General features: G+C 66.3%; 49 protein-coding genes, 1 tRNA gene and 1 pseudogene (1 of these 51 cut by a window edge). 41 read left to right on the top strand and 10 right to left on the bottom strand.

Features of this window, described 5'->3' with window-relative positions; genetic code table 11:
- The first annotated feature begins 276 nt into the window (after positions 1-276).
- From ACCQ12_RS08405 to ACCQ12_RS08425, 5 genes are all read left to right on the top strand, one after another.
- On the top strand, positions 277-1,119 hold the full coding sequence (locus tag ACCQ12_RS08405) for a class I SAM-dependent methyltransferase (RefSeq protein ID WP_372383370.1): 843 nt from the start codon (positions 277-279) through the stop codon (positions 1,117-1,119).
- A gap of 12 nt (positions 1,120-1,131) precedes the next feature.
- On the top strand, positions 1,132-2,361 hold the full coding sequence (locus tag ACCQ12_RS08410; protein ID WP_372383371.1) for an amidohydrolase family protein: 1,230 nt from the start codon (positions 1,132-1,134) through the stop codon (positions 2,359-2,361).
- Positions 2,358-3,056 carry a class I SAM-dependent methyltransferase gene (locus tag ACCQ12_RS08415; RefSeq protein ID WP_372383372.1) on the top strand — a complete coding sequence of 233 codons (699 nt, stop codon included), beginning with the start codon at positions 2,358-2,360 and terminating at the stop codon, positions 3,054-3,056. Before ACCQ12_RS08410 ends, ACCQ12_RS08415 begins: the two co-directional genes overlap by 4 nt.
- A 133-nt stretch (positions 3,057-3,189) precedes the next feature.
- A complete protein-coding gene (locus ACCQ12_RS08420; RefSeq protein WP_372383373.1) occupies positions 3,190-4,320 on the top strand; it encodes a glycosyltransferase family 4 protein in 1,131 nt (376 codons plus the stop codon).
- Positions 4,317-5,429, top strand: a complete 1,113-nt coding sequence (locus ACCQ12_RS08425) for a glycosyltransferase family 4 protein (RefSeq protein WP_166743143.1) — start codon at positions 4,317-4,319, stop codon at positions 5,427-5,429. Before ACCQ12_RS08420 ends, ACCQ12_RS08425 begins: the two co-directional genes overlap by 4 nt.
- A 262-nt stretch (positions 5,430-5,691) precedes the next feature.
- On the opposite strand, the gene ACCQ12_RS08430 is transcribed toward ACCQ12_RS08425, so the two are convergent.
- Both ACCQ12_RS08430 and ACCQ12_RS08435 read right to left on the bottom strand, forming a co-directional pair.
- On the bottom strand, positions 5,692-6,906 hold the full coding sequence (locus ACCQ12_RS08430; RefSeq protein WP_372362789.1) for a nucleotidyltransferase family protein: 1,215 nt from the start codon (positions 6,904-6,906) through the stop codon (positions 5,692-5,694).
- Between the two features lie 149 nt (positions 6,907-7,055).
- Positions 7,056-8,610 (bottom strand): annotated as a pseudogene (locus ACCQ12_RS08435) (B12-binding domain-containing radical SAM protein).
- A 156-nt stretch (positions 8,611-8,766) separates the two neighbouring features.
- Here ACCQ12_RS08435 and ACCQ12_RS08440 point away from each other — a divergent pair.
- Together ACCQ12_RS08440 and ACCQ12_RS08445 are read left to right on the top strand one after the other, a co-directional pair.
- Positions 8,767-9,822 carry a phosphoenolpyruvate carboxykinase (ATP) gene (locus ACCQ12_RS08440; protein ID WP_372383374.1) on the top strand — a complete coding sequence of 352 codons (1,056 nt, stop codon included), beginning with the start codon at positions 8,767-8,769 and terminating at the stop codon, positions 9,820-9,822.
- 97 nt (positions 9,823-9,919) lie between these two features.
- Positions 9,920-11,644 carry an ATP-binding cassette domain-containing protein gene (locus tag ACCQ12_RS08445; RefSeq protein ID WP_372383375.1) on the top strand — a complete coding sequence of 575 codons (1,725 nt, stop codon included), beginning with the start codon at positions 9,920-9,922 and terminating at the stop codon, positions 11,642-11,644.
- A gap of 25 nt (positions 11,645-11,669) precedes the next feature.
- Here ACCQ12_RS08445 and ACCQ12_RS08450 read toward each other — a convergent pair whose 3' ends face one another.
- Positions 11,670-13,085 (bottom strand): MFS transporter, encoded by a 1,416-nt coding sequence (locus tag ACCQ12_RS08450; protein WP_372383581.1) that lies wholly within the window; start codon positions 13,083-13,085, stop codon positions 11,670-11,672.
- 443 nt (positions 13,086-13,528) lie between these two features.
- On the opposite strand from ACCQ12_RS08450, the gene ACCQ12_RS08455 reads away from it, so the two are divergent.
- Positions 13,529-14,530, top strand: coding sequence for an LLM class flavin-dependent oxidoreductase (locus ACCQ12_RS08455; RefSeq protein ID WP_039564625.1), 1,002 nt, complete (start codon positions 13,529-13,531; stop codon positions 14,528-14,530).
- Between the two features lie 60 nt (positions 14,531-14,590).
- Positions 14,591-15,091, top strand: coding sequence for a pyridoxamine 5'-phosphate oxidase family protein (locus ACCQ12_RS08460; protein ID WP_372383376.1), 501 nt, complete (start codon positions 14,591-14,593; stop codon positions 15,089-15,091).
- A 368-nt stretch (positions 15,092-15,459) separates the two neighbouring features.
- Here ACCQ12_RS08460 and ACCQ12_RS08465 read toward each other — a convergent pair whose 3' ends face one another.
- Both ACCQ12_RS08465 and ACCQ12_RS08470 read right to left on the bottom strand, forming a co-directional pair.
- Entirely contained in the window at positions 15,460-16,131 is a 672-nt protein-coding gene (locus ACCQ12_RS08465) for an exopolysaccharide biosynthesis protein (protein WP_372383377.1), read from the bottom strand.
- Positions 16,115-17,455, bottom strand: a complete 1,341-nt coding sequence (locus ACCQ12_RS08470) for a hemolysin family protein (RefSeq protein ID WP_104580116.1) — start codon at positions 17,453-17,455, stop codon at positions 16,115-16,117. The genes ACCQ12_RS08465 and ACCQ12_RS08470 overlap by 17 nt, the downstream gene beginning before the upstream one ends.
- A 272-nt stretch (positions 17,456-17,727) precedes the next feature.
- Between ACCQ12_RS08470 and ACCQ12_RS08475 the strand changes: the two genes are divergently transcribed.
- From ACCQ12_RS08475 to ACCQ12_RS08485, 3 genes are all read left to right on the top strand, one after another.
- Positions 17,728-18,354 carry a DUF47 domain-containing protein gene (locus tag ACCQ12_RS08475; protein ID WP_039412104.1) on the top strand — a complete coding sequence of 209 codons (627 nt, stop codon included), beginning with the start codon at positions 17,728-17,730 and terminating at the stop codon, positions 18,352-18,354.
- Between the two features lie 9 nt (positions 18,355-18,363).
- The gene (locus ACCQ12_RS08480; RefSeq protein ID WP_047694061.1) at positions 18,364-19,491 is read left to right on the top strand and encodes an inorganic phosphate transporter; all 1,128 of its coding nucleotides are present in this window, start codon (positions 18,364-18,366) and stop codon (positions 19,489-19,491) included.
- A 105-nt stretch (positions 19,492-19,596) separates the two neighbouring features.
- Positions 19,597-20,358, top strand: a complete 762-nt coding sequence (locus tag ACCQ12_RS08485) for a YdcF family protein (RefSeq protein WP_372383378.1) — start codon at positions 19,597-19,599, stop codon at positions 20,356-20,358.
- A 58-nt stretch (positions 20,359-20,416) separates the two neighbouring features.
- On the opposite strand, the gene ACCQ12_RS08490 is transcribed toward ACCQ12_RS08485, so the two are convergent.
- Both ACCQ12_RS08490 and parE read right to left on the bottom strand, forming a co-directional pair.
- Positions 20,417-21,928, bottom strand: a complete 1,512-nt coding sequence (locus tag ACCQ12_RS08490; RefSeq protein ID WP_184374158.1) for a S10 family peptidase — start codon at positions 21,926-21,928, stop codon at positions 20,417-20,419.
- 378 nt (positions 21,929-22,306) lie between these two features.
- Positions 22,307-24,196, bottom strand: a complete 1,890-nt coding sequence (parE, locus tag ACCQ12_RS08495; RefSeq protein WP_047694065.1) for a DNA topoisomerase IV subunit B — start codon at positions 24,194-24,196, stop codon at positions 22,307-22,309.
- 161 nt (positions 24,197-24,357) lie between these two features.
- Here parE and ACCQ12_RS08500 point away from each other — a divergent pair, with 161 nt between their 5' ends.
- The 9 genes from ACCQ12_RS08500 (at position 24,358) to truD (ending at position 32,258) form a co-directional block, all read left to right on the top strand.
- Complete coding sequence (locus tag ACCQ12_RS08500; RefSeq protein WP_372383379.1) at positions 24,358-24,600, top strand: hypothetical protein; 243 nt, start codon at positions 24,358-24,360, stop codon at positions 24,598-24,600.
- A 170-nt stretch (positions 24,601-24,770) separates the two neighbouring features.
- On the top strand, positions 24,771-26,435 hold the full coding sequence (pyrG, locus tag ACCQ12_RS08505) for a CTP synthase (protein ID WP_047694069.1): 1,665 nt from the start codon (positions 24,771-24,773) through the stop codon (positions 26,433-26,435).
- 351 nt (positions 26,436-26,786) lie between these two features.
- Positions 26,787-27,617 (top strand): 3-deoxy-8-phosphooctulonate synthase, encoded by an 831-nt coding sequence (kdsA, locus tag ACCQ12_RS08510; RefSeq protein WP_008571228.1) that lies wholly within the window; start codon positions 26,787-26,789, stop codon positions 27,615-27,617.
- Between the two features lie 71 nt (positions 27,618-27,688).
- A complete protein-coding gene (locus ACCQ12_RS08515) occupies positions 27,689-27,976 on the top strand; it encodes a hypothetical protein (RefSeq protein WP_372383380.1) in 288 nt (95 codons plus the stop codon).
- A 124-nt stretch (positions 27,977-28,100) separates the two neighbouring features.
- Complete coding sequence (gene eno, locus ACCQ12_RS08520; protein WP_184557202.1) at positions 28,101-29,393, top strand: phosphopyruvate hydratase; 1,293 nt, start codon at positions 28,101-28,103, stop codon at positions 29,391-29,393.
- A 3-nt stretch (positions 29,394-29,396) separates the two neighbouring features.
- Positions 29,397-29,762 carry a cell division protein FtsB gene (ftsB, locus tag ACCQ12_RS08525; protein WP_372383381.1) on the top strand — a complete coding sequence of 122 codons (366 nt, stop codon included), beginning with the start codon at positions 29,397-29,399 and terminating at the stop codon, positions 29,760-29,762.
- Positions 29,759-30,559, top strand: coding sequence for a 2-C-methyl-D-erythritol 4-phosphate cytidylyltransferase (gene ispD, locus ACCQ12_RS08530; RefSeq protein WP_372383382.1), 801 nt, complete (start codon positions 29,759-29,761; stop codon positions 30,557-30,559). The genes ftsB and ispD overlap by 4 nt, the downstream gene beginning before the upstream one ends.
- A gap of 3 nt (positions 30,560-30,562) precedes the next feature.
- Positions 30,563-31,054, top strand: a complete 492-nt coding sequence (gene ispF, locus ACCQ12_RS08535; protein ID WP_184442342.1) for a 2-C-methyl-D-erythritol 2,4-cyclodiphosphate synthase — start codon at positions 30,563-30,565, stop codon at positions 31,052-31,054.
- A 100-nt stretch (positions 31,055-31,154) separates the two neighbouring features.
- Positions 31,155-32,258 (top strand): tRNA pseudouridine(13) synthase TruD, encoded by a 1,104-nt coding sequence (truD, locus tag ACCQ12_RS08540; RefSeq protein ID WP_372383383.1) that lies wholly within the window; start codon positions 31,155-31,157, stop codon positions 32,256-32,258.
- Between the two features lie 95 nt (positions 32,259-32,353).
- Here the strand turns inward: truD and ACCQ12_RS08545 are convergent, their stop codons facing one another.
- Positions 32,354-32,893: a Smr/MutS family protein gene (locus tag ACCQ12_RS08545; protein WP_039412067.1), complete on the bottom strand. Its 540-nt coding sequence runs from the start codon at positions 32,891-32,893 to the stop codon at positions 32,354-32,356.
- Positions 32,894-32,992: 99 nt separating this feature from the next.
- On the opposite strand from ACCQ12_RS08545, the gene surE reads away from it, so the two are divergent.
- Genes surE through ACCQ12_RS08565 form a run of 4 tightly spaced genes read left to right on the top strand, consistent with a single transcriptional unit; the run spans position 32,993 to position 35,855 of the window.
- Positions 32,993-33,772, top strand: coding sequence for a 5'/3'-nucleotidase SurE (surE, locus tag ACCQ12_RS08550; protein WP_104580124.1), 780 nt, complete (start codon positions 32,993-32,995; stop codon positions 33,770-33,772).
- On the top strand, positions 33,769-34,446 hold the full coding sequence (locus ACCQ12_RS08555) for a protein-L-isoaspartate(D-aspartate) O-methyltransferase (RefSeq protein ID WP_047694086.1): 678 nt from the start codon (positions 33,769-33,771) through the stop codon (positions 34,444-34,446). Before surE ends, ACCQ12_RS08555 begins: the two co-directional genes overlap by 4 nt.
- Positions 34,447-34,464: 18 nt before the next feature.
- On the top strand, positions 34,465-35,079 hold the full coding sequence (locus ACCQ12_RS08560; protein ID WP_047694088.1) for a YqaA family protein: 615 nt from the start codon (positions 34,465-34,467) through the stop codon (positions 35,077-35,079).
- Positions 35,076-35,855 (top strand): peptidoglycan DD-metalloendopeptidase family protein, encoded by a 780-nt coding sequence (locus ACCQ12_RS08565; RefSeq protein WP_184385234.1) that lies wholly within the window; start codon positions 35,076-35,078, stop codon positions 35,853-35,855. The genes ACCQ12_RS08560 and ACCQ12_RS08565 overlap by 4 nt, the downstream gene beginning before the upstream one ends.
- A gap of 158 nt (positions 35,856-36,013) precedes the next feature.
- On the opposite strand, the gene ACCQ12_RS08570 is transcribed toward ACCQ12_RS08565, so the two are convergent.
- Positions 36,014-36,388 (bottom strand): Mth938-like domain-containing protein, encoded by a 375-nt coding sequence (locus ACCQ12_RS08570; protein WP_039404196.1) that lies wholly within the window; start codon positions 36,386-36,388, stop codon positions 36,014-36,016.
- A 16-nt stretch (positions 36,389-36,404) separates the two neighbouring features.
- A complete protein-coding gene (yhbY, locus tag ACCQ12_RS08575) occupies positions 36,405-36,710 on the bottom strand; it encodes a ribosome assembly RNA-binding protein YhbY (RefSeq protein ID WP_047694092.1) in 306 nt (101 codons plus the stop codon).
- A 65-nt stretch (positions 36,711-36,775) separates the two neighbouring features.
- On the opposite strand from yhbY, the gene rlmE reads away from it, so the two are divergent.
- From rlmE to ACCQ12_RS08655, 16 genes are all read left to right on the top strand, one after another.
- Entirely contained in the window at positions 36,776-37,408 is a 633-nt protein-coding gene (gene rlmE, locus ACCQ12_RS08580) for a 23S rRNA (uridine(2552)-2'-O)-methyltransferase RlmE (RefSeq protein WP_047694093.1), read from the top strand.
- 58 nt (positions 37,409-37,466) lie between these two features.
- Complete coding sequence (gene ftsH, locus ACCQ12_RS08585; RefSeq protein WP_047694095.1) at positions 37,467-39,407, top strand: ATP-dependent zinc metalloprotease FtsH; 1,941 nt, start codon at positions 37,467-37,469, stop codon at positions 39,405-39,407.
- Positions 39,408-39,536: 129 nt separating this feature from the next.
- On the top strand, positions 39,537-40,439 hold the full coding sequence (gene folP, locus ACCQ12_RS08590; RefSeq protein WP_372383384.1) for a dihydropteroate synthase: 903 nt from the start codon (positions 39,537-39,539) through the stop codon (positions 40,437-40,439).
- Positions 40,439-41,422: a tRNA (adenosine(37)-N6)-dimethylallyltransferase MiaA gene (miaA, locus tag ACCQ12_RS08595; RefSeq protein ID WP_372383385.1), complete on the top strand. Its 984-nt coding sequence runs from the start codon at positions 40,439-40,441 to the stop codon at positions 41,420-41,422. The genes folP and miaA overlap by 1 nt, the downstream gene beginning before the upstream one ends.
- 77 nt (positions 41,423-41,499) lie before the next feature.
- Positions 41,500-41,778, top strand: coding sequence for an RNA chaperone Hfq (gene hfq / locus ACCQ12_RS08600; RefSeq protein ID WP_005915027.1), 279 nt, complete (start codon positions 41,500-41,502; stop codon positions 41,776-41,778).
- An 11-nt stretch (positions 41,779-41,789) separates the two neighbouring features.
- Positions 41,790-43,109 carry a ribosome rescue GTPase HflX gene (gene hflX / locus ACCQ12_RS08605; RefSeq protein WP_104580130.1) on the top strand — a complete coding sequence of 440 codons (1,320 nt, stop codon included), beginning with the start codon at positions 41,790-41,792 and terminating at the stop codon, positions 43,107-43,109.
- A 370-nt stretch (positions 43,110-43,479) separates the two neighbouring features.
- Entirely contained in the window at positions 43,480-43,974 is a 495-nt protein-coding gene (locus ACCQ12_RS08610) for a CinA family protein (RefSeq protein WP_039404219.1), read from the top strand.
- A gap of 265 nt (positions 43,975-44,239) precedes the next feature.
- Positions 44,240-46,762, top strand: coding sequence for a TonB-dependent receptor (locus ACCQ12_RS08615; protein ID WP_179455164.1), 2,523 nt, complete (start codon positions 44,240-44,242; stop codon positions 46,760-46,762).
- Between the two features lie 567 nt (positions 46,763-47,329).
- Positions 47,330-49,006 carry a 2-polyprenylphenol 6-hydroxylase gene (gene ubiB, locus ACCQ12_RS08620; RefSeq protein WP_372383386.1) on the top strand — a complete coding sequence of 559 codons (1,677 nt, stop codon included), beginning with the start codon at positions 47,330-47,332 and terminating at the stop codon, positions 49,004-49,006.
- A gap of 78 nt (positions 49,007-49,084) precedes the next feature.
- Entirely contained in the window at positions 49,085-49,726 is a 642-nt protein-coding gene (gene lexA / locus ACCQ12_RS08625; RefSeq protein ID WP_039404224.1) for a transcriptional repressor LexA, read from the top strand.
- A gap of 172 nt (positions 49,727-49,898) precedes the next feature.
- Positions 49,899-50,933: a recombinase RecA gene (gene recA / locus ACCQ12_RS08630; protein ID WP_039404226.1), complete on the top strand. Its 1,035-nt coding sequence runs from the start codon at positions 49,899-49,901 to the stop codon at positions 50,931-50,933.
- A 250-nt stretch (positions 50,934-51,183) separates the two neighbouring features.
- A complete protein-coding gene (recX, locus tag ACCQ12_RS08635; protein ID WP_039563830.1) occupies positions 51,184-51,672 on the top strand; it encodes a recombination regulator RecX in 489 nt (162 codons plus the stop codon).
- A gap of 101 nt (positions 51,673-51,773) precedes the next feature.
- Positions 51,774-54,422 carry an alanine--tRNA ligase gene (gene alaS / locus ACCQ12_RS08640; RefSeq protein WP_372383387.1) on the top strand — a complete coding sequence of 883 codons (2,649 nt, stop codon included), beginning with the start codon at positions 51,774-51,776 and terminating at the stop codon, positions 54,420-54,422.
- Positions 54,423-54,561: 139 nt separating this feature from the next.
- The gene (gene csrA, locus ACCQ12_RS08645) at positions 54,562-54,774 is read left to right on the top strand and encodes a carbon storage regulator CsrA (protein ID WP_003481884.1); all 213 of its coding nucleotides are present in this window, start codon (positions 54,562-54,564) and stop codon (positions 54,772-54,774) included.
- Positions 54,775-54,857: 83 nt separating this feature from the next.
- Positions 54,858-54,950, top strand: a tRNA-Ser gene (locus ACCQ12_RS08650).
- A gap of 914 nt (positions 54,951-55,864) precedes the next feature.
- Positions 55,865-57,297, top strand: the 5' portion of a protein-coding gene (locus tag ACCQ12_RS08655) for a methyl-accepting chemotaxis protein (RefSeq protein WP_260178116.1). It continues 511 nt past the right edge of the window; the window shows 1,433 of its 1,944 coding nt (coding positions 1-1,433); it begins with the start codon at positions 55,865-55,867; its stop codon lies beyond the right edge, outside the window.

A 57,297-nucleotide genomic window follows, 5' to 3' on the forward strand; every position in this document is an offset into this window, starting at 1 on the left:
GTTGGGCATCCACGCCCCGCAACGCGTCGCAGCGCGGACCGATCGCAGCATTGCCAGCTCCAGGTCTTGTGCGCCGCGCGCGTAAGCGCATCCCCGTTCGGTCCTTGGTCACGGCACGCGGGCGTTGCCCCGGCCCGGCGCGTGGTTGGCAGGCGGCGCGACTGCAACCAAACCGGCAGCCGGACGCACTCACGGATCTATCAAGCGATGCCGCGCTGGCGGCACTGCGTCCGGAGAGTGCCGTGGAATCAGCAGGACAGGTGTGGGAGGCGATGCATGTCGTTGGTCAATGAGCATGCTGCGCGCGGCGGTACGGTCGCGCCGGAACAGTTGCTGGAAACGCAGCGTGCATTCGACAGCGTCGCCCCCGACTATGACGGCCCGCGCGGCAACAATGCGCTGATCCAGCGCATGCGCACCACCTTGTGGGACACGGTCGCTGCCGAGTTGCCGCAAGGCGCACGGCTGGTGGATCTGGGCTGCGGTACCGGTCTGGATGCCAGCGAGTTCGCCCGGCGCGGCTATCGCGTGCTGGCCACCGACTGGTCGCCGGCCATGGTCGAGCGCACCCGCCAGCGTGCGGCCACCCAGGGCCTGGAAGAACGCCTGGCGGCCGCGCATGTCGGCATCCAGCAGCTGGATCAGTTGCAGGGCACCTTCGATGGCATGTACTCCAACTTCGGCCCGCTCAACTGCGCACCGGACCTGCCGGCGGTAGCCGCCCAGTGCGCACGTCTGTTGCGGGCCGATGGCTGCCTGGTGTTTTCGGTGATCGGGCGGATCTGCCCGTGGGAAATCGGCCACTACGCCTTGCGTGGGCGCTTCAGGCGCGCAGCGGTGCGTGCGGCAAGGGGCGCCACGGCGGTGGGCATGAACGGGCACACCATCTGGACCTGGTACCACCTGCCGCGCGAGTTCTATCGCGCGTTCGAACCACACTTCGTACTGGAGCGCTATCGTGCGCTGAGCTTGTTTCTGCCACCGCCCTATCTGGTGGATGTCTGCCAGCGGCACCCGCGCCTGGCCGAGCGACTGGGGCGGCTGGACGACCGGTTCGGCGGCCTGCCGCTGCTGCGCGACATGGGCGATCACTTCCTCATCGTGATGCGCAAGCGCTGAGTGGAGACGCCGATGTCCATGGCCGACGTCTGTCTGCAGGGTGCGCGCTCGATCACGCTGGCCGGCCCGTCGCGCGCGGCGCTGAACCTGCGCGCAGGCCGCTTCGGCGGCACCGTGGGCACCGCGACCCTGCGCCTGGATCTGTCCGGCCATGTGCTGGCGCCGGGGCTGGTCAATGCGCACGAGCATCTGCAGGTGAACTGCGTGCCGCCGCTGCCGCAGCGTGCGCCTTTCCCCAACAGCTACGCCTGGATCGAAGCATTTCAGGCGCATTTCCAGCATCCGGCCGTCGCTGCGGCGCTGCGCGTGCCCAAGGCGGTGCGGCTGCGCCACGGCGGGCTGAAGAACCTGCTGGCCGGCGTCACCTGCGTGGCCCAGCACGACCCCTGGCACGCCACCCTGGATGAGGCGGATTTCCCGGTCGGCGTGCTCAACGAATTCGGCTGGAGTTACGCACTCGGCTGGACCGGCTACGGCCCGCCGGTGCAAGCCAGTTTCGCCGCCACGCCCCCCACGCATCCGTGGATGATCCATCTGGCAGAAGGCACCGATGCGGTGGCACGGGCGGAGCTGGACGACCTGGACCGTCTCGGTTGCCTGGCTGCCAACACGGTGTTGATCCACGGCGTGGGCCTGGGCGAGCAGGCGATCGAACGGGTGATCGCGCGCGGTGCGGCGCTGGTGTGGTGCCCGTCGAGCAATCTGGCGTTGCTGGGTCGCACGCTCGACCCCTGGCGGCTGTGCATGGCCGGGCGGCTGGCGCTGGGCAGCGACTCGCGCGTCAGCGGCGCGCGCGATCTGCTCGAAGAACTGCGCATCGCCGCCGACAGCGGGCTGGCGCCCGACCTGCTGCTGGGCCTGGTCACAGACCGGTCCGCGCGCATCCTGCGCATGCCAAGGCGCGGGCGCATCGCGCCGGGCGCCGCTGCGGATCTGGTGATCGTGCGCGACCGCGGCGGCGAGCCCGCCGACAGCGTCATCGGTTGTCAACGCAGCGAGCTGCGTGCGGTGATCCGCGACGGCAAGCCGCGCATTGCAGACCCGGATTTTGCGCCGTGGTTCGCGGCAGCCGGTGTTCCGGCCGTGCCGGTGGTGCTGGATGGCCGGCCCAAGCTGCTGGATGCGGCGCTTGCCGACCCCGCCGTGCTGGCGCTGGAGCCTGGTCTGCACCGTGTGCAGCCGCTCGCACCTGCGAGCACCAGGGACGTTGGTGCAGTGAGCGCGTTGGGAGCGGCGTCGTGAATACCATTCCGGTGCTCGAACCCGCTTCCGCATACGCGCTGTGGGCACAGGCGTATCCGCCGCATGCGCATAACCCGGTGATGCTGGCCGAAGAACGCGCCATGCTGGGCCTGATGCCGGCCAGCCTGCAGGGCCAGCACGTGCTGGACGCCGGCTGTGGCAGCGGCCGTTACATGCAGCACGCATTGCGCCGCGGCGCGCGGCATGTGACCGGTGTCGACCTGTCGCCGCAGATGTTGCAGCGCGCCGGTACCGAACTGGCAAAGCATTGGCCGCCCGCGCGCGTCAGCCTGCAGCAGGGCAGCCTGGACCAGTTGCCACTGGCCGATGCGGTGGCCGACCTCAGTGTCTGCGGCCTGGTGGTGGGCCACCTGCAGCGCCTGTGGCCGGCGCTGGAAGAACTGCATCGGGTGACCCGTCCCGATGGCCTGGTGATGTGCAGTGACGTACATCCGATCGGCCATGCGCTGGGGTGGCGTCGTGATTTCAAGGCCGATGGCCGGCACTACGCCGTGCGCCACACCCAGCATCTGTACAGTCACTGGCATGCGGCCTGCGCCGCGTTGGGCTTTGCGATCGAAGCGGTGGCCGAGCCGATGCTGGACCCGGCCGACATTCCTGCCGGCGCAAACTTCGACCGCACCGCGTTGCAGGTACCGGTGGCGCTGGTGCTGCGCCTGCGTCGCGTCGCGTGACCGGTGCGGTTGCAGTGGCCGTGTACGGCCGCACGCTGAGTGGCCAGACCAGGCTGCGCTGCGCCCACGTCGCGTCCTGCGCGGCTGCGGGTTGCCGCCGCACGCACCATTCGACACGGGCGATCTGCGCGTCATGAGCCTGCACGTGGCCCAGCTCAATCTGGTTCCTACCCCGCACGGTCTGAGCGCGGCGCAGGTGTTCGCTCAATGGCCGTCGCTGGCCGACATTGCCGAGGCCGTTGCCAGTGCCGGCGTGCGGGTCACGGTGATCCAGGCCTCGGCGCTGGATCAGCACATCGTCCAGGGCGGCATCGACTATCGCTTCGCGCCACTTGGCCCGCGGGGCAGCACCGCACGGGCGCGCACGCTGTGCAAACTGCTGCGCGAGATCGACGCCGACGTGATCCACGTGCACGGGCTGGAATTTGCCGGCGATGCACGGCGGCTGGCGCGCCGGCTGCCGCACGTGCCACTGCTGCTGCAAGACCATGCCAATCGTCCGCCGCGTTGGTGGAGCAGGCTGCTGTGGCGCGCGCGCTACAGCGCCGCTGCCGGGATTGCGTTCACCTCGCTGCAGCTGGCCCAGCCCTTCGTGCGCGCGCGCCTGTTTCGCCCGCAGACGCAGGTGGTTGCCATTCCCGAATCCAGCAGCCGCTTTACTCCCGGCGATCGCCTGCTGGCACGCGAACAAACCCGGCTGCAGGGCGAACCCTGCGTGCTCTGGGTCGGCCATTTGAGCGCTGCCAAGGACCCGTTGTGCGTGCTCGACGCGGTGGCCATGGCCGCGCGCATGCTGCCCGGCCTGCGGCTGTATTGCGTCTTCGATCAGGCGCCGTTGATGGACCAGGTCCGCCAGCGCCTGCGCGACGACCCGCGGCTGGCGCGCTGCGTGCAGTTGTTGGGCAAGGTCGATCATGCACAGGTGCAGGACTTGCTGCGGGCCAGCGATCTGTTCGTCTCGGCCAGCCATACGGAGAGCTGCGGCTACGCCGCGCTGGAGGCCTACGCCTGCGGAACGCTGCCGCTGCTGACCGACATTCCCGCATTCCGCGCGCTCAGCGATGCCGGCAGCATGGGCGAACTGTGGCCGGTGGGCGATGCCAGTGCGCTGTCGGAGCTGTTGTTGCGCGTGTCGCGGCAGCGGCCCGCCCGTGCGCAGGTGCGGGCGCATTTCGATGCGCGGCTGTCGTTTGTCGCAGTCGGGCAGCGCTGGGCGCAGGCGTACGCCAGCCTGCTGAAACCCCTGCGCGGGAGCGCGGCATGAAACTGGCGCTGGTGGTGCCCGGTGGGGTGGACCGCAGCGGCGAGGTGCGGGTGATCCCGGTGTTCCTGACCCTGATCGACTGGCTGGCGCGCAATCACCAGGTGCATGTATTCGTGCTGCACCAGGAGCCCTTGCCGGATACCTGGATGCTGCGCGGTGCCACGGTGCACAACATCGGCGCGCGGCGCACGCGCCTGCGTGCGGTCGCAGCCATCGTGGCGGAGCATCGTCGCGCCCCGTTCGATGTGATCCAGGCGGTTTTTTCCGGCTACTGCAGCCTCATCGCGGTGGCGGCGGCGCGCCTGTTGCGGCGTCCCAGCGCGGTGCACATCGCCGGTGGCGAGCTGGTGGCGCTGCATGCCATCGGCTACGGCGGCCGTCGCAAATGGCGCGGCCGCCTGCGCGAGGCGGTGATCCTGCGGCTGGCCGATCGGGTCACTGCGGCCAGCGAACCCATCATCGCCTCGCTGCAGGCACTGGGCATCGCTGCCACGCGCGTGCCGCTGGGCGTGGATCTGCGTGCCTGGCCGGTGGCGCCACCGCGTGTCCGCCAGGGTGCGGTCGCGCGCCTGCTGCACGTGGCCAGCCTCAACCCGGTCAAGGACCAGCGCACCCTGCTGCAGGCGATGGCCGCGCTCAAGCGCGCCGGGGTCGCTTTTACGCTGGACATGGTTGGCGTGGACACCCTGGATGGCGCCATGCAGCGCCAGGTGCAGGCGTTGGGCCTGCAGGATCAGGTGCGCTTTCTGGGCTTCAAGACCCAGCGCGAGCTGCGCCCGATCATGCTGGCGGCCGATCTGTTGCTGCTGTCCTCGTTACACGAAGCCGGGCCCATGGTGCTGCTGGAAGCGGCCGTGGCCGGTGTGCCGACGGTCGGCACGGCGGTCGGCCATCTGGTCGAATGGGCGCCGGTTTCGGCACTGGCGGTGCCGCCCGGCGATTGGGCCGGAATGGCCGAGGCGGTCCGGCAGGTGCTCGGCGATGACCAATTGCGCCTGCGCCTGGCCTGGGCAGCGCAGTGCCGCGCAGTGCGCGAAGATGCCGCGTTCACCACCCGCCTGTTCGAGCAACTCTATCGGCAGGTATGCGACGCACGACCGTTGTCTTGACGGGTCGGGTGCAGCGCCGTAGCGCGGAACGACGGTCGGCGTTGGGGCGTGCCCAACCCGTGGCGCAGCTGCGGAGTGCGCCGTGCACCTGGCCGACGGGCGATCGCGCCCGATGCGGCCGTGGCGCAGCGCGTGGCAGCCGGCACGCGGCGGTAACGGCCCGACCGGCGCGTACAACGCCGCGCCGCTGAGCCGCACCTTCGGCCGCAGCAGACGCCGCGCAGACGTCGCGCGGCATGGCACACATGCAATCGCTTTGCTGCTACGCCGGCTGCAGATAGCCCTCCAGCGCCGCACGCACCACATACAGCATGTCGGTACGGGGCACCGGCCGGGTCAGTCGCGTCATCAGGCGGCGTGCCTGGGTCTGCCGCACCCATGGCTGGTCCTGCAGCCACAACTGCGTCTGCAGCATGTCCGCGCGCTCCTTGCGGCTCTCGGCCGAGGGCACCACGCGCTCGCGCAGATACTGCCGCGCTTCGCGCAAGGAGCCGGACCATTCGATCCCCGGCAGGGCGGACAACCACAGGTTGGAGCACGACGCGGTGGTCAGGGTCTGTCGCGCGGCGCGCCTGCGCAGCAGTCGCGGGCATTCCGCATGCAGGCGGGCCATCACCGCAGGCGGCACCACCGTGCGGTAGTAGCGTTGCAGCAACAACAACGGCGGCAATGCCCACCAGGGCGACACCGCCGGGTCTTCCCACAGTTCCTGCCAATCGCGTGGCCCCATGCGGGTGGCCAGCAACGCAAGATCGTGCAGATGCATCAGGCGGATGCTGCGATGGCAGATGCCGCCAGCGGCATGCAGCAGCAGGTGGCTCATCAGCGCGCCAGTCGACGGATACGGGTTCAGGCCCGGCTGCGCATGCTCCGGCCAGATGCGTGCGGTGATGTCCACGCCGCGCACCGGCAGGCGCTCCTGGATACGCGTATGCAGCTCGATGTTGATCGGAGCATCGCGATGCTCGCCCAGTCCGGCTACCGCATTGCCGCGGATGGGTTTGAACACCTGGTGCTTCCATTGTTCGAACGAGGCGGTGTAGCCCAGCTCGCACAGCACCGCTGCAACCGCGGGTGCAGCGTCCGGCTCCACCAGTAGATCGATATCGGCCATCGGGCGATCGCCGGGCAGGTACACCCCCAACCGGTGCAAGGCGGTGCCCTTCAATCCCACCAGGGCAATGCCGGCACTGCGGGCGGCGCTGTCGATACGGGCCAGCAGCACGGCAATGCGCCGGTGGCGGTCTTCGACATGGCGGCGTTGCTCGGTGAGAAAGGCCGTCCATTGCGCGTCCTGCCACAACGAGCGGCGCTGCAGCAGCGGGGAGACGCCATGTGCCGCCGCCGCGGCCGCCGCCAGTTGCCACTGCAGCCGGTCCCACTGCGGCGCGCTGTCGCCCGGCTGTGCCAGCTCGTGCGCCAGCTGCTCGGTGGCGGTGTGCAAGCCGTGTTTGATGGTACGGAGCGAGGGCTGCATGCGGGCGTGATCCGGAAGGTCGAAGGGAGATGTCGCGACGCGTCGTTGTCTGAAACGCGTCGCGGAGTTGGTGCGGTCAAGCGGCTCGCAGGGTGCCGCGATGAAGCTGGCTACATGGCGTGCACAGCGAACTCGCGCCACGGATGTGCTCAGCCCACCAGCACGGTGGCCAACGCCCGTGGTTGTCGTGCGGCCAGCGTGGCAAGCGGTTCGGTCCGGTGGCGATGTTCAACGGCGATCAGCGCAGACCAGCGTGCTTCCAGCGCCTCGGCCGCGCGTGCAAATGCGTCGGCGGCCATGCCGGCGCGTGCCTGTTGCAGATCGACCTGGGTGTGCAGCAGGTCGCGCACGCTGCGATAGAACTCCGAGTCGTACGCACCATGGAACATCATCGCCAGATCGTCGCTGTCCTGCCAATGCGTCTTGCCGCCCAGCTGGTTTTTGACCTCTTCGTAGAACTTGGTGCCGGGCAGGGGATAAGACACGCTGACGCCGATGATGTCTGGGTTGGCCTGCGTCACCAGCGCACGCGTGGCCAGGATGTCGTCGAGGTCTTCGCCCAGATATCCCAACTGGATGAAAAATCCCACGCGGATGCCCTGTGCTCCCAGGCGTCGGCGCGCCGCGATCACCTCGGCGACCTGCGTGCCCTTGGTCATCCGGTCCAGCACGCGTTGGCTGCCACTTTCTGCGCCGATCCAGGCTTCCGCGCATCCGGCCCGCGCCAGGGCCGCAGCCATGCGTTCGCTGGCCAGGTCGGCGCGGGTCTGGATGGTGAACGGGATGGCGCCATCGGCCTCGGTCAGGCGTTGCGCAAAGGTTTCCACCCAATCGATGTGGAAGCCGAAAATATCGTCGGCCATCCACAGGTGGTCGGGCTGGAAGCTGCGTTTGAGATGGATCATCTCGGCGGCTACGTCCTCGGCGCCGCGGCGTTTGTAATGGTTGCCCCAGATCGGCTTGGCGCACCAGTTGCACCGGAACGGGCAACCGCGCGAGGCCGCCATGTTCAGGCTGAAATAGCCATGGCGCTGCTGCCAGAACTGCCGGTAGCGCGGCATGTCGACCAGGTCCCAGGCGGGCAGGCCACTCAGGCGCGCGTCCGGCGGCTGCGCACCCGGATGCGCGCGCACCACGGCAGGATCGCGGGTGGCGATGCGCGCAACGCCGGCCAGCCACTCGCTCGTGGCGATCTGCGGGTCGGCCTCGAGGCTTTCGATCAGTTCGATCAGTGGCGTAATGCCTTCGCCAATCAGCACTGCGTGCGCGCCGGCAGCCAGAAAGACATCCGGGTTGTCGGACGCATCGGAGCCCGCCACCAGCACGCGGCAGCCGGCTGCATGCGCCTGCCCGATCATGCGGCAGGCCGCCTCGCGCATCCGGCCCAGGCACATCTTGGTGAGAAAGTTGAAGTTGTCCTCGTAGAACACCACCAGCTGCGGTTGCGCGTCCTGCAGCGCACCGGCGTACTCCTCGACATCGTCGGCCAGCATGGCATCGAACAGGCGCAACGCATGGCCACGTTCGCGCAGCAGCGCGGCAATCTGCAGCGTCGCCAAGGGCGGGTACGGTTTGCCGCGCTCCCATTGCTTGGGGTCGTAACGCAGGAAATACGAATGACTGACCTGGATCTTTAGCATCTGCACAAGGCTCTCGTTCTGTCGCCAGGTGGCGCGCAGCGGCGGCGTGCGCAGACACCGGCATTCGGCTCGGCAGTAGGTGCGCATGCAGGCGGCTTTGGTTGCGCTGTCGCGCTGCCAGCGGCGGTACGGTGGCGCGGCGATGCATCACCTGTGTCGATGCAACCTTTGTCTAGCGAATCGGCACCCACCGGCTGATCGATGCAATGAATGGACAGGCATGCCGCAGTCGGATGCATTGGCGCAACACATGCCGCCGGGCGAGCACGCAGCCCTGGCCACGCCGGGCGTGCTGGCCGCCGATCCGTTTGGCGAGCAGCGGCCGCGTCGTTTCAGCGTGCAGCGGCAGATTCTCGGTGCGCTGTTCCACTTCAGCAGCGACAGTCACGCGCTGCTGGCGCTGGTCGATGCCGCGTATGCCGGGTTGCCGGCGCATCACCTGCCCGGCGAGCCGCAGTTCCACATCAGCCTGGATCTGCTGCCGCGCGTATCGCACGGCCGTGTTGCCGTGCCGCCGCCGGTGCGCACGCACGCCGTCGGCGGGCTGGTGTGCGGGGTCATGGATGCCTGCAACTATCTGATGCTCTCGGTGCCCGAGCGCCGCGCGATGCTGGTGGTTTCCGAGGACATGCTGGCGCACGCCTATCACGTGCGTTACGAGCTGATCGAGTTCGCCGTGTTCCTGCTGGCCGCGCGTGGCATGGGGCTGGTGCCGTTGCATGGGGCCTGCGTCGGCCGTCGTGGGCGCAGCGTGCTGTTGTTGGGCGCCAGCGGCGCGGGGAAATCCACGCTCGCCTTGCATTGCCTGCTGCATGGACTGGAGTTTGTTGCCGAAGACGGCGTGTTCGTGGCGCCGGACAGCCTGCTGACCACCGGCGTGGCCAACTTTCTGCATCTGCGGCCCGAGGCGCTTGCGCTGGTCGATGCGCGCACGCGCGCCTGGATCAGTGCCTCGCCCACCATTGTCCGTCGCAGCGGCGTGGAGAAGTTCGAAGTGGATATCCGTCATGGCCAGGCCACGCTGGCGCCCACGCCCTTGCAGCTGTGTGCGGTGGTGATGCTCTCCCCGCTATCGGCCTGCACGTCCGCGCCGGGCCTGGTTCCGGTGCCCACCGCACAGATCGCCGAGTGCCTGGCACGCGACCAGCCCTATGCGGCCGGGCAGCCGGGGTGGCAACGGTTTGTCGCTCAGGTGCAGCGTATCGGCATGTCGACCCTGCGTCGTGGCGCCCAGCCGCAGGCCTCGCTGGAGGCGGTGCTGCAGGTGTTGCGATGAACCCACCGCCGCAATGGCCGTGCGCAGACTGCGCGCCGCCCGCCCCGGCATGTCGCAGTGCTGTGGACGCGGCGCAGCACTGCGTTGCGCGCTGCTGATGCATAAGGCCATCGCTCGCCATGACGTGGTGGCCGTGCTGCGCCGCTTCGCCGGCACGCTGGTGCCGGCAGATGTGCCATCGATGATCATGTACGTGGCATTGTCGCTGGCGGCCGCCTGCGTCGGCAGCATCGTGGCGGTCTGTCTGGTTCCGCTGGTCCAGCCCGGTCATGGCGTGCAGCTGGCCGGCTATCGACTCACCGTGCCGGGTGGTTTGCCGATGCAGGCCGGCCTGTTTGTGGTGGTGAGCCTGGTGTTCGCCGCGTTGCGCTGGCAGGGTGCCCGGCTGGCGGCGCGGTTGACCAGTCGTTATGCGCTGGGCCTGCGCCGACGTGTGCATACCGCCCTGATCGATGCGCCGCTGCCCGCGCTGGCGGGTACCAGCTCCGCCGAAATCGCCAACGTGCTGACCTATAACATCGAGATCGCAACGCAGGGCTTCAGTGCCGTGCTGCAGTTGCTGGTGGCCGGCATTACGGCCGCCGTGAGCCTGTGCATTGCGGTGTTGATCGCACCATCGTTGCTGCTTGCCACGCCGCTGCTGGCATTGCTTGCGTGGCTGGGTCTGCGCCTTTCCAGCAGCGCGGCGCAGGCGCGCATCAGCCGCGACTATGTGGCCGACATGACCCGGTTGTTCTGGTTGAGCGAGGACTTTCCGCGGCGTCTGCGCCACGTGCGCTCGTTCCAGCGCGAGGACGTGGAAACCGGGCATTACGAGCGCATCTCCGCGCGCCTGGGCCAGGGCTATGCACAACAGCAGGCACTGGTGGCCAGCAGCCGACTGGTGCTCGAAGTCACGGCAGTGGCCGCCATCGCCGGCATTCTGGTGCTGGCCAATCTGTGGCAAGGCGGCGAGCGTGCTGCGCTGATCACGGTCAGTCTGCTGCTGGGGCGGCTGCTGCCTTATCTGGTCACCACGCGGCAAAGCGTGCAGCAACTGCGCTCTGCCTGGCCGGCCCTGCAACTGTGGCAGCGCCATGTGGACCTGGGCGCCGCCCGTGCCCCGGCTTCTGCCGTCGCCGCCTGTTCGCTGCCCGCCGCACTGCAGATCGAGCGCATTGCGCTGGCGCCGCCGCTGGCCCGGCTGGAGATCGCTGCGTTGGTGCTGGTGCCGGGTGAAATGACCCTGGTCGTGGGCCCGTCCGGCATCGGCAAGAGCAGCCTGATGGACGTGCTGTCCGGGCAGACGTCGCCGCAGCTGTTCGATGCGCACATGGGCGGGCGTCGGCTGGATTTTGCCGCCTACCGGCAGCTGGTCCGGCATGGCGCCTACCTCGGGCAGGGCGTGCGGCCGTGGCAGCGCAGCGTGCGCGATTGCCTGGACTGGGCGCTGCCGGGTGTGCCGGAGGAGCGCATGTGGGCAGCGCTGAGCGACGTCGGTTTGCGCGCACGCCTGCAGCGCGAGGGGCAGGGGCTTGAGACCGTCATCCATGGGCAACCCAGCCGTCTGTCCGGGGGTGAGGTACAGCGGTTGTTATTGGCGCAGGTGTTGCTGCGCCAGCCCGCCCTGGCGGTGCTGGATGAAGCCACCAGCGCGCTGGATGCAGATGCCGAGCACCAGGTGCTGTGCATGCTGCGGCAGCGTCTGCCGCAGACCGCGCTGGTCGTGGTCTCGCACCGCACCAGCCTGGCCGCGGTGGCCGACCGCACGGTGGCCTTGGGCGCCGCGCCTGACGCGCAGGCGCAGGGCAGGGCTGCGGTCGCCACCACGCGCGGCGCATGATGCGCGCAGCGCCACTGCGCAGCGGCTAACCGGCGATATCTTCCAGCGCACGATTGCGCGTGCGCGGCCCGAACACGGCGATCACGCTCGCCACGATCGACATGCTGATCACGATGAAGCCCAGCACGCCGTCGCTGCCGACCCGGCTCAGCAACCAGCCGATCAATACGCTGCTGCACGCGGTGGACAGGCGACTGAACGAATAGCAGAAGCCCACCGCACGCGCGCGCAATGTGGTGGGGAACAGCTCGGCCTGGTACCCGTGATAGGCAAAACTCATCCAGGCATTGCAGAACGCGATCATGGCGCCGCACAGCACCATGCCGATGGCCTGCTGCTGCAGCGAGAACGCCACCCCGAACACCACCGCGCCCAGCGCCGATGCGGTGATCTGCCATTTGTTTTCCCAGCGTTGCGCAACGCGCAGCAACAGCAGCGGCGCCAGCGGGTAGGCCAGCGAGATCGCAAACGAATATCCCAGGCTCCTGCTCACCCCGTTGCCCTGCGCGGCAATCAGCGCCGGCGGCCAGTTGCCGAAGCCGAAGAAGCCGATGGCCTGAAAAACATGGAACACCACCAGCATGCCGATGCGGCCGCGATACGGCGCGCGCCACAACTGCGAGACCTCTGCCCGGCCGGTCGGCCGCGCGGCGGCCGCCTGCGGTGCCGGCAACGGCGCGCCGAGATCGCGCATGCAGCGGGCTTCCAGTTGCGCCAGCACTGTGTCCGCTTCGGCGTGGCGGCCCTGCGCGGCCAGCCAGCGCGCCGATTCCGGCAGGCGGCTGCGCAACCACCAGATCGCCAACGCAAACACGCCGCTCAGCAGCACTACCCAGCGCCAGCCGCTGACGCCCAGCGGCGCGTGCGGCACCAGCAGCCAGGCGGCCAGGGCGACGGCGGGCACCGCCAAAAACTGCACGAAGAACGCGAATGCGAACGCCGCGCTGCGCATGTGCCGCGGCACCAGCTCTGACAGGTAGGTATCGATGGTGACCAGCTCGATGCCCAGCCCGATGCCAACCAGAAGGCGCAGCACGATCACGCCGGTGGCGGTGTCTTGCCGCCCCATCGCCACGGTCGCGGCGGTGTACCAGACCAGCGCAAAGGTGAATACCGGACGGCGCCCGAAGCGATCGGCAAACGGGCTCAGCAGCGCAGCACCGACAAACAGGCCCAGGAAGGTCGCCGCCGCGAACGCGGCCTGATCGGACATGCCGAACGCGCCGTCGGCACCGCTGGCAAAGATGCCGTCGGCGATCAGCCCGGGGCTGATGTAGGCGGTCTGGAACAGGTCGTACAGCTCGAAGAAGCCGCCCAGCGCCAGCAGGCCAACCAGCCGCCACAGGGTGGCGCTGGCCGGCAAGCGATCGATCCTCGCTGCGATCTGCGCAGAAGGCGAGGGCGGTACAAGGGCAGGCGCGGCAATCGGAGACATGTGCAGCCAGTCGTAGACGGAGCGGCGCCATCATAGGCAGTGCCCAGATCCCACAGCGGCCACGCTTCGCGGCGCAGTCAAGGCGTTCGCCTGCAAGTCAAGATGGCGCTGTGCATACGGACACCAGCGGACAGCACGACAAGCGTGCATGCAAGGTCCACCAGGCTTCACCCTTGCCCTCATCCGGCGCTACGCGCCACCTTCTCCCGGCGGGAGAAGGAATAGCCCCTCTCCCGCCGGGAGAAGGGTTGGGTGAGGGCCCCTGTGCCGGGAGTCGGGCAGGCCACGAAGCACTCCGCTTCGCTGCATGCTTATCACTACTCGGTCCCACAACCGCACCCGTTGTCCGACTGCTGGAATGCTGTAATCCCCTCAGCGCCCATGAAACCGCTGGCAATCCCCCCCGGGCAGCCCCATTTCCTGCACATCATTCTTCCCGGAGCCGTCCGATGACGCCCATTTCCGTGCTCGACCTGGCGCCCGTCTGCGAAGGCAGCGACACCACCCACGCCTTCGCCAACATGCTCGATCTGGCGCAACACGCCGAGCGCTGGGGCTACCAGCGTTACTGGCTGGCCGAGCATCACAACATGCCCGGGATCGCCAGCGCGGCCACCGCCGTGCTGATCGGTCATGTGGCCGGGGGCACCAAGACCATTCGTGTCGGTGCCGGCGGCATCATGTTGCCCAACCACGCGCCGCTGCAGGTGGCCGAGCAATTCGGCACGCTGGCCTCGCTGTATCCGCAGCGCATCGACCTGGGGCTGGGGCGCGCGCCCGGCACCGACCAGCCCACCGCGCGTGCCTTGCGCCGTTATTTCGATAGCGCCGACCAGTTCCCGCAGGATGTGGCGGAGTTGTTGCGTTACTTCGCGCCCGCCGTGCCGGGACAGCTGGTGCAGGCGGTTCCCGGTGCCGGCCTGGACGTGCCGGTGTGGCTGCTGGGGTCCAGCCTGTTCAGTGCGCGGCTGGCGGCGGCGATGGGCTTGTCGTTCGCGTTTGCCTCGCACTTCGCGCCCGACGCGATGGACGAGGCGGTGGCGATCTACCGCCGCGAATTCCGCCCGTCCGCACAGCTGGCCAAGCCGCACGCGATGCTTGCGCTGAACGTGGTGGCGGCCGACACCGAGGCGCAGGCGCGGCGCCTGTTCACCACCCAGCAGCAGAGTTTCGTCAATCTGCGACGCGGCAGGCCCGGCAAGATTCCGCCGCCGATCGACGACATCGACGCCTTCTGGCAGCCGCACGAGCGCGCCGGCGTGGAGCGCGCGCTTGCATGCACGGTGCTGGGCGATGCGGAGCAGGTGGCGCACGGCGTGGCGGCCTTCATCGAGCGGCATGCGCCCGACGAGTTGTTGTTCACTGCCAACATCTACGACCACAGCGCACGTCTGCGCTCGTTCGAACTCGCGGCCGCTGCCTGCCGCGAGCTGGACGTGACCACTGCGTGATTCACGTCGCTTTGCGCGGCGATCCGCTCAGATGCGTGCATCTCCATCGGGAAGGCAGGCATGCAATTTCAGGATCGCAGCGACAGCATCAAGCAATTGGCGGAATTGATTCGCGGCGTGGACATCGCGATGTTCACCACCGTGTCGGCGGACGGCAAGCTGGTCAGCCGTCCGCTGGGCACGCAGGAAGTGGAATTCGATGGCGACCTGTGGTTCGCCACCGCGGCCGACAGCCCGAAGGTGGCCGAGATCGCCGCCGACCCGCGCGTCAACGTGGCCTACGCGTCGGCATCCAAGAACACCTATGTGTCGGTTGCCGGAACTGCGCGAGTCGTCCACGACCGCGCCAAGATCGATGCATTGTGGTCGCCGGCAATGAAGGTGTTTTTCCCCGGTGGCAAGGACGACCCCAACCTGCGTCTGATCCATGTGCGCGCCGAATCGGCCGAATATTGGGACGGCCCGAGCGGCCTGCTCGGCAAGGCCTTGTACTTCGTCATGACAGCCGTGACCGACGACACCGCCAGCCTTTCGGACAACCGCGTGGTCGATCTGAAGTGAGCAAGACCTGAGCTGGTGTAGCGACGACGATCAGCCCATTGCCAGGCAAGAGACGATCAGCCCTTGCCGGGCAAGAGCGAGGTGGCGTGCAGGTTCCCGGCGCGCGTGTAGCGCAACACCGCGCGCGGGGCGTGTAAGCCCCTCTCTTGCGGGAGAGGGGTTGATGTGAGGGTAAGGTCGCTCGCATCACCTCAGCGCGCCGGAAACAGATCGGCGCTGCGGAGATCCGTCAGGAAAGTTTCCACCAAGCCAGCTCAGCCAGCACCGTCGCCACACCTCCGCGGGCCAGCACACCGCACGCTCCACCGACACACGCGCAGCCAAGCTCCATCAGCGAGGCACACCAACGCCCGCCGGTGACCGCAGCCTCAACGCCAGGCCAGCGGCCACCAGCCGCGAATCAGGTCCACCAACTGATCCGAGGTCACGCCGAACACGGCAATCGAGATCAATGCCGCCGCCCAGCCCGCCAGCATCAGGGCGCCATCGCGCTCCAGCAGGGCCAGCGCAAACAACAGCAGAATCAGCCCGAACACATAGTTGGTGAACGGGATCGGCAGCGTCAGCAGGACGCCAACCAGTACCAGCAGCGCCCCGGTGAACACCTGCGCCGGCATGCGGTCCAGCACACCATGCAGGCGTGGCCTGAGCAGGCGGTCCAGCCGCTGCAGGGTCGGCGCCAGCTTCGCCACGAAGCGCTGGCTGGTGCGCCGCTTCGGGCCACGGTCGCCGATGAACCCCGGCACCCAGGGCTTGCGCAGGCAACACATCATCTGCAGGCCGATCAATACCGTCAGCGGGCCGCTGATGCCGCCGGCCACGCCGGGAATGGGAATGAAGGATGGCAGGATCGCCAGGAACAGGAACACGCCGAATGCGCTCTGCTGCAGATCGGCCAGGATCTCGCGCACGCGCAACACGTGCTCCGGGTCGCCGTCGCTGAAGGCCGCCAGCAGGCTGCGAATGCCTTCGTTGCGGTAACGCATCTGTTCGCTGCCGGCGTCCTCCGAAGGCGGCGCGCTGTTATCCGACGATGTCATCGCTGCCCTCGTCGCCGACGCGGCTCAGCAACAACTTGTCCACGCGCGCACCGTCCAGATCCACGATCTCGATCCGCCAGCCCGCCCAGTCGAAGAATTCGCCGGCCTGCGGAATCCGGCCGAAGTAATAGATGCAGAGCCCGGCCAGCGTGTGGTAGTCGCCTTCGTCGGCATCCGGCAGTTCGGCTCCCAGCACCTCGCGCAGCTCTTCCACCGGCAGCGAGCCGTCGATCAGCAGCGAGCCATCCGCGCGCGTCACCACCAGCGCATCTTCGTCGGTGTTTTCCACCGCCTGCAGACGGCCGACCACCGCACCCATCAGGTCGCTGATGGTCACCAGGCCGCGGATCTCGCCATATTCGTCGACCACCAGGGCCATCGACTGCTGCTCTTCGCGAAAGATCTCCAGCAGCTTCATCGCGTGCGTGGATTCGGAGACGAACAAGGTCTCGCGCAGTGCCTGGAACAGGTTCTCGCCGTGCCCGCCCATGCGCGTGACCAGCGATTTGACTTCCAGTACGCCGGCAATGTCCTGGTCGCTGCCGCGATACACGGGGTAACGCGAGAATTCATGCTCGCGCATCACCGCAAAGTTACGTTCCGGCTCGGCGTTGGCGTCCAGCCAGGCGATGCGGTTGCGCGGGGTCATCAAACTGTCGGCGGTACGGTCGCCCAGCCGCATCACGCGATTCATCATGTCGCGCTCGTGCGCGTCGATCACGCCGGCCTCGTGGCTTTCGGCCACCAGCATGCGGATCTCTTCTTCGGTCACCGATGCCGACTCGTCCTTGCCCATGCCCAGCATGCGCAGCACCAGCCGGGTCGAGCGTGCCAGTATCCACACGCCGGGCGCGGCGATCCTGGCCAGCCAGGTCATCGGCACCGCGACCACCCCGGCGATGTCCTCGGAGTTGCGCAGCGCCAGCCGCTTGGGCACCAGCTCGCCGAAGATCAACGTCAGGAAGGTGATCAGCGCCACGGCCAGGGTGCTGCCGATCACCACCGAGTAGGGGCGCGGCTTGCCGACCAGCTCGAACGAGGCAGACAACGCCGGGAACACGCCCTGCAGCCAGCTGCTGATCGCCTCGCCGATGGCCTCGCCACCGAACACGCCGGTCAGGATGCCGATCAGGGTGATGCCGATCTGGACCGTGGACAGAAAGTTCTCGGGGCTTTCGGCCAGGGCCAGCGCCCGTGCGGCGCGCTTGCTGGAGCCGGCCATCTGCTTCAGGCGGCTCTTGCGCGAGGTCATCAACGACATCTCCGACATGGCGAAGAAGCCGTTCAACAGGATCAGGGCGATGACAATCAGAAACTCAACCACGGGCGTCTTCCCCGGTCAGTGAAGGGGAGGGCGGGCAAGCACGGGGTTGGCCGGCGCGCGCAAGGGCGGGGCGGCAACGGGGGAATATAGGGTCGTCTTCCATAGGGTGCGCCCGAAGGCGCGCGAGCATGGTAGCAAACCACAGGGTGGTTCGAGCCGGGAAATGCCGGCGTGAAGGCCGCAGGCGGCGCCGATATACCCAGACAGGTCATGGACCGGTCATAATTCGCCCCTGGTGCCGTCCTCCCTCGACGGCAGGAAGTTCTCCACCCATGTTCTCGTTGCAGACCATCTTCGGTTCCGGCAAGCAGTTCTATTCGCTCCTGAACGAAGCGGCGCAGGCCGCCTACGACAGCACCAAGGCGTTGCACGCCATGATGCGCGAGTCCGACCGGCAGCCCGCACTGGACGCCTTCAAGCTCGCCCGCCTGCGCGAACGCGCTGCCTCCGACAAGATCGGCCAGGCCTTGGTGGACAGCTTCATGACCCCGATCGAGCGCGAAGACATCGAAGCGCTGGGTTCGGCGTTGTACAAGATTCCCAAGCAGGTCGAAAAATTCGCCGACCGCTATTCGCTGGCCACCCAGCACCTGGAACACATCGACTTCGCCCCGCGCGCGGCGATGCTGGAGCAGGCTGCCGCGGTGGTGGTGGAGATGGTCGACGACCTCCCACGCATGAACATCGATCGCATGACCGCGCTCAACGACAAGCTGCGCATGCTCGAGAACGAGGCCGACCGTCTGATGCTCGAGCTGTATCGCGACATCTATTCCGGCCGCCTGGATACGCTGCAGATGTTCCTGCTCAAGGAGTTCTTCGAGATCCTGGAAAAAGCCATCGACCGTTGCCGCGAGGCAGGGGTGGTGGTGTACCAGATCGTGTTGAAGAACAGCTGAGGTCGCCGCGTGCTTACCCTTGTTCTGGTGGTGATCCTGGCCGCGTTGGTGTTCGAGTTCATCAACGGCTTCCACGACACCGCCAACTCCATCGCCACCGTGGTCGCCACCAAGGTGCTGTCGCCCGGCTGGGCGGTGATGCTGGCGGCCGGCATGAACCTGATCGGCGCCCTCACCGGTACCGCAGTGGCGCTGACCATTGCCTCGGGCCTGCTCAACACCAACGTCGTGGATGTCACCCCGCAGGTGATCCTGTGCGCACTGCTGGGCGGCATCATCTGGAACCTGATCACCTGGTGGAAGGGGCTGCCGTCGTCGTCCTCGCACGCCTTGATCGGTGGCCTGTGCGGCGCCGGCCTGGCCGCGGCGCACAACAACTGGGACGCGCTGATCTGGTCGGAGAACATCGGCAACTGGGCCAAGAACAAGGGCCTGTTGTGGAAGGTGTTCGTGCCGATGATCACCTCGCCGATCGCCGGCTTCCTGCTCGGCATCGTGGTGATGGTGCTGCTGTGGGCGATCATCGCCGGCATGTCCAGGCTTGGCGGCCCGATCGGGCGGCTGGCGCGGCCGCGCTGGGTCAATGCGTTCTTCGGCAAGGCGCAGATCGCCTCGGCTGCGTACATGGGCTACGCGCACGGTCACAACGACGCGCAGAAGACCATGGGCATCATCGCCATGACCCTGATCGGCGCGCAGTCGGCCGGTGCGCTGGATGACCTGCCCAGCTGGCTGTCGTTCCTGCACCCGGGCACCGGCCTGGCCGCCGGTGCCGGTATCCCGATGTGGATCGTGCTGACCTGCGCGGTGGTGATGGCGGCCGGCACGGCGTCCGGCGGCTGGAAGATCATCAAGACGCTCGGCCACAAGATGGTCAAGCTGCATCCCATCCACGGCTTTGCCGCCGAAACCAGCTCGGCCACGGTGCTCACCGTGGCCGCGCACTTCGGCATGCCGGTATCCACCACGCACAGCATCTCCACCGCGATCATGGGCGTGGGCTTTGCCAAGAACCCGCGCTCGCTGCGGCTGGGCGTGATCGAGCGCATCGTCTGGGCCTGGATCCTCACCATTCCCGCGGCCGGCGGTGTGGCGTATCTGATCCTGCGCATGTTCGAGCTGTTCGGCTGGACCTGACACGGTGTCGCGGTGCGGTCACGCACCGCGACCACGATGCGGCCCTTGCGCAAGCCATCTGCCACCGGCGGTGTGCCTGCGCGTTCTGAGTGAGACCCTGCCTCGATGATGCTTGCCCTGGTGTGCGTGTTGTTCGGGTTTGCCTGGTTGATCGATCGCCGCGGCCTGCGGCGATTTTCGCGTCTGCTGGGCGGCATCAGCCTGGCGCTGGTGTTTGCCGTGGGCTGCGGCCCGTTGCCGTCATGGATGCTGCAACACCTGCAGCGCACCGGGGTCAACGACTTCAACGCGTGGGGCGCGCGCAACGTCATCGTGCTGCTCGGCGCCGGCACGGTGCGCCCGGAGGGGCGTGACGCGGTGGCCGAGGCCAACATGTTCGCCTACGGCCGCATTGTCGAATCGGCGCGGCTGTACCAGCAGTGCCGCCGCAGCGGCGGCGATTGCAAGATCGAGATCAGCGGTGGCGACGCGCGCGGCCTGGGCCTGTCCGAGGCGGTGGTCTACCAGCGCGTGTTGATCGGGCTGGGGATCGAGCGGGCGGATCTGATCATGGAGCCCTCCAGCATGAACACCTGGCAGAACGCGCAGTTCAGCCAGCCGCTGCTGCGCGCGCACCGGCCCGACCGCATCGTGCTGGTGTCCTCGGCCACGCATCTGCGCCGCGCCGAGCTGTACTTCCGCCACTTCGGCATCGACGCCGTGCCGGTGCGTGCGGACTGGCTGACCGCCTCCTGGTCGGTGCTGCCGCAGAGCTACAACTTCACCCTGGCCGATGTGGCCCTGCACGAATACCTGGGCATCGCGCGCTACAGCGTCTACCAGTGGCTGGGCTGGAACGTCAAAGCCACCGAGCCCGGCGCGGTCTGAGCGCCGTGCGGCGCGGCTGCTTCACCGCCGGACCTCGCACGCCCGGCGATGGCTGCACTCAGCGCGCCTGGTACATCGCCTTGACGTCGTTGCGGAACGCGGCCTGGCTGTCGGCGCGGTTGTAGAACATGTGGCCGCCCGGGTATTCGCGCACCTGCACGCGTTTCGGGTCGCTGCCCATTGCCGGCATCTGGTCCACGGTCAGGATCGAACCCATGAACGGGCAGGAGAGGTCGTTCCAACCGTGCGCGATCAACACGCGCAACTTGGGGTCGATCGCCACCGACTGGCGCAGCTGCGTCACCGCACCCTTGCGCAACTCGTCACCCCAGTCCCAGAGCGCGTTGACCTCCATATTGATTGCCTGATAACGCGCATCGACCTTCCAGCCGACCACGCGGGTGACGAAGTCCACCATCGCGGTGGTGGTCGGCGCGATGATGCTGTCCAGCAGCGGGTCGTTGGCGCGTTGTTCGGCATCGTTGGGGAACGGGTCGAAGGCGGTCACGTTGGAGTCGTAACGGCTGCCCAGCTCGCCCTTGTCGCGAAACACCTCGCGCAGATACGCCTGGGTTTCCAGGCGTCCACCGGAACGCCGCACGTACGCCGGGTCCAGCCCGGTCATGCGGGTCACCTGCTGCAGCATCGCTTCGGTCGCCTGCGGGTCGGTGCGTCCTTTCATCAACGCCACTGCGTAGTCGCCGCGCGTGTAGTCGATCACCTGGCGCATGGCGCTGTCGCTGAGCTGGCCCTGGCGCTCCAGATGCGCAGCAGCGATGGAGGGCAGTGTCAGCATCCACGCCAGCGGGGAGACATCGCCGTTGTCGTCCAGGGTGGGATTGAGATACGGCGACACCAGCACCACGCCGTTCATCGCCACACCCAGCCGCGTCTGCAGGAAATGGGTGATGCGCGGGCCGCGGAAGCCGCCGTAGCTTTCGCCCACCAGATACTTGCGCGCCTGCAGGCGGCGGTTCTTGAGCAGCCAGTCGTAGATCACGCGCGAGAGATATTCCACATCCGCCTGCGGGTTGTAGAACTGTTTCTTGGCATCGTCGTCGCCGATCAAGGCGCGGCTGAAGCCGGTGCCCACCGGGTCGATGAACACCAGGTCGGTGAAGTCCAGCCAGGTGCCCGGGTTGTCGCGCAGCGTTGCCGGTGCCGACGCGCTGTCGCCTTCAGCGCCGAAACCGACGATCTTGGGCCCGATCGCGCCCATGTTGAGATACACCGATGAGGCGCCGGGCCCGCCATTCAATGCGAAGGTCACCGGACGGTCCTTGCCATCGACGGTGTAGGCGGTGAACACCACTTCGCCGGTGGTCTTGCCCTGCGCATCGCGCACCGGCAGCGTGCCGACCGTGGCGGTATAGCTCAGGCTGCGGCCGGCCACCCGCGTGCTCTGGCGCACGCTGATGTCGGCCGGCAGCGGCGCAGGTCTGGACGCCGACGCATCGGCTTTCGCCTCGCTGGGGTCGCTTTTACGATCGTCTTTATCTGGTGCAGCCGCCAGTGCCGCTCCGCTGAGCAGGAAGCAGGCCAGCAGGCTGGCACGGAAGAACAAGGGCATGAGCATCGACGCCGGAACAGGGAGCGCTGATGCTAGGCCGCTGCAGAGCCCGGTGGATGTGCAGGAAGGCATGGGTGGCGCGTTGACCGATGCAGCAAGCTTGGCGTAGAGCCGGATGTGCTGCGGCAGGAAGCCGTCTGACCTGAAGGGTGAGGTCTGCGCGGTCCGCTGAAACAAACATCGACCTAAAAACGAAGACCGATAACCCTCCCTTCTCCCCCCCGGGACATTGTCCTCCTTTATGGGGGAGAAGGTGCCTCGCAGGGGCGGATGAGGGTACGGGCGACGCCTCGTGCGATTACTTACCCAATGGCGTCGCCCGTACCCTCACCCCAACCCCTCTCCCGACGGGAGAGGGGCTTAAAGGTTCCAGAGGTTTCAAACTTCCAACGAAGCCAGATCACCCTTGCTCTCAAGCCACTGCTTGCGGTCGCCGGCCCGCTTCTTCGCCAGCAACATGTCCATCAACGAACGGGTCTGTTCGCCATCGTCGATGGTGAGCTGCACCAGCCGGCGGGTATCCGGATGGATGGTGGACTCGCGCAGCTGCTGCGGGTTCATCTCGCCCAGGCCCTTGAAGCGGGTGACGCTGATCTGGCCCTTCATCTTCTCGCGCGCAATCTTGTCCAGCAGCGTGGTCTTTTCTTCTTCGTCCAGCGCATAGAACACCTGCTTGCCCACGTCCACGCGGAACAGCGGCGGCATCGCCACGAACACGTGGCCGGCGGCTACCAGCGCAGGGAAGTGCTGCAGGAACAGCGCCGTCAGCAACGTGGCGATGTGCAGGCCATCGGAGTCGGCGTCGGCCAGGATCACCACCTTGCCGTAGCGCAGCCCGGTGATGTCGTCCTTCCCCGGGTCGCAGCCGATCGCGATCGCCAGGTTGTGCACTTCCTCGGAGGCCAGCACGCTGCCGGACGCCACTTCCCAGGTGTTGAGGATCTTGCCGCGCAGCGGCAGGATCGCCTGGAAATCCTTATCGCGCGCCTGTTTGGCCGAGCCGCCGGCCGAATCGCCTTCGACCAGGAACAGCTCGGTACGCGACAGGTCCTGGCTGATGCAATCGGCCAGCTTGCCGGGCAGGGCCGGGCCCTGGGTCACCTTCTTGCGGACGATCTGCTTTTCGGTCTTCAGCCGCGCGCTGGCACGGTCGATGGCGATCTGTGCGATCTTCTCGCCGATCTCCACGTTCTGGTTGAGATACAGGCTGAAAGCGTCATGCGCGGCGCCTTCGATGAAGCCGGCGGCCTGGCGCGACGACAGGCGTTCCTTGGTCTGCCCGGAGAACTGCGGGTCGGTCATCTTCAGGCTGAGCACGAAGGTGACGCGGTCCCACACGTCTTCCGGCGCCAGCTTGACGCCGCGCGGCAGCAGATTACGGAAATCGCAGAACTCGCGCAGCGCATCGGTCAGGCCAGAGCGCAGACCGTTGACGTGGGTGCCATGCTGCGCGGTGGGGATCAGGTTGACGTAGCTTTCCTGCACCAGCTCGCCTTCCGGCACCCAGGCCGCGGCCCAGTCCACGATCTCGGTGTCCTTCTTCAGGCTGCCCACGAACAGCTCGGCCGGCAGCAGTTCGTGCTCGGCCATCTCGCCTTTCAGATAGTCGCGCAGGCCGTTTTCGAAGTACCAGCTGTCCTGCTCGCCGGTGGCTTCGTCATGCAGCTTGACGGTTAGCCCGGGGCACAGCACCGCCTTGGCGCGCAGCAGGTGGCGCAGTGCACGCACATTGAATTTGGGCGTGTCGAAGTACTTCGGGTCGGCCCAGAAGCGCAGCCGCGTACCGGTGTTCTTCTTGCCGACGGTGCCGACCACTTCCAGCTTGGAAGCGGCGTTGCCGTCGCGGAACTCCATGCGGTGCTCGCTGCCTTCGCGCTTGATGAACAGCTCGACCTTGGTCGAGAGCGCGTTGACCACGCTCACGCCCACGCCGTGCAGGCCGCCGGAGAAGGTGTAGTTGCGGTTGCTGAACTTGCCGCCGGCGTGCAGGCGGGTCAGGATCAATTCGACACCCGGAATCTTCTCTTCCGGGTGGATGTCCACCGGCATGCCGCGGCCGTCGTCGGACACCTCGCAGCTACCGTCCTTGTACAACGTGACTTCGACCTGCTTGGCGTGACCGGCCAACGCCTCGTCGACCGAGTTGTCGATCACTTCCTGCGCCAGGTGGTTCGGGCGCGCGGTGTCGGTGTACATGCCCGGGCGGCGTTTGACCGGGTCCAGGCCCGACAGCACTTCAATATCGGCGGCGTTATAACGGGTGTTCATGCATCTCGTTGGCACGTGAAACGACGCGCAAGTGTGGGGGCTGAGGCAACTTTTTGCACGCGGCAGGCGTTCAGTGCGGGGCGGGGTGCCGGTGGCTACCCTGGTGTTGGTTTCGGAACCAAACGTCCCCACCTGAGGATGTCACCGAACCGGAGGACACCATGAAGTTCAAGCATGTTCTGATGCTCACCCTGGGTGCGGCCGCCGTGGCGGCACTTCCCGCCATGGCGCAGGCGGCCCCGCAGCAGGCCGGGCAGGGCGCCAGCGCGCAGAAGAGCGACGACGCCAAGGCCAAGACCGACGCCGAGCGCAAGGCCGAGCGCCGCGCCGCCGCCGCTGCGCAGAAGCCCAAGGCCGACAGCGCTCCGCGCGAGGAAGAGGAAGAAGAAAAGCCCTCGCGCTGAGTCTTCTGTCAGGTCACCGCGTGACATGGACGCCCCGGCTTCGGCCGGGGCGTCTGCATTTGCAGGTGCGTAGCCGAATTTTCCGTGCGGGATGGCCTCGCCGTCACGCAACCCTTGGGCATTCGCCCGTCACCCGTTAAACTATGGCTTTCCGGGAGGCCTTGAGCCCCATGACTCCCCTGATTTTCGTAACAGGCGGTGTAGTGTCCTCGCTAGGCAAGGGCATCGCCGCAGCTTCGCTTGCGTCCATTCTTGAAGCGCGTGGCCTGAAGGTCACGATGATGAAGCTGGACCCGTACATCAATGTTGACCCGGGCACGATGAGCCCGTTCCAGCACGGCGAGGTCTACGTCACCGACGACGGTGCCGAAACCGACCTGGACCTTGGTCACTACGAGCGCTACGTGCGCACGCGGCTGTCGCGCAAGAACTCGGTGACCACCGGGCGGATCTACGAGAACGTGATCCGCAAGGAACGTCGCGGCGATTATCTGGGCGCCACCGTGCAGGTGATCCCGCATATCACCGACGAAATCCGCCGTTGCATCGACGAGGCCACGGCCGGCTTCGATGTGGCGCTGATCGAGATCGGCGGCACCGTGGGCGATATCGAATCGCTGCCGTTCCTGGAAGCGATCCGTCAGGTACGCACCGAGCGCGGCGCCGAAAAGGCCATGTTCATGCACCTCACCCTGGTGCCGTACATCGCGGCGGCCGGTGAGTTGAAGACCAAGCCGACCCAGCATTCGGTCAAGGAACTGCGCTCGATCGGCATCCAGCCGGACGTGCTGCTGTGCCGCTCCGAGCAGGCGGTGCCGGATTCGGAGCGTCGCAAGATCGCGCTGTTTACCAATGTCTCCGAGCGCGCGGTGATCAGCTGCCCGGATATCGACGTGCTGTACGGCATGCCGCTGGAGTTGCTGCGCCAGGGACTGGACGAATTGGTCATCGACCAGTTCAAGCTGCGCGACAAGGTGGCTGCCGCCGATCTGTCCGAGTGGGCGGCCGTGGTGGATGCAGTCAAGCATCCGCTGGACGAGGTCAACATCGCCGTGGTCGGCAAGTATGTCGATCACCAGGACGCCTACAAGTCGGTGGCCGAAGCGTTGCGTCACGGCGGCCTGCGTCAGCGCACCAAGGTCAACCTGAAGTGGCTGGAGGCGCAGGATCTGGAGGGTAGCGACATGTCTGCCTTGCAGGATATCGACGGCATTCTGGTGCCGGGCGGTTTCGGCGACCGCGGTTTCGAAGGCAAGGTGCAGACCTCCAAGTTCGCGCGCGAGCACAAGGTGCCGTACTTCGGCATTTGCTACGGCATGCAGGCGGCGGTGGTGGACTATGCGCGCCACGTGGCCGACCTGGACGCGGCCAACAGCACCGAGAACGATCGCCAGTCGCCGCATCCGGTGATCGGCCTGATCACCGAATGGCGCACCGCCACCGGCGAAGTCGAAAAGCGCGACGAAAAATCCGACCTGGGCGGCACCATGCGCCTGGGCTTGCAGGAGCAGCGGCTCAAGCCGGGCACGCTGGCACGCGAGGTCTATGGCAAGGACGTGGTGGCCGAGCGTCATCGTCACCGCTATGAGTTCAACAACCGCTACCGCACCCAGCTGGAAGACGCCGGTCTGGTGATTTCCGGCAAGTCGATGGACGACACCCTGGTGGAAGTGGTGGAGCTGCCGCGCGATGCGCACCCGTGGTTCCTGGCCTGCCAGGCGCACCCGGAATTCCTGTCCACGCCACGCGACGGGCACCCGTTGTTCATCGGCTTCGTGCGCGCCGCGCGCGAGAAGAAGGCGGGCGGCAAGTTGTTGAAGGAAGCGCGTGCGTGAGCTGTGCCTTCTCCCCTAGGGAGAAGGTGCCCTGAAGGGGCGGATGAGGGTGCGCCGCAATGCACTGGAAGGTGGCCGCCATGACGAGCGCATCGCTGCGCGCCAGTCAGGCAAACCATCATGCTTCAGCAGTGCTTCGCAACCGCACCCTCACCCCAACCCCTCTCCCGTCGGGAGCGGGGCTCAGATCATGGCAACTCCCTTCTCCCGTCGGGAGAAGGTGGCGCGAAGCGCCGGATGAGGGTACGGGCGAAGCTTCATGCACCCAATCACTCAATTACCACGCGCAAGCCTTACCCTCACCCCAACCCCTTTCCCGATGGAGAGGGGCTTTAATCAATAGGTGACCTGATGAAACTGTGTGACTTCGAAGTTGGTCTGGATCAGCCGTTGTTCCTGATCGCCGGTCCCTGCGTGATCGAGTCGATGCAGCTGCAGCTCGACGTGGCCGGCAAGCTCAAGGAAATCACCGGCAAGCTCGGGGTCAACTTCATCTTCAAGTCGAGCTTCGACAAGGCCAACCGCACCTCCGGCACCAGCTTCCGCGGCCCGGGCCTGGAGGAAGGCCTGAAGGTGCTGGACGCAGTGAAAAAGCAGATCGGCGTGCCGGTGCTCACCGACGTACACGAATACACCCCGATGAACGAGGTCGCCGCCGTCGTCGACGTGCTGCAGACCCCGGCATTTCTGGTGCGCCAGACCGACTTCATCAAGAACGTCTGCGCCGCCGGCAAGCCTGTCAATATCAAGAAGGGCCAGTTCCTGGCGCCGTGGGACATGAAGCCGGTGGTGGACAAGGCCAAGTCGACCGGCAACGAGCAGATCATGGTCTGCGAGCGTGGCGCCTCGTTCGGCTACAACAACCTGGTCAGCGACATGCGCTCGCTGAGCGTGATGCGCGATACCGGGTGCCCGGTGGTGTTCGATGCCACCCACTCGGTGCAGTTGCCGGGCGGGCAGGGCAGCAGCTCCGGCGGCCAGCGCGAGTTCGTGCCGGTGCTGGCACGCGCCGCGGTGGCGGTCGGTATTTCCGGCCTGTTTGCCGAAACCCATCCGGATCCGTCCAAGGCGCTGTCCGATGGCCCCAATGCGTGGCCGCTGGACCGCATGGAAGAGCTGCTGGAAACGCTGATGGAACTGGACGCCGTCACCAAGAAGCACGGGTTCGCGCGCTTCGCATGAGTTCCGATCCGTGGGCGTTGGCGGCATCGCGTCGCCAACTCTGGCACTGGCGGCACTTGCCCTGGGGCTGGATGGCGTTGGGTTTGTCGCTTGCTGCATGGGCCTGTCTGGCCGTCATGGCCTTCTTGGTAACCGCCAGCATCGGCATGCCGGGCGACGGCAATCATGCGATGCAGGCCACGCGCGTTCCGATGTTTGTCACGCTGCTGGTGGGCGCGCTGGTGGCGATCGGCGGGTGTGTCGCCAGCCCGGTCGCGTTCTCGCTGCGCCGCCAGCCGGGCGCTGCAGCCATGGGCTTGGCGCTGCTGCTGCTCTTGCTACTGCTGTCTTGTTTGTCGCTGCTGGGACTGAAGGCCTAGCTGCACAGTCTTGCCGGTCGGGCACTCATCGGGCCCAATGCGATTTGGCAATGGACCGGTGTGCAGCGATAATCCGGCAGCTTGTTTCCGGTGTACTTCCCCCTTACTGGTAACCGATCGACCTATGACCACTATCGCCAAGATCCTCGCCCGCGAAATCCTCGATTCCCGCGGCAATCCCACGCTGGAGGCCGAAGTCACGCTGGACGACGGCTCGTTCGGCCGCGCCGCCGTGCCCTCGGGCGCATCGACCGGCACCAAGGAAGCGGTGGAGCTGCGCGATGGCGACAAGACCCGCTACCTGGGCAAGGGCGTGCGCCACGCGGTGGACAACGTCAACGGCACCATCGCCGAGACGCTGAAGAACTTCGATGCGGCCGACCAGCAGGGTCTGGACCGTCGCCTGATCGATCTGGATGGCACCGAGAACAAGGGCCGCCTGGGTGCCAACGCACTGCTGGGTGTGTCGCTGGCCGCCGCGCATGCCGTGGCCGCCTCGCGCAAGCAGCCGCTGTGGCAGTACCTGTCCACCATCACCGAGGCCGACGTCAAGCTGCCGGTGCCGATGATGAACATCATCAACGGTGGCGCGCATGCCGACAACAACGTCGACTTCCAGGAGTTCATGGTGCTGCCGGTGGGCTGCAGCTCGTTCTCCGAAGCGCTGCGCGCCGGTACCGAAATCTTCCATTCGCTCAAGTCGGTGCTCAAGGGCCACGGCCTGAGCACGGCGGTGGGCGATGAAGGCGGCTTTGCGCCGGACTTCCGCAGCAACGTCGAAGCGCTGGACACCATCCTCGAGGCGATCGGCAAGGCCGGTTACACCGCGGGCGAAGACGTGCTGCTGGGCCTGGACGTGGCCTCCAGCGAGTTCTACGACAACGGCAAGTACAACCTGGTCGGCGAGAACAAGCGCCTGACCAGCGAGCAGTTCGTCGACTTCCTGGCCGACTGGGTCGCGCAGTACCCGATCATCAGCATCGAAGACGGCCTGGCCGAAGACGACTGGGCCGGCTGGAAGCTGCTGACCGACCGCGTCGGCAAGAAGGTTCAGCTGGTGGGCGACGATCTGTTCGTCACCAACCCGAAGATCTTCAAGCAGGGCATCGACTCGGGTACCGCCAATGCGATCCTGATCAAGGTCAACCAGATCGGCACGCTGACCGAAACGCTGGAAGCCATCGCCATGGCGCACGCGGCCAATTACGCCTCGATCGTGTCGCACCGCTCGGGCGAAACCGAAGACACCACCATCGCCGACATCGCCGTGGCCACCACCGCCACGCAGATCAAGACCGGCTCGCTGTGCCGCAGCGACCGCGTCGCCAAGTACAACCAGCTGCTGCGCATCGAGCAGGCACTGGGGTCCGGCGCGCGTTACGCCGGCCGCGACGCGTTCGTCTCGATCAAGCGATAAGCCGTGCGCAACTGGCGCTGGCTACTGCTGGTGCTGGCGGTGCTGCTGGCTTGGCTGCAGTACCGCTTCTGGTTCGGGCCTGGGAATTCCGGTGAAGTCATGATGCTGGAAGCCCAGGTCGCGCATCAGACACAGGACAACGAAGGTCTGCGCCAACGCAACCAGGCGTTGGCAGCAGAGGTGAAGGATTTGAAGGACGGCGAAGCGGCAATCGAGGAACGCGCACGCAGCGAGCTGGGCATGATCAAGCCGGGCGAGACGTTCTATCGCGTGGTCGAAGGTGCGCCGTTGCCGTCACCTGCATCCACTGATGCAGCGGTCCCCGCACAGCAAGCGCCCGACGCCTCCGATCCGGTGGATCACCCATGACCGGCTCCATTTGGGCAATCGTGCCGGCCGCGGGGCGCGGCACGCGGTTTGGCGGGCCGGTGCCCAAACAATATCTGCCTGCCGGCGGTCAGCCGTTGATGGCGTATACGCTGGCCGCGCTGGCCGCGCATCCGGCCGTGGCCGGCATCCTGGTGGCGATCGCCCCCGGCGATGCCGACTGGCCCGGCTGGACTGCGGTGGAATCCACACCGGTGCTGACCTGCGTCGGCGGCGCCACGCGTGCGGCCTCCGTACTGGCCGGATTGCTGGCCTTGCCCGAGAGCGTGCGCGCAGACGACTTCGTGCTGGTGCACGACGCCGCACGGCCAAACCTGGCGCTGGCCGATCTGGAACGGCTGCTGGAAATCGGCCGCGGCGACCCGGTCGGCGCGATCCTGGCCGCACCGGTACGCGACACGCTCAAGCGTGCCGGCGACGATGGTGGCATCGACGGCACCGAGCCGCGCGAACGCCTGTGGCGTGCGCTCACGCCGCAGCTGTTTCGGCGTCACCAACTCATCCGCGGCCTCACCGAAGCGTCGGCGGCCGGGGTGGAGGTGACCGACGAGGCAATGGCGATGGAGCGCCTGGGGCTGCGCCCCCTGTTGGTGGAAGGCGCCGAAGACAACTTCAAGGTCACCACGCCGACGGATCTGGCGCGCTTCGAATTCGAATTGGCGAGGCGGGGCCCGGAGCCCTGGAGCCGGGACCCGGACAGCCTCGGTCCAGCGTCTACTGTCTTGGCATCTGCCGTTCCGGGCCTCGGCTCCCGGGTTCCAGGTCCCGAAGAGGTTTGATCCATGTCCTTCAATTTCCGAATCGGCCAGGGCTACGACGTACATGCGTTCGGCGATGGCGATCACGTGATGCTCGGCGGTGTGCGCGTGGCGCACACCCAAGGCGTTCTGGCGCACAGCGATGGCGACGTGGTGCTGCATGCGCTGTGCGATGCCATGCTGGGCGCGTTGGCGCTGGGCGATATCGGCGTGCATTTCCCGCCCTCCGACGCACGTTGGAAGGACGCTGACAGCGCGCAGTTCCTGCAGCATTGCGATCAGTTGCTGCGCGAGCGCGGCTGGCGCGTGGGCAACGCGGACATCACGGTGATCTGCGAACGGCCCAAGGTCGGCCCGCATGCGTTGGCCATGCGCGAGCGCATCGCCGGCCTGCTGGCGATCGAGCTGGATGCGGTCAGCGTCAAGGCCACCACCAGCGAAAAGCTCGGCTTCACCGGTCGCAGCGAAGGCATCGCGGCGCAGGCGGCGGTGCTGCTGGGCAAGATCGCCATCTAGACGCGCTCCTGCATGCCGCGCATCGGCATGCGTCCTCACATTCCGCGCCGAGAGCTCGGCACACCGCGCGCGATGGGTCGGCGCAAAGGCGAACACCACCATGAGCGAAACCTCCCAGCTTCCACGCGCACACGGGCCTGCAGTGCTGAGCGCGGCAATGCGCAGCACCCCGGAAGACTTCCAGGTCGACGAGTTACCGTCGTTCGAGCCATCCGGCGAAGGCGAGCACTTGCTGCTCACCATTCGCAAGCGCGGCCAGAACACCGCCTACGTCGCCAAGCAACTGGCGCATTGGGCAGGCATCGCCGAGATGGGCGTCAGCTACGCCGGCTTGAAGGATCGCCATGCGGTGACCACCCAGCGCTTCAGCGTGCATCTGCCAAAACGCATCGCGCCGGATCTGGCAACGCTCGACGATGCGCAGATGCAGGTGGTCGAAAGCACCTGGCATCACCGCAAGCTGCAGCGCGGCGCGCTGCTCGGGAACCGCTTCGTGCTGACATTGCGACAGGTGCAAGGTGAGCGCGAGGCCATCGAACGACGTCTGCAGGCGATTGCGGCGCGTGGCATTCCCAACTGGTTCGGCGAACAGCGCTTCGGCCGCGACGGCGGCAATGTCGCCTCCGCGCTGGCGATGTTCGGCTACACGCAGGATGCCGACGGCACGTTGGCCCCGGCTCCGAAGCGACGCCTGCGCAACGATCAACGCTCGATCCTGCTGTCGGCCGCGCGTTCGTCGCTGTTCAATCGCGTGCTAGGCGCACGTGTGGAGCAGGGCAACTGGGATATCGGCCTGGACGGCGAGGCGTGGATGCTCGACGGCTCGCGCAGCGTGTTTGGCCCGGAGCCGTGGAGCGAGGTGCTGGCCGAACGGCTGGCGCGGTTCGATATCCATCCCAGCGGCCCGTTGTGGGGCGTGGGTGAACTGCGCTCGACCGGGCAGGCTGCAGCGGTGGAGCAGGGCGCGCTGTCAGATCCGCAGTCGGAAATCTTGCGTCAGGGCCTTGAAGCGGCAGGATTGAAGCAGGAGCGCCGCGCACTGCGGTTGCGTCCGCAAGGCCTGGATTACCGCTGGCCGGAAGCGCAGACCCTGCAGGTGGAATTCGCACTGCCGCCGGGCTGCTACGCCACCGCGGTGCTTTCGGAATTGGGAGAGGTCAGCGACGTCGGCCGTGCCGCGCCGCAGCTACATACCGACGCCTGACCGTCGTTTTCGTAGGAGCGGCCCCGGCCGCGACAGGCATTCCTCCGGCGCTCCGCGCGGCAGGACCGCTCGTGCGCGGCCTCGCCAGGTTGCGACTACTTCCGCGCCAGCAACACCAGCAAGGCCCCGGTGCCACCCTGGGTGGGTGGCGCCGAATGAAACGCCAGCACATCGTTGCGCTGGCGCAGCAGGCGGTCCATCAGGTTCTTCAGCACCGGCGTGCCGTTGTCCGACTGCAGGCCCTTGCCGTGGATGATGCGCACGCAGCCATGTTCGTGCGCATGCGCCTCGAGCAGGAACTGGCGGAGCAACGCCTCGGCCTGCGCTGCGGTGGCGCCATGCAGATCCAGTTCGTCCTGCACCGAAAACTGGCCGCGCTTGAGTCGCTGGAACAGGCGGGCCGGAAGCGTGTCGCGGCGGTAGCTGGCAGTGTCGCCCGCCTCCAGCGGCCCGCTGTCGCGCAGCAGGCGGGCAAATTCCGAGTGCGCGTCGGCCTCGTCGCGCTCGGCCATGCGCGCGCGCGGTTTCGGTCGCGGCTTGGCGTTGGCCGGTGGCGCGACCTCGCGGATCGGCTTGACCGTGCCGATCGCCGCGCGAAACAGCGCGGCGTCGTCTTCGTCTTCAGGGTGCGACATGGCAACAGCGTAACCGTTCCAACCTCAGACGTCCGCGAAGATCAAGCGCGAAGCCCAGGGACGCATCCGGTATCATGGCCCGGTTTTCCGAGGAGTCCCATGCGCGTACTGGTTAGCAACGACGACGGTGTCGACGCCCCCGGCATCCAGGTATTGGCCGAGGCGCTACGCCATGCCGGTCATGAAGTGATGGTGGTCGCGCCCGACCGCGACCGCTCCGGCGCCAGCAATTCGCTGACCCTGGATGTACCCATCCGCACCCGCCGCATCGATGCGCAGACCTGCGCGGTGGCCGGTACCCCGACCGACTGCGTGCATCTGGCGCTGACCGGGATGCTGGATTACGACCCGGACATCGTGGTGTCGGGCATCAACAACTCGGCCAATCTGGGCGACGACGTGATCTATTCGGGCACCGTCTCCGCCGCGATGGAAGGCCGGTTCCTCGGCCTGCCTGCGGTTGCGGTGTCCTTGGTCACCCACAACCACCAGGCGCACAACTATGCGACCGCCGCGCGCGCTGCGGTGGAAATCGTCGCTCGCCTGAAGGCCGACCCGTTGCCCGCCGACACCATCCTCAACGTCAACGTGCCGGATCTGCCCTGGTCGGATGTGCTTGGTTTCGAGGTCACCCGGTTGGGCAACCGTCACCGGTCCGAGCCCTGCGTGGAGCAGCGCGATCCGCGCGGCCGCACCGTGTACTGGATCGGCCCGGCCGGTCCAGAGCAGGATGCCGGCGCCGGCACCGATTTCCATGCGGTGCGTACCGGGCATATCTCGATCACGCCGATCCACGTCGATCTCACCCGCTACCAGGCGCTGGACACCGTGGCTGGCTGGGTGGGCGGATTGACCGCTGCGCTGGATGGACCGGCATGACGCCGAGGCTGCGCCTGCAACCGGAATCGGTAGGCATTGGCATGACCTCGCAGCGCGTGCGCGACCGCCTGGTCGAGCGCCTGCGCGAGGCCGGCATCCAGGACGAGGCCACGCTCAACGCCATGCGCACCGTGCCGCGGCATCTGTTCATCGATGAAGCGCTGGCCTCACGTGCCTATGAAGACACCGCGCTGCCGATCGGCCATGGCCAGACCATCTCCCAGCCCTGGGTGGTGGCGCGCATGACCGAGGCGGTGCTGCAGGTGGCGCCGACCAAGGTGCTCGAAGTGGGCACCGGCTCCGGCTACCAGGGCGCGATCCTCGCGGCGCTGGGCCTGGAGGTCTACACGGTCGAGCGCATCGGCGACCTGCTGCGGCAGGCGCGCAAGCGCTTCCGCCATCTGGGCATGAACGTGCGCAGCAAACATGACGATGGCCGCATCGGCTGGCCCGAGCATGGCCCGTACGACGCCATCGTGGTCACTGCCGCTGCGCCGGCATTGGTCGATGCCTTGGTCGATCAGCTGGCGGTCGGCGGACGTCTGGTCGCACCGGTGGGCGGTGCGTCCTCGCAGTCGCTGGTGCAACTCACCCGTGATGCCGACGGCGCCATTGCACAACAGGTTCTGGCCCCGGTCACGTTCGTCCCGCTGTTGTCGGGCATGCTGGATTGACCTCATGAGAGTTCCTCGATGAAGATTTTCGGGCCGTTGTACGACGTGGCCATCCGTTGGTCGCGCCACCGCCGCGCTCCTGCGCTGCTGACCGGCCTCAGTTTCGTGGAGGGCTTCATCTTTCCGGTGCCGCCGGAGGTGATGCTGGCGCCGATGTCGCTGGCCGAGCCCAAGCGCGCGCTGTGGTTCGCCACGCTGAGCCTGATCGGCTCGCTCAGTGGCGCGCTGGTGGGCTATCTGCTCGGCCACTTCGCCTTCGCCGCGCTGCAGCCGCTGATTGAATGGCTGGGCTGGAGCGCAAAGATTCAGGCGCAGATCGAAACCCTGCGCGCGCTGGTGGCCGAGTCGCCGTGGAAGGCATTCTGGGCCCTGGTGCTGGTCGGCTTCACGCCGATCCCGCTGAAGATCTTTACCTGGGCTTCGGGCGTGGTCGGCGTGCCGATCCTGCCGTTCATCGCCAGCATGCTGGTCGGTCGCGGCAAGCGCGTGTATCTGGTCGCCGGCGCGATCCGGCTGGGCGGTGCGCGCGCCGAAGCCGCGCTGCATCGCTGGATCGAGCCGCTGGGCTGGGTGGCGATGGCCGTGCTGGCGGTGGGAGCAGGGTGGCTGGTGTGGAAGACAACCAACGGATGAGCAAGTTGCAGATGAATTCGGTACGTAAGACAGCAGTCCTGCTCATGGTGGCGGCCGGGCTGGCCGCCTGCAGCAGCACCACGGTGGTGCGATCGCCGGGAGCCGGCGGTGGTTCGTCGTCCGCACGTCCATCTGCGGCGCCGCGTCCGTCGGTGCCGCGCCCCGGTGCAACGGTGACCGTCCAGCGTGGCGACACCCTGTATGCCATCTCGCGCCGCACCAACATCACCGCGCCGGATCTGGCCGCGTGGAACGGCCTGTCCTCGCCCAACACGATTTATCCCGGGCAGACCCTCAAGCTGTATCCGCCAGGTGCCAGCAAACCCGGCAGCAACAGCGCCCCGGTTGCCGGCACCGTAGTCCCGCCACGGCCGGCGGCACCGGTCGCCGCACCGGTCAGCAGCGGGTTTCCGTGGCGCTGGCCGGCCGACGGGGTGGTGGTCGGCACCTTCGTCACCGGAGAAACCACCAAGCAGGGCGTGGACATCGCCGGTGCCAGCGGCCAGGCCGTGCGTGCTGCTGCCGATGGCGTGGTGGTGTATTCCGGCGCCGGCCTGGTCGGTTACGGCGAGTTGATCATCATCAAGCACAACGACCAGTGGCTGTCGGCTTACGGCCACAACCGCAAGCGCCTGCTCAACGAGGGCCAGAGCGTCAAGGCTGGCCAGCAGATCGCCGAAATGGGCCGCAGCGGCGCCGCCCGCGACATGCTGCACTTCGAGATCCGCTACAACGGCAAGCCGGTGGATCCGCTGCTGTATCTGCCGAAGAAGTGAATTGGGAGTAGGGAATAGGGAATCGCAACAGCGTTTGGCTGGGGCTTCGTTGGGGGTAGTTTTGACGGCCGGCAACTACCGCATCTGAGAATTGGTCGAACGTTTGTTTGACAGTAAAAGCCTAGCCTGGCTCGCTGTTTCAGATTCCCGATTCCCGATTAGCCGGGCAACACCATCGCCAACGCCACCCGGCGGCCTTCGCTGGCCAGCACGTTATAGGTGCGCGCGGCGGCGGCGTTGGTCATCGCTTCCAGCCCGATGCCGCGGGTCAGGCAGGCGGCCAGCACCTGCGCGTCGGGGAAGCGTTGCTGATCCCCGGTGCCCAGCAGGATGACGGCAGGGTTCATTGCCAGCACCGCCTCCATGTGGCTGACCTGTAGCTGCGCCAGGTCCGGTACCGGCCAGCGCTCCACCAGCGCATCGGGCATCAGGATGAAGCTCTGCTGCAGGATCTGGTCGTTGACCTTGGCATGGCGGCCATCGGCCGCGCGCAGCGCATAGGCGTAATCGGGATGTTCCTGGCTTAGGGGCATAACGAACTCGTCTGGCTCAGCCGCGCGGCAGCACGATCTGGCGCTTTTCCTTGCTGGGGCGGTACAGGATGGCGACGTGGCCGATCCGCTGCACCAGGGCGCTGCCGGTCTGCTCGACCAGCTCCGCAATCAATGCATCGCGCGTCTCACGATCCTCGGAGGCGACCTTCACCTTGATCAGTTCATGCCGCTCGAGCACTTCCTCGAGTTCGGCCAGAAATGCCGGTGTGACCCCTTTGCCGCCGGTCTGCAGCAGTGCCTTGAGGTCGTGGGCCTGGCCGCGCAGGAAACGGTTCTGGGCGGAGGTGAGAACAATGGACATGCAGGATCGAAGGGAAGCAAAGGGTGTTCAGGGTATCATGGCGGCCCGTTCGGACCCCTTTGCCAATGCCTTCCCGCAGTAAAAGCAGCCAGCGCTGGCTCAAGGAACACTTCGCCGACCCTTATGTGAAGAAGGCCCAGGCCGAAGGCATGCGCTCGCGCGCGGCCTACAAGCTGGAAGAGCTGCTGCAGCGCGACCGGCTGCTCAAGCCGGGCATGGTCGTGGTCGATCTGGGCGCCGCGCCCGGCGGCTGGTCGCAGCAGGTGCGCAAGTCCATGGGCGACAGCGGCCGGGTGCTGGCGCTGGACATCCTGGACATGCCGGCGCTGGCCGGGGTGGACTTCCTTCACGGCGACTTCAGGGAACAGGCCGTCCTATCGCAATTCGAAGCGATGTTGGGCGATGTGCCGGTGGACCTTGTTCTGTCCGACATGGCCCCCAATAAGAGTGGCATGGATGCGGTCGACCAACCGCGGATGATGCACCTGGCGGAACTGGCGATGGACTTTGCCGACACCCACCTCAAACCGGGCGGGGCGTTCCTGATCAAGCTGTTCCAGGGTGTGGGATCCGACGACTACATTCGCGAGCTTCGCCGCCGCTATGACAAGGTGACGATCCGCAAGCCGGCGGCCTCGCGCAAGCGCTCCCCGGAAGTTTATGCGCTCGGTCAGGGCAAGCGTGTCCAGATCAAGTAAGCTGCCAATGACCACCGTATTTCAAGCATAAGAGTAGAGGGCACCGGAGCCAATGAGGATGAACGACTTGACCAAGAATCTGCTGCTGTGGGTGGTCGTCGCAGTTGTGCTGATGGTTGTCTTCCAGAGCTTCTCGCCGCGAATGGCGGGTGGCGTCGGTGCCGACTCGATCACCTACACCCAGTTTCTGAAAGAAGTTGACTCCGGGCGCGTCAAGTCGGTGGACTACACCGACGAGACCAATCTCGCCGTCAATGCGATCCGCTTCAAGCGCACCGACGGCAGCGAAGCCACCGTGTACGGTCCGCGCGACGACAAGCTGGTCGACGTGCTCTACAGCAAGAACATCGAAATGACCCGTCAGAAGCCGTCCACCGGGCCGGGCTTCTGGTCGCTGGTGCTCAATTTCCTGCCGGTCATTCTCATCATCGGCTTCTGGCTGTTCATCATGCGCCAGATGCAGGGCGGCGGCGGTGGTGCCAAGGGCGCGATGAGCTTCGGCAAGTCGCGCGCCAAGCTGCAGGGCGAGGACCAGATCAAGATCACCTTTGCCGACGTTGCCGGTTGCGACGAGGCCAAGGAAGAGGTCGGCGAGCTGGTGGACTTCCTGCGCGACCCAACCAAGTTCACCAAGCTGGGCGGCAAGATTCCGCGTGGCGTGCTGATGGTGGGCCCGCCGGGTACCGGCAAGACGCTGCTCGCCAAGGCGATCGCCGGCGAGGCCAAGGTGCCGTTCTTCAGCATCTCCGGCTCCGATTTTGTCGAAATGTTCGTCGGCGTCGGCGCCAGCCGCGTGCGCGACATGTTCGAGCAGGCCAAGAAGCATGCGCCGTGCATCATCTTCATCGACGAAATCGATGCAGTGGGCCGTCATCGTGGTGCTGGCCTGGGTGGCGGCCACGACGAGCGCGAGCAGACCTTGAACCAGTTGCTGGTCGAGATGGATGGCTTCGAGGGCGGCGAAGGCGTCATCGTGATCGCGGCCACCAACCGCCCCGACGTGCTGGACCCGGCGCTGCTGCGCCCGGGCCGCTTCGACCGCCAGGTCGTGGTCGGTCTGCCGGACGTCAAGGGTCGCGAGCAGATCCTGCGCGTGCACATGCGCAAGCTGCCGCTGGCCGACGACGTGGTACCGATGGTCATTGCGCGCGGCACCCCGGGCTTCTCCGGCGCCGATCTGGCCAACCTGTGCAACGAAGCGGCGCTGTTTGCCGCGCGCGGCAGCGAGAAGGAGGTCCGCATGGACCACTTCGACCGTGCCCGCGACAAGATCCTGATGGGCGCCGAACGTCGTTCGATGGCCATGAGCGAAGACGAAAAGACGCTCACCGCGTATCACGAGGCGGGCCACGCCATCGTCGGTCGTCTGGTGCCGGAGCACGACCCGGTCTACAAGGTCACAATCATTCCGCGCGGCCGCGCACTCGGCGTGACGATGTATCTGCCGGAAGGCGACCGTTACTCGATGAACCGTGTCGCCATCGAATCGCAGCTGTGCTCGCTGTACGGCGGTCGCGTTGCCGAAGAGCTGATTTTCGGCGGCGATAAGGTCACCACCGGTGCGTCCAACGACATCGAGCGGGCCACCAAGATGGCGCGCAACATGGTCACCAAGTGGGGCCTGTCCGACGAGCTCGGCCCGGTGGCCTACGGCGAGGAAGAGGACGAGGTATTCCTGGGTCGTTCGGTGACCCAGCACAAGAACGTCTCCGACGAGACCGCGCGCAAGATCGATGAAGTGGTGCGTTCGATCCTGGACAAGGCCTACAGCAAGACCAAGACCATCCTCACCGAGAATCTGGACAAGCTGCATGCCATGTCGCAGCTGCTGCTGCAGTACGAGACCATCGACGTGCCGCAGATCGACGCCATCATGGAAGGCCGCGAGCCGCCGCCGCCGGCCGGTTGGGGCAAGTCCGACAAGGACGGTGGCAACAACAACGACAAGGGCAGCCCGCGTCCGTTGCCGCCGATCGCCGGACCCGCCGAGCAGATCTAAGCCGGTCAAACGCCGATCTGCAGATGCATCCATCAAGGCCGGGAAGCGATTCCCGGCCTTGATGCGTTATCGGGCTGCATCAAGGCCCATGTGCGAGCGATCGCAGCCACCCCACGGAGACACCGCCCGATGTTCGATACCGCCCTAAAACTGGATTGCGCCGGCCGCAGCCTGCGACTGGATGCGCCGCAGGTGATGGGGATCGTCAATGTCACGCCCGACTCGTTCTCCGATGGCGGCCAGCATGCAACCTGCGAAGCGGCAATCGCGCATGGGCTGTTGCTGGTGGAACAGGGCGCTGCGGTGCTGGATATCGGCGGCGAATCCACTCGCCCGGGCGCTACAGCGGTGTCGGTGGAAGAGGAGCTGCAGCGGGTGATTCCGGTGATCGAGGCACTGGCGCAGCGCACCGGCGTGCCGATCAGCGTGGACACCTTCAAACCGGAGGTCATGCGCGCAGCGGTCGCGGCCGGCGCCGGCATGATCAACGACGTCCATGCGTTGCGTTCGCCCGGAGCGTTGGAGGCGGCCTCGGACCTGCGCGTCCCCGTGGTGCTGATGCATGCGCGCAGCGCGCCACATGCGATGCAGGACACGCCGCACTATGACGATGTGGTCGGTGAGGTGCACCGGTTTCTGGCCGAACGGATCTTCGCTGCCGAGATGGCCGGCATCGACAAGCGCCGGCTGATCCTGGACCCGGGTTTCGGCTTCGACAAGACCACCACGCATAACCTCACCTTGCTGGCGCAGCTACAGCGACTGCAGGAATTCGGCCTGCCGGTGCTGGCGGGGCTGTCGCGCAAGCGCAGTGTCGGCGAGCTGACCGGGCGCGAGATCGCCGCCGAACGCATCCACGGCTCGGTGGCGGCACATCTGATCGCCGCACAGCACGGTGCGCTGCTGCTGCGCGTGCACGATGTGGCGGCGACCGTGGATGCGTTGAAGGTGTGGAACGCAATGGCGGCCATTCCCGTCCCGCGCGTCAGTGCACCGGCCGCGCCGACGATCCGTTGGCCGGACGAGGACTGATGCCTGCCGACCAACGCCCATTGGCGATCGCCCTGATGGGCCCCACTGCCAGCGGCAAGACTGCGCTGGCGCTGGAGGCTGCACAGCGCTGGAATGGCGAAATTGTCAGCGTCGATTCGGCGCTGGTGTACCGCGGGCTGGACATCGGCGCGGCCAAGCCCGATGCCGGCATGCGGGCAGCGGTGCCGCATCACCTGATCGATCTGCGTGATCCCTGGCAGGTCTATTCGGCCGCCGAATTTGCCGCCGATGCGCGCAAGGCGATCGACGACATCGTGGCGCGCGGCAAGTTGCCGATTCTCGCCGGTGGCACCGGGCTGTATTTCCGTGCGTTGCTGGAAGGCCTGTCGCAATTGCCCGAGGCCGACCCGACGGTGCGCGCGTCCATCGCCGCCGAGGCCGAGCAGCTTGGTTGGGCCGGCTTGCACGCGCAGCTGGCACACGTGGACCCGGTCGCGGCGGCACGCATCCACGCCACCGATCCGCAGCGGATCCAGCGGGCGCTGGAGGTCTACCGCGTCAGCGGGCGGCCCATCAGTTATTGGCAGGCGCTACCGCCGGGGCCGCGGCTGCCGGTTCGGGTGTTGAAGGTGGTACTGGCGCCATGCGAGCGTGCGGTGCTGCATGCACGCATCGAACACCGCCTGGACGCGATGCTGGCGCAGGATTTTCTGGCAGAGGTGCGGCGGTTGCGGGCGTTACCACAGATGCAGGCGGTGGCCGCACCGCTGGATCTGCCCGCAGTGCGCGCGGTGGGCTATCGCCAGGCCTGGGAGTATCTGGATGGGGCCGGCAGCCTGGCCGAGTTCCGCGACAAGGCGGTGCAGGCGACCCGACAGCTCGCCAAGCGGCAGCTCACCTGGCTACGTGGCGAGCTCGACGCGCGCTGGTTCGACCCGGAGCGTGATCGACATCAATTGGATGACGCACTTGTCGGCTTCCTCGCTCATCGTCCCGCTGTGCAGTCGCCTTCAGGCGTGTAACATCCCGTTTCCGGGGCCGGCTGGGGATGGCGGGTGTCGACCGGGACAATAAGAACAAGAACGACGAGGAGTTTTCGATGGCTAAGGGGCAATCTTTACAGGATCCATTCCTCAATGCGCTGCGGCGCGAGCGAGTGCCGGTCTCTGTGTATCTGGTCAACGGCATCAAGCTGCAGGGCACGATCGAATCGTTCGATCAATTCGTGGTCCTGTTGCGCAACACGGTGAGTCAGATGGTCTACAAGCACGCCATCTCCACGGTCGTGCCGGCGCGCAATGTGCGCGTGGGGCCGGGTGGTGGGTACGTGCAATCCAATGAAGGTAATCAAGCGGAAGATGACGACGTCGAGCAGTAATGGAGTAGTGCGTGTTTGATCGCTCACGCAAGGGTGAACACGCGCTGTTGATCCAGACCCATTCCGGTGGGCCTGCCGAGGACGATGTGCTGGAGGAGTTCGCCGACCTTGCAAAGTCGGCGGGCGCCACGGTGGCTGCAACGCTCACCGCGCGCATCGACAAACCCAGCCCGTCGACCTTGATCGGCAGTGGCAAGCTGGAAGAGGTCAAGGCGGCGGCCGAGGCCACCGGCGCGGATCTGGTGCTGGTCAACCACACCTTGTCGCCCGGCCAGGAGCGCAACCTGGAGCGCTACCTGGAGCGGCGGGTGATCGACCGCACCGGGCTGATCCTGGATATCTTCGCGCAGCGTGCGCGCAGCCACGAAGGCAAGCTGCAGGTGGAGCTGGCGCAGCTGCGCCACATGGCCACCCGGCTGGTGCGTGGCTGGACCCACCTCGAGCGCCAGCGCGGCGGCGCGATCGGCCTGCGTGGCCCCGGCGAAACCCAGCTGGAAACCGACCGCCGCCTGCTGCAAAAGCGCGTGGAGCAGTTGCAGAAGCGGCTGGAAAAGGTCGAGGTGCAGCGCAATCAGATGCGCCGCGCGCGTCTGCGCAGCGAGTTGCCGCGCATTGCACTGGTGGGCTACACCAATGCCGGCAAGTCGACGCTGTTCAATGCCCTGACCGGCGCCGACGCCTACGCGGCCGACCAGTTGTTCGCGACCCTGGACCCCACCGTGCGCCGCATTGCGTTGCCGGGCGGCAGTGCGATCCTGGCCGATACGGTCGGCTTCGTGCGCGATCTGCCGCATGAACTGGTGGCCGCGTTCCGCTCGACCCTGTCGGAGGCGCGCGAGGCCGATCTGCTGCTGCACATCGTCGATGCGGCCGACCCGCTGCGCGAAGAGCGCATCCTGCAGGTCGACGAAGTGCTGCATGCCGTGGGTGCGGGCGATCTGCCGCAGCTGCTGGTGTTCAACAAGATCGACAGGATCGACGGCGCCGAAGTGCGCCACGACGCGCAGGACGGGATTCCCGACCCGGCGCGCCGCGAGCGCGTGTGGATCTCCGCGCGCGACGGCCGCGGTCTGGAAGAGCTGCAGCACGCGCTCGGCCAACGCCTGGATCTGCGTCATGTGACCGGGCAACTGCGGCTGCCGCCGTCGGCCGGCCGCCTGCGTTCCAAGCTGCACCAGCTGGAAGTGGTCCGCGGCGAGCAGGCTGACGAGGACGGCTGGTTGCTCGACGTCGACCTGCCGATGGTCGAAGCCGAGCGGCTTGCCGCAGGCGACGATGGCGCGCCGCTGCGCGCGATGCTGCCGGACCGCCGGGAAGACTGGGAAACCTAGGTCCTTCGTTTACGGCTGCTGCGCAAGCCGCCTTGCCAGGTCATCGCCCGTGCGCTGATGGGCGAGCTGCGCACCAGTCACCGCCGGTGTGGCTGCGGCTCACCCGGTGGTGGGCTGCAGCGGCGGTGCAAGCTGGAGCAGGGCGGGCTGGAAAGGATTGGCGTTGCGGCGGCGGATGGACGTCATATCGCCGCAGCGGCGGCGCAGTGAGCGAGCGCCGTTGTGCACGCCATGCCCTCGCTTCCGCTGCCAGGCAACACAGCGCGACTGAATCGCGGCTACGCCGCCGGGGCCGGCGCGCCGGGCCAGCCGCAGACAGGGGCGGCGAATTGGGCTAAAACGTCCGCTGCCTTCCTTCATCGCCGTGCCCATGTCCTTGTCCGCCGATTCCGAGTTGCAGCAGCTGGCCGAAACCCTGGGTCAGCAACTGCTTGCTGCGCGCGAGCGACTGGTCACGGCCGAGAGCTGCACCGGCGGCTGGATCGCCAAGGCAGTGACCGACGTTGCCGGCTCGTCGCACTGGTTCGATTGCGGCATGGCCGCCTACAGCTACGAGGCCAAGCAGGCCTTGCTGGGCGTGCGACCGCAGACGCTGGAAGTGCACGGTGCGGTCAGCCGCGAAACCGTGATCGAAATGGTCTCCGGCGCGCTGGTCAACTCCGGTGCAAGCATCGCAGTCGCGGTGACCGGCATCGCCGGGCCGGGCGGCGGTAGCGACGACAAGCCGGTCGGCACGGTGTGGATCGGCTGGAAGCGGCGCGGCGGCTACGCCACGGCGCAGCTGTTCCAGTTCGCTGGCGATCGCGATGCGGTACGGCGCCAGACCGTGGTGGCCGCGTTGCGTGGGCTGAGTGCACTGCTTTGATTCTGCGGGCAGGCATCTCGCGCGGCGGATCGCCGGCATTTCGATTTTAGTGTGAGCGTGGGCACTGCCGTTCTCCATTGCCGATGAGTCCTGCCTCTGGCGGCGCATGGCTTGCATGCATCCTGCGTGCGGCCCGCGTTCGTCGGGCGCTCCGCGCATTCCGCTGGTGGCACGCGACAGGGCGTCGAACCCGGTAAGGTGGCACCGCGCGCATAGCTGCGGCACTGGCTGCAGGCAGCGCACGCGATCTCGTCGGGGGACACTCATGGATATGCAACGGCACCACCGCACCGTGCTGGCGCTTGCCCTGTTGGCAGCGCTGCCCGCACGGCCTCTCTCTGCGCAGACCGCGCCTGATGAGCCGGCGACCCTGGCGACGCTCAAGGTGACCGCGCAAAAGCGCGAGGAATCGCTACAGGATGTGCCGGTGGTCGTGTCGGTCTTGCCCGAACAACTGCTGCAGGACAGCGGCGTGCACGACATCAAGGAACTGCAGGTGCTGGTGCCGGGCTTGATCGTGACCAGCAGCCAGAGCGCAGCGCAGACCACTGCACGCATCCGCGGCATCGGCACGGTGGGCGACAACGCAGGGCTCGAATCTTCGGTCGGCGTGGTCATCGACGGGGTGGCGCGTGCACGCAATGGCGTGAGCTTCGCCGACCTGGGCGAGCTGGAACGCATCGAAGTGCTGAAAGGACCGCAGGGCACCGTCTTCGGCAAGAACACCTCTGCCGGCGTCATCAACGTGGTCACACGTCGCCCCAGTTTCACCCGCAGTGCCGATGCCGAGATCACCGCGGGCAATTACGGTGCGCTCGGCGTGGCGGGCGCGTTCAACGACGCGCTGGGCGAGACCAGTGCGTTGCGCGTATATGCAGCCAGACGTCGTCGCGACGGCTTCGACCAGGTGGTGACCGGGGCCGGCCCACGTACCGCAACCGATGATGGGGACCAGAATTTGCGTACTGCGCGGGTGCAGTGGTTGTGGGAGCCCAGCGATGATCTGGATATCAATCTTGCCGCCGATGCCACCAGTCGCAAGGAAAACTGCTGCGTCACCGTGACCACCGAGCGTGGTCCCACCGCCGCCCTGATCGATGCGCTGGCGCCTGGCGGTCAGGGCACGAGCCCGCGTGCAGAGCCGCAACGCAGGCGCGCCTACAGCAACCGCAGCACGGCGCAGGACATCCGGGACAAGGGCGTGTCGGCGCAGGTCGACTGGACCACGCCCTGGCTGAACGATGCAGTGCTGACCTCGATCACCGCACTGCGCGACTGGAAGTCGGTCAACGGCCTGGATTTCGACTATGGCGCTGCCGACATCCTCTACCGCCAGGCGCGCGAGAACGAGATGCTCACCAAGTTCAGGACCTTCAGCCAGGAACTGCGCCTGGCTGGGTCCACCGAGCGCGTCGACTGGCTGGTCGGCGCGTTTTATGCCGACGAAACTCTGCACCGCAACGAGTCCTATCGGTTTGGCAGCGCCTACGAGCCCTATCTATCCAGCGTGATGCTTGCACGCATCAATCCGGCATTGGCAGCACGCGCCGACGCAACGCGTTTTCTCGCCGATACCACCGGCCTGCCCGCCGGCAGCCTGTTTCGCGGGCAGGGCAGCCAGGACCGGTTTCGGCAGGACGGCACCAGCGCCGCGTTGTTCACCAACAACACCTGGCATGCCACCGATGCGCTGGATGTGGTGGTCGGCCTGCGCTACACCTACGAGCACAAGGCCTTGCGCTCGGCGTTTGAAAACCCCGATGGGAGCCCGGCCTGCGCGAGTTATTTTGCCGCCGACGGGCAGGTGAATCCGGCCGCGTTGCGGCGCATCGGCGCTGCGCTCGTCTCGCGCGGCGTGCCCGCAGCTGCAGTGCCTTCCATTGCGCCGCAGGTCATCGGCTTCAGCTGTCTGCCCTGGACCAATATCGCGCACGCCGGCCGCCTGACCGAACAGCGCCGCACCGAACGCGAGTGGTCCGGCACCGCCAAGCTGGCGTATCGCTGGAACGCATCACTGATGACCTACGCGTCGGCGGCGCGCGGCTACAAGGCCGGTGGTTTCAATCTCGACCGCGTGCAATCTTCCGACGGCCTGTCCAGCGGCGTGCAAGGCATCCTGCCGGTGGACGACACCTCGTTTCCGGGCGAATTCGTCGACAGCTACGAACTCGGCGCCAAGACCACCTGGCTCGGCGGCAACCTGCTGGTGAACGCAGCGCTGTTCTACCAGGACTTCAGCGACTTCCAGCTCAACAATTTTCTCGGCACCAGTTTCGTGGTTCGCGCCATTCCCACCGTGGTGTCGCGCGGCATCGATACCGAAGTGCTCTGGCAGGGCGCCTTGCCCGGGCTGATGGTGCAGGGCGGGCTCAGCTATGCAGACACCACCTATGGCGATGATGTGTTGCCCGATGCAGAGCTGGCGTTGCTGCCCGGCAGCCGAGCGAGCTTTGCACCGCGCTGGTCGGCCAACCTGTCGGTGACCTACGAGCACGCGCTGGGCAACCGCTTGACCGGTCGCGCCAACGTCGGAGCCAAATACAGCTCCGAGTACAACGCCGGCTCCGACCTGGATCCGCAAAAAGCGCAACCCGGTTACACCTTGCTCAATGCGCGGGTGGGCATCGGTGCAGACGACAAGCGTTGGCTGCTGGAAGCCTGGGCGGAGAATCTGGGCAACGAAACCTATCGACAGATCGTCATCGATACACCGTTGCAGGCCGGCTCCTGGAACGCGTTCCTGGGCGCGCCGCGGACCTATGGGGTGACCTTGCGGCTGCGTTATTGAGCGCGTCGCTCTCACCGCACGCGGTAGTCGGTGCACAGGCGCAGTCCTGCCTGCCTGGAGCGACAGCAGGTCGCTGTGCTGCCGTCGAGCGGGCGCGGGCGCGGCCCCGAATGGGCCGAACCGGTTGCATCCGGCGGTCTGCGCTGCCCAGATCCGCCTGGCTGCTGCCTGCCGCGATTTGTGAGTCGCGCCAAACCTGGGCCCGGCCAAAGACGCGACAGCGTCGCCGAGATCGGCTACAAACAGGGTCCGCCTGCCGACCTGCGTGCCGATGTTGCTGCCGCTTTCCACTGCCGTTGATGATGCGTGGCCGTCCTTTTTTTCTGGCGACTGTGCGGCCGCTGCGGTGTGTTCTGTTGCGTTGCACGCAGGCGGATGTAGCGACCGTTCCGATGTCGCCCTGCAGGCATGCGTTTCTGACGCGCGCTGCGTGCGTCCAGCGCCGGCGGAGACATGCTGGCGATGGCATCCAGCGCAGGCACATAGACCGGATGCCCACAGGTCGCCCGCTCCGTCGCCGATCCGCGCGCACGGTTACGCAGCCCACTACATGCAGGCGGTGCACTGATGTGGGAAGCGCTGGGCACCGTCCGTGACCTCGGGCGTCTGCAGGAAATCGCCGCGGTCCTGATCCGGTATGGCTTCGGCGATGTGGTGCGCCGGATCGGGCTGGCCGATGTGCTCGAACGTGCCGGCCGGCTGCTGCACTGGAACAACGCCGAAGGTCGCTTGCGCATGTCTGCGGCGGTGCGCGTGCGGCGCGCACTGGAAGAACTCGGGCCCACCTTCGTCAAGCTGGGCCAGGTGCTGGCCACGCGCGTGGACCTGTTGCCCCCGGAGTGGATCGACGAGCTGAGCGAGCTGCAGAACGCGGTGCCCGCATTGCCGTTCGAGCAGGTCCGCCCCCAGCTGGTGGCCGCGCTGGGCGCCGAACCGGACACCGTCTTCGCGCGCCTGGACGAACACCCGCTGGCCGCCGCATCGCTGGCGCAGACCCACCGCGCCTGGTTGGCCGATGGCACGCCGGTGGTGTTGAAGATCCGTCGCCCCGGCATCGGCGACACCATCGATGCGGATCTGCGCCTGCTCGCGCGGCTGGCCGATATCGTCGAGACACGCGCACCGGATCTCAAGCGCTATCGCCCGACCGAAGTGGTGCAGCAGTTCACCGTTTCACTGCGGCGCGAGCTCGACTTCGCCGCAGAGTGCCGCAATGCCGAGCGCATCGCCGCCAACTTCGCGCACGACCCGCAGGTGGTGGTGCCGGCGGTGTACTGGCAGTGGACCTGCGAGTCGCTCAATGTGCAGGAATTCATCGACGGCATCCCCGGGCGCGACCTGCAGGCAGTCGATGCGGCGGGACTGGACCGCCGTGCGCTGGCGCGGGCAGGCGCCGGCATCGTGCTCAAGATGGTGCTGCAGCACGGCTGCTTCCACGCCGACCCGCATCCGGGCAACATTTTCTACCTGCGCGATGGCCGGATCGCGGTCATCGATTTCGGCATGGTCGGGCGGGTGTCCGAGCAGCGTCGGTTTCAGGTCGCACAGCTGCTGCATGGCATGGTGAGCTACGACGCCGACGCGGTCATCGACGTGTTGCTGGAGTGGGCAGGGACCAGTCTGGATATCGACGAGGCGCGTTTGCAGCAGGACATCGGAGCCTTCGTCGACGAGTACCGCGGCGTGCCGCTCAAGGAGTTGCGCATCGGCGCGATGCTGGGCGACGTCACCGCGATCCTGCGCGATCACGGCCTGACGCTGCCGTCGGATCTGGCGCTGATGATCAAGGCCTTCCTCACCCTCGAAGGCATGGGGCGCCAGCTCGACCCGGACTTCGACATGGCCACCGAAGCGCGGCCCTATCTGGAGCGTGTGGTGGTGCAGCGTTATGCACCACGCGCCATGTTGCGGCGCAGCCGTCGCACCGTAACTGGCGCGATCGACCTGATCGGTGATCTCCCGCGCGATCTCAAGCGGCTGATCCAGGCCGCGCGGCGCGGCAAGCTGCAGTTGCAGGTGGAAACGCGCGCCTTGCGCGAGTTCGGCGAGCAGGTCGACCGCGCTGCCAATCGCCTCACCATGGGCATCGTCACCGCCGCGCTGGTGATCGGCTCGTCGATCGTCATGAACAGCGTCGGCGGTAGCGCCAGCCGCTGGCTGCTTGGGCTGGGCGTCGGTGGGTTCATCGGTGCCGGCCTGTGCGGCATCTGGATCCTGTTCTCGATCTGGCGCAGCCGGCGATAGCGGAGCCGGTCATCGCAGCCGAACGACCGCTGCTTCTGGGTATTGCGTCGCGTGTCATTAGTAGTAATACTACTAACCATGGACCTGACCGATACCCAGCAAGCCATCCTGGCCTTGATCGCCGAGCGCATCGAGACCGACGGCGTTCCGCCCTCGCAGACCGAAATCGCCCGTGCTTTCGGCTTCAAGGGCGTGCGCGCCGCGCAATATCACCTGGAGGCCCTGGAGCAGGCCGGGGCGATCCGCCGCGTGCCGGGACAGGCGCGCGGGATTCGGCTGGCCGGGCAGGGCGCGCAGCCGCGCACGCCGCCGGTGAGCGAGCCGGCGCGCGACGACGTGCTGCGCTTGCCCGTCCTGGGCCGCGTGGCGGCGGGCTTGCCGATTGGTGCCGATATCGGCTCGGACGACTTCGTCGTGCTCGACCGGGTGTTCTTCTCGCCCTCGCCGGACTATCTGCTCAAGGTACAGGGCGACTCCATGCGCGACGAGGGCATTTTCGACGGCGACCTGATTGGCGTGCACCGCACCCGCGACGCCCGCTCCGGGCAGATCGTGGTGGCCCGGATCGAAGAAGAGATCACGGTCAAATTGCTCAAGATCGGCAAGGACCGGATCCGTCTGCTGCCGCGCAACCCGGACTATGCGCCGATCGAAGTGCTGCCGGATCAGGATTTCGCCATCGAAGGCCTGTATTGCGGGCTACTGAGGCCCAATCGCTAAGGATTGTGCCGATGTGCGCGCTGGCTTTTTTCTCAGCCGGTAGCGCAGGATTCACCGCTGCCAGCGCAGGGGCTGCATCGTTAATCTGAGTGTGTCGCCGCCAGTCTCAGCCTGTGCGATACACCGCCGCTACATTAGCTCCACACCGAAATCACTGACAAGGATCACCCAGATGGATGAGAACAAGAAGCGCGCCCTTTCCGCCGCACTGAGCCAGATCGAAAAGCAATTCGGCAAGGGCTCCGTGATGCGTATGGGCGACCGCGTGATCGAGGCGGTCGAGATCATTCCGACCGGTTCGCTGATGTTGGACATCGCACTGGGGATCGGCGGCCTGCCGAAAGGCCGCGTCGTGGAAATCTACGGCCCGGAATCCTCGGGCAAGACCACGCTGACCCTGCAGGCCATTGCCGAGTGCCAGAAGAAGGGCGGGACGGCTGCCTTCATCGATGCCGAGCATGCGCTGGATCCGATCTATGCCGCCAAGCTGGGCGTCAACGTCGACGACCTGCTGCTGTCGCAGCCCGATACCGGTGAGCAGGCGCTGGAAATCGCCGACATGCTGGTGCGCTCGGGCTCGGTGGACATCGTGGTGGTCGACTCGGTGGCCGCACTGACCCCGAAGGCGGAAATCGAAGGCGAAATGGGCGACCAGTTGCCGGGCCTGCAGGCGCGCCTGATGAGCCAGGCCCTGCGCAAGCTGACCGGCAACATCAAGCGATCCAACACGCTGGTGGTCTTCATCAACCAGCTGCGCATGAAGATCGGCGTGATGATGCCGGGCCAGAGCCCGGAAGTGACCACCGGCGGTAACGCATTGAAGTTCTACGCCTCCGTGCGCCTGGACATCCGTCGCATTGGCGCGATCAAGAAGGGTGACGAGATCATCGGCAACCAGACCAAGATCAAGGTGGTCAAGAACAAGCTGGCACCTCCGTTCAAGCAGATCGTGACCGAAATCCTCTACGGCGAAGGCATCAGCCGCGAAGGCGAACTGATCGACATGGGTGTGGAAGCCAAGCTGGTGGACAAGGCCGGCGCCTGGTACAGCTACGGCGACGAGCGTATCGGTCAGGGCAAGGACAATGCGCGTGGCTACCTGCGCGACAACCCGCAGGTCGCTGCCAAGCTCGAAGCAGAGCTGCGCGAGAAGTTCCAGCCCGCCGAAGCGCCCCGCGAAGCAGGCGACGACGCCGAGAAGGAATAAGCGCAACCGCTGGCGGCCGGCTGCGACAGGTGCGTTGGCACTGCAGACGGCCGGCCGGGTCCGGTGATGGACTCGGCGGACTCAAGCGCTCTCGATCGGTTTGTTAGCCAGCTGCAGGTGACGCGCCAAGTTTTTCTATCGCGAGGACGGCGGAGTCAGTGCCGTTGCTTCTCGCGGTAGATCTATCGAAGGCCAGGAGGGCAGGCGCCACGGAGGGCGCATTGATTCAGCGTTAGGGGGACACGTCACAATGGACGAGCAAGAACCCGCACCAAAGCGGGGACGCCGGTTCAAGGAGCAGACGCCGGTCCAGCGCGCACTCGGCCTGCTGGTGCGACGCGAGCATTCACGCAAGGAATTGAACCGAAAGCTACTGGCGCGCGGGATCGAGCCGGAGGCCGCACAGGCCGCGGTCGAGCGGCTCGCGGGCGAAGGTTGGCAGGATGACGCCCGGTTTGCCGCGGCAGTGGTCCGTAACCGCGCCGGGTCGGGCTATGGCCCGCTGCACATCCGTGCCGAGCTGGGAACCCATGGCCTGGATAGCGATGCCGTCAGTGCTGCCATGGCCACGTTTGAAGGCGATTGGATCGAGAACGCACGTGATCTGATCCGGCGCCGGTTTGGTGAAGAAGGGCCGGTCGATCTGCCGCAGCGGCGTAAGGCCGCCGATCTATTGGCCAGGCGCGGTTTCGACGGCGACTGTATTCGTCGCGCCACCCGCTTCGACCTTGAGGACTGAGGGCGTCAGGCCTGCTACCCTTCGTGGTTTCAGGTTGTTCCGCTCCTCTGCGCCCACATTTCATTGGGTGACCGGGACTGCCGCCCGCCCAATGCCAGCTCATGAACGCACCTGCCAAATTCAGCACTTCCCAGATCCGTAGTGACTTCCTCGCGTTTTTCGAGGGGAAGGGCCACACCATCGTGCCATCCGCGCCGCTGGTGCCGGGTAACGACCCGACCTTGCTGTTCACCAATTCCGGCATGGTCCAGTTCAAGGACGTCTTCCTTGGCGCGGAAAAGCGCAGTTACGTGCGCGCCGCGGACGTCCAGCGCTGCCTGCGCGCCGGCGGCAAGCACAACGACCTGGACTCGGTAGGCTATACCGCGCGCCACCACACCTTCTTCGAAATGCTGGGCAACTGGTCGTTCGGCGACTACTTCAAGAAGGACGCCATCGCCTGGGCATGGGAGCTGTTGACCCAGGTCTGGAAACTGCCGGCGGACCGCCTGCTGGTCACGGTGTATCACACCGACGAAGAGGCATTCGCCCTATGGCGCGACATGATCGGCATTCCGGAAAGCCGCATCGTGCGCATCGGCGACAACAAGGGCGCGCCGTATGCGTCGGATAACTTCTGGCAGATGGCCGACACCGGTCCGTGCGGTCCGTGTACCGAGATCTTCTTCGACCACGGCGATCACATCGCCGGCGGCCCGCCCGGCTCGCCCGACGAAGATGGCGACCGCTTCATCGAGATCTGGAACCTGGTCTTCATGCAGTTCGACCGCCAGCCCGACGGCACCCTGGTGCCGCTGCCGGCGCCGTGCGTGGACACCGGCATGGGGTTGGAGCGTCTGGCCGCGATCCTGCAGCACGTCCACACGAATTACGAGATCGATCTGTTCCAGGCCTTGATCGGCACGGCCAGTGCGCTGACCGGCATCACCGATCTTGAAAACAAGTCGTTGCGTGTGATCGCCGATCACATCCGCGCCTGTTCGTTCCTGATCGTCGATGGCGTGCTGCCTTCCAACGAAGGTCGCGGCTATGTGCTGCGGCGGATCATCCGGCGTGCGCTGCGCCATGGCTGGATGCTGGGTGTGCGCCAGCCGTTCTTCAGCAAGATGGTGCCGACGCTGGTCGAGCTGATGGGCGAGGCCTACCCGGAGTTGGCCGCCGCGCAGGACACCGTGGCACGCGCCCTGTTGGCGGAAGAGGAGCGCTTTGCCGAGACGCTGGACGCCGGCATGAAGATCTTCGACGACGTGGCGGCACGCTCGCAGGACGTCATTCCCGGCGCCGATGCCTTTCGTCTGTACGACACCTACGGGTTCCCGGTCGACCTGACCGCCGACATCGCACGTGAGCGCGGCATGCGGGTCGATATGGAGGGTTTTGAGTTTGCGATGGAGCGGCAACGCGAAACCGCGCGTGCGGCAGGCAAGTTCGGCGGCGGCGTCGCGCTACCGGCCGATCTGGTCGCCACCATGTCGCCGACCGTGTTTCTGGGTTATGAGGCGCACGACGCCGACGCGCTCAAGGTTGTCGCGCTGCTCAAGCAGGGCCGTCCGGTCGAGCGTGCCGAGGTTGGTGATGAGGTCATCGTGTTCACCGACCGTACCCCGTTCTATGCAGAATCCGGTGGACAGGTCGGCGATAGCGGGCAGTTGAGCAATACCGATGTATCGATCGAGGTTGCAGACACCCAGAAATTTGCCGGCCAGTTCCACGGCCATGTGGGACGCATTACCGAAGGCACGCTCGCGCTGGGCGATGTGCTGGCCGGAGGCATCGACGTGCAGCGCCGCGGCAAGACCATCCTCAACCATTCGGCGACGCACCTGCTGCACGCCGCGCTGCGCGAAGTACTGGGCACGCATGTACAGCAGAAGGGTTCGCTGGTGGCGCCCGATCGCCTGCGTTTCGACTTCTCGCACTTCCAGCCCATTACTGCGGAAGAACTGGCGGTAATCGAGCGCAAGGTCAACGCCGAAGTGCGTACCAACCACGGCGTCGAAGTGCACAACATGGCCATGCAGGAGGCACTGGATTTCGGCGCGATGGCCTTGTTCGGCGAGAAGTATGGCGAAAACGTGCGCGTCCTGAAGATGGGCGGCTATTCCACCGAATTGTGTGGCGGCACCCATGTCACCCGCACCGGTGACATCGGTCTGTTCAAGATCACCTCCGAGGGCGGCGTGTCCTCTGGCGTGCGCCGCATCGAGGCGGTGACCGGGCAGGGTGCCCTGGACTACGTGGCCGACGAAGAGCGCCGTTTGTCCGACGCGGCCAGTCTGCTCGGCGGCAACACCACCGAGGTGGTCGACAAGGTGCGCGCGCTGACCGAGCGTCAGAAGCGCCTTGAGCGCGAGCTGGAATCGCTCAAGGCCAAGCTGGCCTCCGGCGCGACGGCCGACCTCGGTGCCGGTGCGATCGACGTTGCCGGGGTCAAGGTGGTTGCCGTGCGCCTGGAAGGTTTCGACGCAAAGGCACTGCGCGATGCGATGGACCGTTTGAAGCAGCAGCTGGGCGATTCGGTGATCGTGTTGGCCGGTGCATCGGCCGGCAAGGTTGCGCTCGTTGCCGGCGTGAATGGCAGCCCAACTGGCAAGGTGAAGGCGGGGGAACTCCTCGGCCATATCGCCAGTCAGATCGGGGGCAAGGGCGGTGGCCGTCCGGATCTCGCCCAGGGTGGTGGCGAGGACGGGCCCGCCCTTGCGACCGCACTCGACGGTGTGCCCTCCTGGGTCAAGCAACACTTGGGCTGAACACTTGTCCTGCTATGCCTTGATGGCTGGCAGGATGTCCCGCTACCATTTCTGGTCTATTCCCTTTACCTAGGGCGCGTCTCACTCAGGAGGCCGTCGATGCTGGTGGGAAACCCACCGGTTCCAGGAGATTTGCAAAATGTTGATCCTCACTCGCCGGGTAGGCGAAACCTTGATGATCGGCGACTCGGTCACTGTTACCGTGCTCGGCGTCAAGGGTAATCAGGTGCGTATCGGTATCACCGCACCAAAAGATGTGGCTGTGCATCGCGAAGAGATCTATCAGCGCATCCAACGTGGGGACGAGCCGGTTGCCTCTGGCGCGCATCACGGCGACGATTCTTCGAATTGATCGTCATAAAGGGTTTACGTTAGCCCCTGTTACCCGGTATTCTTCGCGGCCTGCCACGGACATCGCGGCAGGACGCAAAAACTGGAGCGATGCCCGAGCGGCTGAAGGGGCTCCCCTGCTAAGGGAGTATAGGGTCAAAAGCTCTATCGAGGGTTCGAATCCCTCTCGCTCCGCCAGTGTTCCGAACGCCTGCAAATCATTGATTTGCAGGCGTTTTTGTTTTTGGTTCGTGTGAAGCACGTGCCGGCGTGTGGCTGTCTGCGAAGCAGTACGTGGCGAAGCAGTACGTGATAGAGCGGCGAATGGCAGATCGCGGATGAAGGCGCATCGATTTCTTCTGCGTTCCGTCCAATTGGGCATCCCCGATCGATTCCCGTTGCTTTGCGCCTGCAACGCGGAATGCGTGTCAGTCATCGCAGCGAATGCATGATCTGGTCATCCGGGGTGCCACTTTTCTCACTACTGCCATGCCGAACGCCGATCGCGCACAGCGACGACGTGCATTGCACTCACGTATCGTTCTTGTGCGTCCAACCCGATGAGTGAGCACGCAATGCGCAGCTGTGCTGCGAAAAGCGCAGTCACGTCGCCGGGCGTGCAGGCGGCCCGCGTCTGGAAGTGACGGCCAACCAGTGATCCCAGGTGCCGGGTATCGACCGTTGTGAGCTTCACTGCGGCTGGGTGCGGCAAACCAGACTCCGTGTGCGCGCAGTGCTCATCGCTGGGATGCGTGCAACTCAGGCAATGGCTGATCTGACGCGGCGAGCTGCCCCTGCGCACATGCAGTGCATCCGAGATCCAGCTCGTGGGCTCGGTTGCATCTGGATCCGGAGCTCATGGCATCGCCCGTACATTCCAGTTGTTGAAGCGCGTTTACTTGTCGATTGAGGCAGTGACGCCGGCAGCCAAGACGGCCGTCTGATGTCCCCCACGGTGAACCTGCCTGCCTGTGGTCGGCTCGCAGCTTGGCTGCATCTGAACCGCGCGAGACGCCGGTTGCAATTGCGGTCAAGTAACCGGTGCGCAGGTCGTTAAGGGGGTGACCCATATCTCGGATGTCGATGTGATGCGCCTATCGTTGCTTGGACGCCTGTTCTCTTCCTGGAGCCGTGGGCTGCAGCACAAGGCCAACGCGGTGGACCGGGTGATGGCGGTGATCGAATTCGATCTGGATGGCCGCATTCTCGAAGTCAACCAGAACTTCCTGTCGTTGATGGGGTACCGGCGCGACGAGGTCGTCGGCCAGCATCACCGCATGTTCGTGACCAAGAGCGATCGCGACAGCGAAAGCTATCGCCAGTTCTGGGCGGGGCTGCGGCGCGGCGATTTCAACGCAGGGCGTTTCTGCCGCTTGGACAAGCACGGCCGCGAGGTCTGGATCAATGCTTCCTACAATCCGTTGCTGGACCGAGCGGGCAAGGCCTACCGCGTGGTGAAGTACGCCACCGACATCACCGAGCAGGTGCGGCAGACCGCCGATTTCGAAGGGCGGATCGACGCGATCGACAAGGTCATGGCAGTCATCGAATTTTCGCTGGATGGCACGGTACTCGATGCCAACCAGAACTTCCTGCAGGTGATGGGCTATCGGCTCGATGAGATCCGTGGCAAACACCACGGCATGTTCGTGGATGCGCAAACGCGTCAGTCGGCGTCCTATCGTGCGTTCTGGGGCGCGCTTGGTCGCGGGGAATTCGATGCCGGTCGCTACAAGCGCATCGGCAAGGACGGTGCCGAGGTATGGATCCAGGCGTCCTACAACCCCGTCCTCGATGCACTGGGTCGCCCATACAAGGTCGTCAAGTACGCCACCGATGTGACGCGCCAGGTGATCGATTCTGCCGATGCGGATGGCCGCATGCGCGCCATCGACAAGGTGATGGGGGTCATCGAGTTCGATCTCGACGGCCGCGTGCTGGCTGCCAACGACAACTTTCTGGCGATTCTCGGGTATGCGGCGGAAGAGGCGATCGGCAAGCACCATGGCGTATTTGTCGATGCCGCCTACCGCGCGTCCGACGAGTACCGCCACTTCTGGGCGAAGCTGGCGCGCGGCCAGTTCGATGTGGGCCGGTATCGCCGCCTGCACAAGGACGGCAGTGCGGTGTGGATCCAGGCGTCCTACAACCCGATCCTGGATGTGTCCGGACGCCCGTACAAGGTGGTCAAGTACGCCACCGACGTGACCGACCAGGTGCGCTCGGCCGAACGCATGCGTGACCTCATGCGGCAGACCATGAGCATCGCGCAGAACGTGCAGCGCGAGTCGCATCATATTTCCGCCAGCAACCAGGACCTGGTCAACCGCGTGTCCACGCAGTCCAGCGCGGTGGCGCAGACGTCCTGCACGATCGATCAGCTGGCCGCGACGGTGCGCGCCAATTCCGACAATGCCGGCTCGGCGCGACGCATGGCCGAGGAGTCGGCTGCCGTGGCGCGGCGCGGTGCGGACGTGATTGCCGACGTGGTCAAGACCACGGCCGGGATCCGTTCGGCCACCGACCGGATCGGCCAGATCATCGA

The organism is Xanthomonas sp. NCPPB 1068 (assembly GCF_041479385.2).
Classification (GTDB): Bacteria; Pseudomonadota; Gammaproteobacteria; order Xanthomonadales; family Xanthomonadaceae; genus Xanthomonas; species Xanthomonas cannabis.

Excerpts from the sequence above, each read along its gene's own strand:
- ACCQ12_RS08460 (WP_372383376.1), top strand. The coding sequence starts at position 14,591 with ATGCAATTTCAGGATCGCAGCGACAGCATCAAGCAATTGGCGGAATTG.
- ispF (WP_184442342.1), top strand. The coding sequence starts at position 30,563 with ATGTCCTTCAATTTCCGAATCGGCCAGGGCTACGACGTACATGCGTTC.
- kdsA (WP_008571228.1), top strand. The coding sequence starts at position 26,787 with ATGAAACTGTGTGACTTCGAAGTTGGTCTGGATCAGCCGTTGTTCCTG.
- ACCQ12_RS08465 (WP_372383377.1), bottom strand. The coding sequence starts at position 16,131 with ATGACATCGTCGGATAACAGCGCGCCGCCTTCGGAGGACGCCGGCAGC.
- folP (WP_372383384.1), top strand. The coding sequence starts at position 39,537 with ATGTTCGATACCGCCCTAAAACTGGATTGCGCCGGCCGCAGCCTGCGA.
- ACCQ12_RS08420 (WP_372383373.1), top strand. The coding sequence starts at position 3,190 with ATGAGCCTGCACGTGGCCCAGCTCAATCTGGTTCCTACCCCGCACGGT.
- ACCQ12_RS08410 (WP_372383371.1), top strand. The coding sequence starts at position 1,132 with ATGTCCATGGCCGACGTCTGTCTGCAGGGTGCGCGCTCGATCACGCTG.
- ACCQ12_RS08515 (WP_372383380.1), top strand. The coding sequence starts at position 27,689 with ATGGCGTTGGGTTTGTCGCTTGCTGCATGGGCCTGTCTGGCCGTCATG.
- ACCQ12_RS08560 (WP_047694088.1), top strand. The coding sequence starts at position 34,465 with ATGAAGATTTTCGGGCCGTTGTACGACGTGGCCATCCGTTGGTCGCGC.
- ACCQ12_RS08545 (WP_039412067.1), bottom strand. The coding sequence starts at position 32,893 with ATGTCGCACCCTGAAGACGAAGACGACGCCGCGCTGTTTCGCGCGGCG.
- ACCQ12_RS08610 (WP_039404219.1), top strand. The coding sequence starts at position 43,480 with ATGTCCTTGTCCGCCGATTCCGAGTTGCAGCAGCTGGCCGAAACCCTG.
- recA (WP_039404226.1), top strand. The coding sequence starts at position 49,899 with ATGGATGAGAACAAGAAGCGCGCCCTTTCCGCCGCACTGAGCCAGATC.
- ispD (WP_372383382.1), top strand. The coding sequence starts at position 29,759 with ATGACCGGCTCCATTTGGGCAATCGTGCCGGCCGCGGGGCGCGGCACG.
- ACCQ12_RS08430 (WP_372362789.1), bottom strand. The coding sequence starts at position 6,906 with ATGCAGCCCTCGCTCCGTACCATCAAACACGGCTTGCACACCGCCACC.
- ACCQ12_RS08500 (WP_372383379.1), top strand. The coding sequence starts at position 24,358 with ATGAAGTTCAAGCATGTTCTGATGCTCACCCTGGGTGCGGCCGCCGTG.
- pyrG (WP_047694069.1), top strand. The coding sequence starts at position 24,771 with ATGACTCCCCTGATTTTCGTAACAGGCGGTGTAGTGTCCTCGCTAGGC.
- ACCQ12_RS08565 (WP_184385234.1), top strand. The coding sequence starts at position 35,076 with ATGAGCAAGTTGCAGATGAATTCGGTACGTAAGACAGCAGTCCTGCTC.
- ACCQ12_RS08490 (WP_184374158.1), bottom strand. The coding sequence starts at position 21,928 with ATGCCCTTGTTCTTCCGTGCCAGCCTGCTGGCCTGCTTCCTGCTCAGC.
- ACCQ12_RS08455 (WP_039564625.1), top strand. The coding sequence starts at position 13,529 with ATGACGCCCATTTCCGTGCTCGACCTGGCGCCCGTCTGCGAAGGCAGC.
- ubiB (WP_372383386.1), top strand. The coding sequence starts at position 47,330 with ATGTGGGAAGCGCTGGGCACCGTCCGTGACCTCGGGCGTCTGCAGGAA.
- hfq (WP_005915027.1), top strand. The coding sequence starts at position 41,500 with ATGGCTAAGGGGCAATCTTTACAGGATCCATTCCTCAATGCGCTGCGG.
- yhbY (WP_047694092.1), bottom strand. The coding sequence starts at position 36,710 with ATGTCCATTGTTCTCACCTCCGCCCAGAACCGTTTCCTGCGCGGCCAG.
- eno (WP_184557202.1), top strand. The coding sequence starts at position 28,101 with ATGACCACTATCGCCAAGATCCTCGCCCGCGAAATCCTCGATTCCCGC.
- ACCQ12_RS08445 (WP_372383375.1), top strand. The coding sequence starts at position 9,920 with ATGCATAAGGCCATCGCTCGCCATGACGTGGTGGCCGTGCTGCGCCGC.
- miaA (WP_372383385.1), top strand. The coding sequence starts at position 40,439 with ATGCCTGCCGACCAACGCCCATTGGCGATCGCCCTGATGGGCCCCACT.
- ACCQ12_RS08570 (WP_039404196.1), bottom strand. The coding sequence starts at position 36,388 with ATGCCCCTAAGCCAGGAACATCCCGATTACGCCTATGCGCTGCGCGCG.
- parE (WP_047694065.1), bottom strand. The coding sequence starts at position 24,196 with ATGAACACCCGTTATAACGCCGCCGATATTGAAGTGCTGTCGGGCCTG.
- truD (WP_372383383.1), top strand. The coding sequence starts at position 31,155 with ATGAGCGAAACCTCCCAGCTTCCACGCGCACACGGGCCTGCAGTGCTG.
- ACCQ12_RS08555 (WP_047694086.1), top strand. The coding sequence starts at position 33,769 with ATGACGCCGAGGCTGCGCCTGCAACCGGAATCGGTAGGCATTGGCATG.
- ACCQ12_RS08475 (WP_039412104.1), top strand. The coding sequence starts at position 17,728 with ATGTTCTCGTTGCAGACCATCTTCGGTTCCGGCAAGCAGTTCTATTCG.
- ACCQ12_RS08440 (WP_372383374.1), top strand. The coding sequence starts at position 8,767 with ATGCCGCAGTCGGATGCATTGGCGCAACACATGCCGCCGGGCGAGCAC.
- ACCQ12_RS08615 (WP_179455164.1), top strand. The coding sequence starts at position 44,240 with ATGGATATGCAACGGCACCACCGCACCGTGCTGGCGCTTGCCCTGTTG.
- ACCQ12_RS08425 (WP_166743143.1), top strand. The coding sequence starts at position 4,317 with ATGAAACTGGCGCTGGTGGTGCCCGGTGGGGTGGACCGCAGCGGCGAG.
- rlmE (WP_047694093.1), top strand. The coding sequence starts at position 36,776 with ATGCCTTCCCGCAGTAAAAGCAGCCAGCGCTGGCTCAAGGAACACTTC.
- lexA (WP_039404224.1), top strand. The coding sequence starts at position 49,085 with ATGGACCTGACCGATACCCAGCAAGCCATCCTGGCCTTGATCGCCGAG.
- recX (WP_039563830.1), top strand. The coding sequence starts at position 51,184 with ATGGACGAGCAAGAACCCGCACCAAAGCGGGGACGCCGGTTCAAGGAG.
- surE (WP_104580124.1), top strand. The coding sequence starts at position 32,993 with ATGCGCGTACTGGTTAGCAACGACGACGGTGTCGACGCCCCCGGCATC.
- ACCQ12_RS08485 (WP_372383378.1), top strand. The coding sequence starts at position 19,597 with ATGATGCTTGCCCTGGTGTGCGTGTTGTTCGGGTTTGCCTGGTTGATC.
- ftsH (WP_047694095.1), top strand. The coding sequence starts at position 37,467 with ATGAACGACTTGACCAAGAATCTGCTGCTGTGGGTGGTCGTCGCAGTT.
- csrA (WP_003481884.1), top strand. The coding sequence starts at position 54,562 with ATGTTGATCCTCACTCGCCGGGTAGGCGAAACCTTGATGATCGGCGAC.
- ACCQ12_RS08405 (WP_372383370.1), top strand. The coding sequence starts at position 277 with ATGTCGTTGGTCAATGAGCATGCTGCGCGCGGCGGTACGGTCGCGCCG.
- alaS (WP_372383387.1), top strand. The coding sequence starts at position 51,774 with ATGAACGCACCTGCCAAATTCAGCACTTCCCAGATCCGTAGTGACTTC.